Source organism: Salinicola sp. LHM, from assembly GCF_034479735.1.
Classification (GTDB): Bacteria; Pseudomonadota; Gammaproteobacteria; order Pseudomonadales; family Halomonadaceae; genus Salinicola; species Salinicola salarius.
The window spans coordinates 115,344-171,915 of record NZ_CP140261.1 but is presented as its reverse complement, the minus strand read 5'-3'; the positions used below and the strand labels follow the sequence as shown (position 1 = coordinate 171,915).

Here is a 56,572-nt window from a genome sequence, read left to right as displayed (position 1 = left end):
CCAACGATCGGGTCAGCGATGCTCAGCGCCGACTCGCCACCGAACTGCTGGAATCGGTAGGCCTGGTCGAATGGGTCGAGCAGGAAGCTCAGATCGAAGCCGTCACCGCCATTTCCGGCAGCGGCCCGGCCTACTTCTTCCTGTTCATGGAATCGCTGGAAGCAGCCGGCGTCGAACTGGGCCTGTCCGCCGAGAGCGCTCGCCGGCTGGCGTTGCAGACCGCCTTCGGCGCCGCCAAGATGGCGCGGGAGAGCGAATTCGATCCCGCCGAACTGCGCCGACGCGTCACATCCCCCAACGGCACCACCGAGCGTGCGATCCAGGCATTCGAGGAAGCGGGCCTGGCGGATATCGTGGGTCGCGCCACTCGAGCCTGCGCCGAACGCGCCCGCGAGCTGTCGCGTGAGCTGGCGGACAAGTAACTAGGAGAAAGTCATGGGCAGTAACCTCGGAAGCGCCGGCCTGATGCTGGTCAACACGCTGGTCAACATCTATCTGTTTGTGCTGATGCTGCGCTTTTTGCTGCAATTTTCGCAGGCGGACTACTACAACCCCATGAGCCAGGGGATCGTCAAGGCAACGCAGCCGGTCGTCGCGCCGGTCCAGAGGATTCTGCGTCCCGTCGGCCGTATCGATATCGCCACGCTGTTCGTCGGTTTTCTGCTCAAGGTCATCGTGATCATCGCCGTCTTCCAGATCGCCGGCTTCGGCATGCCCCCGCTTCAGGGCCTGCTGCTGGCGGGGATCGCCGGCGTGCTCAACGCGATTCTCAAGATCTACTTCTTCGCGCTGATCATCATGATCATCCTGAGCTGGGTGGCACCGCGCGCCAACCATCCGGGCGCGCTGCTGGTCATGCAGATCGTCGAGCCGATCATGGCGCCGGTGCGCCGCGTGATTCCGCCGCTGGGCATGATCGACCTGTCGCCGATCGTGGTGTTCATCGCCATCAATCTGCTCGACAGCGTCGTCGTAGGCTCGCTGGCGCGCGCTGCCGGCCTGCCGGGCGCCCTGGTCGGCTTCTAGCGCTCGCCCGCCGTTACCGCCGTCAGCGATACACTCGGCAATGATCCGGCCAGATACGTCCGGGTCATTGCCGGATCGCAGCTGGCGGCGTGCGGACGCACCGATAGCTATCGATCGTGAGTCCTGATCGTGAGTCCTGGTTGAACCTGGAGACTATTCCGTTTCATGTCCGCTTCCTTCCCCGCCGACTCCGTCGGTCTGGTCACACCGCAGATCGCGACGTTCGAGTCGCCGCTGGCCCTGGCCTGCGGCAAGACGCTCGAACGCTTCGAGCTGGTCTACGAGACCTACGGCACACTCAATGCCGACCGCAGCAATGCGGTTCTGATCTGTCATGCGCTCTCCGGCCACCATCATGCGGCGGGGTACCACACCGTCGACGAGCGCAAACCCGGCTGGTGGGACGCCTATATCGGCCCCGGCAAGGTGATCGACACCGATCGCTTCTTCGTCGTCTCGCTCAACAACCTGGGCGGCTGCCACGGCAGCACCGGCCCCGCCAGCATCAACCCGCAGACCGGCCATCAGTGGGGGCCCACGTTTCCGGTCATGACAGTGGCAGACTGGGTCCACAGCCAGGCGCGCCTGGCCGACCAGCTCGGCATCGAGCGCTTCGCTGCGGTCGTCGGCGGCAGTCTGGGCGGCATGCAGGCGCTGCAATGGACGATCGCGTACCCGGAGCGCGTCGCCAACGCCGCGGTCATCGCGGCCACGCCAAGGCTGTCGGCGCAGAACATCGCCTTCAACGAAGTGGCGCGACAGGCGATCCGTTCGGACCCGGATTTCCATGACGGCTGGTATGCGGACCACGATGCGATTCCCAAGCTCGGCCTGAAACTGGCCAGGATGATCGGCCATATCACCTATCTGTCGGAGCATTCGATGGGGTCGCGGTTCGGCCGCGACCTGCGCAGCGATCAACTGAATTTCGGCTACGACGTGGAGTTCCAGGTGGAGTCCTACCTGCGTCATCAGGGCGATACCTTTTCGACCCGCTTCGATGCCAACACGTATCTGCTGATGACCAAGGCGCTGGATTACTTCGACCCTGCCGGGCAGCACGATGGCGACCTGGCGGCAGCGCTGGCGCCGGCGACGTGCCCGTTCCTGGTCGTCAGCTTCACCACCGACTGGCGCTTCGCGCCGGCGCGCTCGCGGGAACTGGTCAACGCCCTGCTGCGAGCGGGCAAGGCGGTCAGCTACGTCAATGTGGACTCGCCCCACGGCCATGATGCGTTCCTGCTACCCAACGACCAGTACGAAGCGGTTTTCGGCAGCTACATGCGGCGTGTCCACGCCGACATCACCGGGGAGACAGCCTGATGCGTGCGGATCTTCAACTGATCTACGACTGGGTTCCCAGCAACGCTCACGTTCTCGATCTGGGGTGCGGTGACGGCACGCTGCTGGCGGCGCTGGCTCGCCACAAGAACGTTACCGGCTATGGGCTGGAGATCGACCCCGACGGCATCGCCGCCTGCCTGGGCAAGGGCGTCAGCGTGCTCGAACAGAACCTCGATGACGGCCTGGGCAACTTCGTCGACGATGCCTGCGATCTGGTGATCATGACCCAGGCGCTACAGGTACTGCGTCGACCGGACACCATGCTCGACCAGATGCTGCGGGTCGCCCCGGAGTGCATCATCGCCTTCCCCAACTTCGCCTACTGGAAGCATCGTTTGCACCTGACCTTCCGCGGTCGCATGCCGGTTTCGCGCTCCTTGCCGCACGCCTGGTACGACACGCCCAACATCCACCTGTCGACGTTTCAGGACTTCGCCAGTCTGTGCCGCGACAAGGGCGTCACCATCGTCGACGAAGCGGTCGGCAGCGCCGACCACGAGGGCCACTGGACATCGCGGCTCTGGCCCAATCTGTTCGGCGAAACGGCGATCTTCCGTGTCCGCCGCGGACGTTAGCGCGATTCGACCTCGCTCCCGGGCCAGCATCGCTCCAGGTCCACGTTCAACCGGCGGTCCAGCGTCATCGCGCCGGGTCGCCCTTCGGCCCATGTCACCCGGCAGCCATAAGCCAGCACCTCCACCCCGCGGGCGGCCACCGCTCGCAGCGCTTGCGCATAGGCCGGATCGAGATGCGCCGCCGGTGCCACATCGTCGATGCCCGTGTGTGCCGCGCAGAACAGCAGGACGCCACGGTGCCCCTGGTCGACCAGTTCGGCGAGCACCTCGAGATGACGCCGGCCCCGCTCGCTGATCGAGTCGGGGAAATAGCCATGGCCGTCGTTCTCCTTGAGCGTGACCTGCTTGACCTCGACGAAAGTGTCGCGCGCATTCGCATCCCGCAACCGGAAATCGAGCCTGGCACCCTCGACGCCGACCTCCCGCTTGAGCTCGTCAAAGCCCGCCAGCTCCGGAATGATCTCGTCGTGCAGCGCTTCTTCCACTAGCGCATTGGTCCGCCCCGTATGTACCGACGCCCACTCGACGCCGCCCTTGCCATCGGGCAGCTCGATCAATTCCCAGGTCCAGCCCAGCTTGCGGGCAGGATTGGTGCTCTCGGAAAGCCATACGCGACAGCCCGGCACGTTGACGGCTCGCATGGAGCCCGTATTGGGGCAGTGCGCCACGACCTCCTCGCGCCCCTCCTCGAGTTCGATATCGGCCAGGAATCGCTTGTAGCGTCGCAACAGGACGCCAGGGACGAGAGCGGGATAGCGCATACGGTGTCGATCCAGAAAGCATGAGGCTCGGAAGAGCCGGTTCATCAAAGGGGCGGGGCGCTGCCGGCGCATACCGGAGAGCACGGCTCGACTCCCGAATTTCCGGCCGGGGATGAGAAAAATAAAGCGTCCATTTGGTTGCAAATTGGCCGCTTTTTCGCTAAATAAGCATGGCTTCGGGCAGTGGCAGACGCTGCCCCGGCCGATTCTCGGCCAGATCAAACGCGTCACGACACTTGCGTAACGAGGCAGCCCCCATGCCAGTAGCGGAAAAGAAAACGGAAGCGCCTAGCCAATTCACCCCGTACCAGCCGGCGCCGGGTGAAGAGTATATGAATGAAAAGCAACTTGCGCATTTCCGTGAGATCCTCCTGGGCTGGAAACAGGATCTGATGGAAGAAGTCGACCGTACGGTTCGCCACTTGCAGGAAGAGGCCAACAACTTCGCCGACCCTGCCGATCGCGCCACGCAGGAAGAGGGTTTCAGCCTGGAACTGCGTACCCGTGATCGCGAACGCAAGCTGCTCAAGAAGATCAACGAAACGATCGAGAAGATCGACGAAGACGATTACGGTTTCTGCGAAGCCTGTGGCGTCGAGATCGGCATCCGCCGTCTCGAAGCGCGCCCCACCGCCACCCTGTGCGTCGACTGCAAGACTCTGGCCGAGCTCAAGGAGAAGCAGCTCGGCGGCTGAGCAGCCGTTCCGGACGCAGTCCCATACGACGGGCACCCTCATCGGTGCCCGTTTTGTTTTTCCCCTCTGGATATCGATTGTCGCTGACATCCATGATCTCCCCCCAACGCTACATCGGACGCTTCGCTCCCACGCCCTCGGGGCCACTGCACCTGGGTTCGCTGGTCGCCGCCCTGGGTAGCTGGCTCGACGCCCGGGCTGTCGGCGGCCGCTGGCTGCTGCGAATCGAGGACATCGATCCGCCACGCTGCCCGCCCGGCACCGACGACATCATTCGCCGCCAACTGGAAGCATTCGGCCTGACGTGGGACGGCGAAGTCCGCTACCAGAGCGATCGTGGCGAGGCGTACCAGGCGGCGCTGGATCGGCTGGTCGCCGACGGCATGGCGTATCCGTGTGGCTGTTCGCGCCGGGAGTGGCAGGATTACGGCCACTATCCGGGCTGGTGTCGCCAGGGTCCACGGCATCCCGAACGCCCGCAGGCCTGGCGACTGCGCACCGACAAGGGCATTCAACCGGTGATCTGGCAGGACCGGCTGTTCGGCTACCAGTGCCACGACCCGACGCTTCAGGGCGACGTGGTCATCAAGCGCAAGGATGGCCTCTGGGCCTATCAGCTCGCCGTGGTGGTCGATGATGCGGATCAGGGCATTACCGATATCGTTCGCGGCTACGATCTGCTCGACAATACTCCCTGGCAGCGTCAGCTTCAGACGGCACTGGCGTATCCGGAACCACGGTATTTGCACCTGCCGCTGATTCTGGGAGAGGACGGCCAGAAACTCTCCAAGCAGAATCTTGCGACCGCCATCCCCCATCAGCCCGAGCTGGCCCCTCCGCTGCTTCACCGGGCGCTACAGCTGCTGGACCAGCAGCCGCCATCCGAGCTGCGCGAGGCGCCGGTTTCCCAGCAACTGGCACATGCCTGCCAACACTGGGCGCCCGAGAGGCTGTCAGCAAGGCCGACCCGCGACTATCGCTGATCCAGGCGGCTTTTCATGTCTCCATCGCAACCGACGTCCTCGCTCCAGACCGCTGAAAGCCACTTCACCCTTCGATTGAAGACTATTGTCTAAGCGAAAATCGCGCCGTTTTGCGCCACCCTGTCGCCATTGCGCCGTGGGGGGATGCACCACAAATAGGCATGATCGGTCTCGGATGCCCTTTCATGAATCATCGGACCCGTCATGACCCGGCTCACCCCATGGCATTGGCACAACCGGATGAATTCAAGTTATTGATATCAATAAGAAAAATACGGAGTGGCACGGCAAGTGCAGTAACTAAGACAAGAAAAACAACAGCGGATGACGATCGGCCCCAACAACGACAACCGTCGATCGAGATTCCCGAAGTGCCCATAACAACGACAATATGGCACTCGAACTAGGAAGGCAGATCGCCACTGGCTCAACAACAACAAGATCAGCCAAGTGCGAACGAGAACACGAACAATAACAATCGTTCTCGAGCCGACGCAAAATCAGGACGCGACGCTCTTCATCGACGGGGCAACAACAACAAGCCTCCCCGTGATCCGAAGACTTCTCGGAACAACAACAAGAACCGAGAAAGGGCATTGCCTGTCGTGGTTGGATTATTGTTTTGAATACGAGGTGGTCGCTACACAGCAAGGCTGACAACGACAAGCCAGTGACTGCACTATCGTTCAGCGACTGTGGTGCGTATTCAAGGCGATGCGCCATCACGAACAAGAAGAAGCGGCATGGACGTTGCGAAGTATCTTAAGGGGAGGCCCATCGGGCCTCCCCTTTTACTATCTACTATCGTCCGTTCCGTGGCGACCTACTGTCGCCTGCTCCATGACCACCTTGGCGACGTAAAGCCGGCAGCCTGGGCAAAGACGCGGACCTCGCTGCCTTTGCAAGCCTTCCGGGCTCCGCTACACTGGAGTTTTGCTACCTTGCGAGTCGATTTCGCCGCATGTTCAAAGGATTTTCCCGTTTTCTCCAGCGTCCCGGTGAACGTTTGAAGACGCTCTTCGGCCCGGAATCCGCGTCAGCGACCGAAGACACTACGCCCACCCGACAAGTCCTGCCTCGCGACGAACACAATGTCTCGCGCCAGAACCTCAGCGAGAGCGCGCTCAAGGTGCTTTACCGGCTCAACGGCGCCGGTTACGACGCCTACCTGGTCGGCGGCTGCATTCGCGACTCGCTGCTCGGCAACCGCCCCAAGGATTTCGACGTCGCCACCAATGCCACGCCGGACGAAGTGCGCCAGCTGTTTCGCAACTCGCGCATCATCGGCCGGCGGTTTCGTATCGTTCATGTGCGTTTCGGCCGCGAAGTCATCGAAGTCACCACCTTCCGCGGCCGCCACGGCGAAGAGCATACCGGCAACCTTAGCCAGCAGTCGGATGAAGGTCTGCTGCTACGCGACAACGTCTGGGGTAGCGTCGAAGAGGACGCGATTCGTCGCGACTTCACCGTCAATGCGCTCTATTACAGCGTCACCGACTTTGCCATTCACGACTGGACCGGCGGCCTTCAGGATCTGGAAGACCGCGTACTCCGGCTGATCGGTGACCCGGAGACGCGCTATCGTGAAGATCCGGTACGCATGCTGCGAGCCGCGCGCTTTGCCGCCAAGCTCGATTTCCGCATTGCCGAAGAGACCGAAGCGCCGATTCGCGAGCTGGCGCCGCTGCTTTTGCAGATCCCCCCGGCAAGATTGTTCGAGGAAGTGCTCAAGCTGTTCCTCTCCGGCCATGCGGTGCAGAGTTTCCGGGTGCTGCGCGAACACGGCCTGTTCGCCATGCTGTTCCCGGAAAGCGACGAGGTTCTCGAGGAGCATCCCTGGGCGGTCAAGCTCATCGAGCAGGCGCTGGCCAATACCGATGCCCGTATCGCTCAGGAGCGCCCGGTAACACCCGCCTTCCTGTTCGGCGCCCTGCTGTGGCCCTGCGTACAGCAACGCACCCTGCGTGTCGCCCACGAGCAGGACCTGCCGGCAGTCCCGGCCCAGCAGGCCGCCGCGCAACAGGTCATCAGCCGCCAGTTGCAGCACACCTCCATCCCCAAGCGCTTCAGCATGCCGATGCGCGATATCTGGGATCTCCAACAACAGTTGCCCCGCCGCCGGGGCCGTCGAGTCTTCCAGACGCTGGAGCATCCCCGCTTCCGCGCCGCTTACGACTTCCTCCTGCTGCGAGAGGAAGCCGGCGAACTGGCGCCGGGGCTCGGTGAATGGTGGACCGAATTCCAGCAGGCCGACGAAGAGGGTCAGCGCCAGCTGCTGGCGAATACCGATGGCGGCAATCCGGCCGGACCGACCCCCAAGCCACGCCGACGCCGTCCGCGCAAACGCCGGCGCCCGACCAACAAGCCGACACCACCGACGCTGGATGATTGAGCGCGAGCATCATGCCCTGGCCTACATCGGCCTGGGCAGCAACCTCGAAGCGCCACGGGATCAGCTCGAGCGAGCGCTCTCGGCCTTGGCGTCGCTGCCCTTGAGCGAATGCGTCGCGCACTCCTCCCTTTACGCCAGCGCCCCCATCGGTCCTCAGGATCAGCCGGACTTCATCAACGCCGTTGCCGCCATCCGTACCCGGCTTTCACCGCTGGCGCTGCTCGATCAGCTCCAGGCGCTCGAACAGCGTCATCGACGGATACGCGAGCGCCATTGGGGGCCGCGTACGCTGGACCTGGATCTCCTCTGGTACGCGGGCTTACAGCGAAACACGCCACGCCTGACGCTTCCTCACCCCGAAATGTCGCGTCGCCGGTTCGTGCTCGAGCCTCTCGCCGAAATCGCCCCGACGCTATCTCTCGATGGCGAAACGCCGCTGGCGCTTGCCGCACGCCTCACGGACCAGACGCTGCATCGGTTGAACGACTGAATCCAACGTCATGGGCCTCACCTGCCGCCAACGTCGTGTTGCGTCTTGTCGACAACCCATTACACTCTGCTCCGCATTGCCATTGCGGGGGCGCCATGTCGCCGCCCATCCCTACCACTGCGACATGGACGCTCTGTCAGCGAGCGGGACTAGTCGTTCTTGGGAGTAGAGAGCATGAAGCGCGTTACCCTCGATACGCTGCGCGACTGCAAGGCTCGTGGTGAAGCCTTCAGTTGCCTGACCGCCTACGACGCCACCCTGGCACACTGTGCCGATACCGCCGGGATCGATGTACTGCTGGTCGGCGATTCGCTGGGCATGGTGCTACAAGGCCATGCCAGTACCCTGCCGGTGACGCTCGAGGACATTCGTTATCACACGGCGTGTGTGGCGCGGGGCAAGCAGCGAAGCCTTTTGATGGTCGACCTGCCGTTCATGAGCAACGCCAATATCGGCCAGTTGCTGCGTGATGCCGGCGAACTGATGCGCGCCGGCGCCGAGTTGATCAAGATCGAGGGCGAGGCGTGGATGGCCGAAGGCATTCGCGAACTCTCCCGTCGCGGCGTGCCGGTCTGCGCCCATCTCGGCCTGACGCCGCAGAGCGTTCATCAGCTCGGCGGCTTCAAGGTGCAAGGCAAGGCAGCCGACGATGCCGAACGTATCGTCGCGGACGCGCGCCAGCTGGTGGAAGCCGGCGCCGCCGTCATCCTGCTCGAATGCGTGCCCCGGGCCGTGGGGCGTGCAGTGCGCGAGGCCGTCGGCGTGCCCGTCATCGGCATCGGTGCCGGGCCGGACGTCGATGGCCAGATTCTGGTCATGCACGACACCCTGGGGCTCAACAGCGGCTACGTGCCTCGCTTCGTCAAGAACTTCCTGGCGGGCCAGGAGAGCATCGAAGCCGCGTTCCGCGCTTATGACGAAGCAGTCAAGTCCCGCCGTTTCCCGGCCGAGGAGCACTGTTTCTGATGCAGACGCTGCACGATATTGCGCCGCTGCGCGAGCAGCTGCAGGAGCACCGCATGGCGGGGCGATCCGTCGCGCTGGTACCGACCATGGGCAATCTGCACGAAGGCCATCTGACGCTGGTGGACCGGGCACGATCGCTGGCCGATGTCGTGGTCGCCACGCTGTTCGTCAATCCGCTACAGTTCGGAGCCGGCGAGGATTTCGGCCAGTACCCGCGCACGCTCGACCGTGACCGCGAGCTGCTGACGGCGCGCGGCTGCGACCTGCTGTTCGCCCCCGCCGTCGAGACGCTCTACCCCAACGGGCTGGAAACGCAGACCCAGGTTCACGTGCCCGATGTCTCCGAGGGGCTTTGCGGCGGCACCCGTATCGGTCACTTCGATGGCGTCGCCACGGTGGTTTCCCTGCTGTTTCATCTCGTCCAGCCCGATATCGCCTGTTTCGGCGAGAAGGACTTCCAGCAGTTAGCGGTGATCCGCAAGCTGGTCGCCGATCTGCACTTCCCGATCGAGATCGTCGGCGTCCCCACCGTTCGTGCCGAAGATGGCCTCGCGCTCTCCTCCCGCAACGGCTATCTCTCCTCTAGCGACCGGGCATTGGCACCCACCTTCTACCGAACGCTGTCACGCTGTGGCGACGCGCTGGCCCGGGGCCAGTCGCCCGCTGCCGCCCTGGCGGAAGCCGGGCAAGCGCTGCAGGAGGCCGGCTTTCGGCTCGACTACCTGGAGCTCAGGGGGCCATCGCTGGCGCCGTTCGACGCTGCCAGGCATGACGAAGGCCGGCTGCTGGGCGCGGTCCATCTCGGCTCGACACGCCTGATCGACAACCTCGCCGTCACGCTTCCCTCCCCTGAAGCCGGCGCGCGCCATGGCTGATATGCACTGGCGGCCGGCCTTGCCGACGGACCTGACGCCCATCGCCGAATGGGTCGAGTCATCGAAGGCTCTCGAACGCTGGGCCGGACCCGGCCTGTCGTGGCCGACGGACGGCCCCACGCTGTGGCGGGAAATCGATGGCGGCGGCCTGCCTTCGTTCTGCCTCGTCGCGGAACGCGAGCCGGTCGCCTTCGGCCAGCTCGTCATCAAGGGCGAGCGCCGCTACCATCTGGCCCGCATCATCGTCTCGCCAGCCCATCGGCGCCGCGGGCTGGGCGAATCACTCTGTCGCCGGCTGCTGGCGGAAGCACGGCAGCGTCGCGCCGAGCACGTCACGCTCAATGTCTTCACCGACAACCAGCCCGCGATCGATCTCTATCATCGCCTGGGCTTCGTCGAACAGGGCGCGGTCGATACGCGTGGCATTCAGCCCATGCAGCTGAGACAATTTGTCACGGATGTCGACAATACCGATCTTTAAGGTCTGTTGACGTTTCATGCACGGCCGCGCCGGAGCCAGTTTTTGTGCGGGGCAAGACATGAGGAGAGTAGTTTGGCCATTTCAAATGAACGACGAATAACGCAGCACCGTGCAAAAACTGGCCCGGCCCTTCGGGTTGCGCGGCAAATGGCGTCATGCGGCGTTACGGGATTGGAAAAGGGAACCACCCTTCTCTGCATCCCGTATCTGGCCTGGCGCCATTTGGCGCAGCAACGCGGTTCGCGCTGAAACGTCAACAGACCCTAGCCCCTGCAGCGTTCAGGTGACGCCGCCGGCACGACAGTGAAAGAGACCCGATGAACCAATTGAGACCGGACCCCTTCTCTCCGTATCAGTTCTACACGGCCGAGCAGTGGGCCGAATTTCGCGCCGACACGCCACAGACGCTTTCCGCCGAGGAACTGCAGCGGCTGCGTTCGCTCAACGATCCGATCGATCTGGGCGAAGTCCGGCGGATCTACCTGTCGCTGTCGCGCCTGCTCTCTTCCTACGTCGAAGCCAGCCAGCGACTCTACGCCCAGCGCAAGCGCTTTCTGGACATCGACGACACTCAGAAGACGCCGTTCATCATCGGCATCGCCGGTTCCGTCGCCGTGGGCAAGTCCACCACGTCGCGCATTCTCAAGGAGCTGCTGGCGCGCTGGCCTTCCAGCCCCAAGGTCGACCTGGTCACGACCGACGGCTTTCTCTACCCCAACGCCGTACTGCGCGACAAGGAACTGATGGCGCGCAAGGGCTTTCCCGAGAGTTACGATATCGGCGCCCTGCTGCGCTTTCTCTCCTGGATCAAGGCGGGAGCCCGCAACGTCCAGGCGCCGCTCTATTCGCACCTGACCTATGACGTGCGCGAGCACGAATACCAGACGGTCGACCGCCCCGACATCCTGATCGTCGAGGGGATCAATGTGCTGCAGGTTCGCGATCTCCCGGAAGACGGCAAGATGGTGCCGTTCGTGTCGGACTTCTTCGATTTCTCGATCTATATCGATGCCGAGGAGAACCATATTCACGCCTGGTACCTGGAACGCTTCAAGCTGCTGCGACAGACCGCCTTCCAGAACACCGACTCGTTCTTTCACCGCTATGCCCAGATCGAGGAAGCGGAAGCGCTCGAGATCGCCGAAGGGCTATGGCGGGACATCAACCGTCGCAACCTGCGCGAGAACGTTCTCCCCACGCGCCCCCGCGCCGATCTGATCCTGCGCAAGGGTCACGATCATCTGGTGGAACAGGTCGCGTTGCGCAAGCTGTAAACGCTTCGATCGAGGGCCGGCTGGCTGCCGCCTCATGGCCGGCCCTATCGAATCGAAACACCGTTTTGTTATTTTGTGTAAATTCAGCGAACTTTTTTCCTCCTTATCCTTCCCATAGTGCGTCTTGGGAGTTCATGGCAAGGATGAGTAGGGATGCTGATTTCGGTACAGGCGCTACGAGCTCTGGCGGCGTGGATCGTCGTGTTTCACCACTTCATGCAGGTGTTTTTCGGCTTCGAGGCCGACAACTGGGTCGAGTACCTGTTCTCCACCCGCGGTCAGGTGGGTGTGGATATCTTCTTCGTCATCAGCGGTTTCGTCATCTACGTCTCGAGTCGCGGCAAACGGCTGACGATGCCGCAGTTTCTGCTGCATCGCGTCGTCCGCATCGTTCCCGCCTACTGGCTCTATACTGCCATTACCGCGCTGGTCATCTACTTCGCCAGCGACGTCATGCCCGAGTATGGCCTGGGCCTGAAGCAGTTGCTGCTGTCGCTGTTCTTCATCCCGACGGAAAACCCCGCCGGCTACGGCTACTACCCCATTCTGCCGGTGGGCTGGACGCTCAATTTCGAGATGCTGTTCTATGTCGTCTTCGCCGCCTCGCTGGTACTCAAGCGCCAATGGCGGCTGTGGGCCGTGGTGCTGGCCATCGTGGTCATCAACACGCTATTCGCGCATCAACCGTTCATCAGCAACTTCTATACCGATCCGATCATCTTCCAGTTCCTGCTCGGGCTGGGGATCGGCGCCGTCTACTCGCGCTACGGCATTCCCGGCGGGCGCTGGTGGCCGATCGCGCTGGCGCTCGCCAGCACCGCGACGATTCTCTGCTACAACGATCCTGCCGGGGCTACGCGGTTCTTCGCCTGGGGCCTGCCGAGCGCACTGCTGGTGATCGCCTTCATCGGGCTGGAATCCCGCATCGGTGACAACCGCATCTTCAAGGTGATGGGAGACTGGTCCTACTCGACGTACCTGCTGCACGTGATCGTGCTGTGGTCGGGCAACTATGTGCTGACCGAACAGTTCGGGCTCAGCCCCTATCTGGCGCTGGCAATCTGTCTGCCCGTCATCGCGATCTGTTCCTGGCTGAGCTACGAGTTCGTGGAGAAGGCATTCTCGCGACAGCTCAAGCGTCATCTGCCCACGTTACGTCCTCGAACCGTTACGGCATGAGCGCAGCATAAAAAAACGCCCGGCCTGCGTGATGCAGGCCGGGCGTTTCGGTTAGCGCCGAAGAATTACTCTTCGATCGCGAGCGACGCTTCGAAGGCAGCCTTCTCTTCCGGCGTGATCTCCTTGATCGACAGCTTCACGCGATTGCGGTTGTCGATATCGAGCACCTTGACGGTCACTTCCTGGCCTTCGCTCAGATACTCCTTCACGTCATTGACGCGCTCCGGCACGATCTGGGAGATGTGCACCAGACCGTCGGTACCCGGCATGAAGTTGACGAAGGCACCGAAGTCGGCCAGACGCACCACCTTGCCGCGGTAGAGCTTGCCGATTTCGGCTTCGGCGGTGATCCCGAGCACAGTGTCGATGGCGCGCTTGGCCGCGGCACGGTCTTCGGCGTAGATGCGCACGGTGCCGTCGTCGTCGATATCGATCGAGGCGCCGGTCTCTTCGCAGATACCACGAATCGTTGCACCGCCCTTGCCGATGACGTCGCGAATCTTGTCCGGCGAGATCTTGATCGTCTGCATCGCCGGCGCGTGGTCGGAAACCTCGCTACGGCTCTGTGCGATCACGGCATTCATCTTGTCGAGGATCCCGATACGAGCCTGGTGCGCCTGCTGCAGCGCCGTCTCCATGATCTCTTCGTTGATGCCTTCGATCTTGATGTCCATCTGCAGCGCGGTCACGCCGTTGGCGGAACCGGCCACCTTGAAGTCCATGTCGCCGAGGTGATCTTCGTCGCCCAGGATATCGGTCAGCACGGCGAAGCCATCGTCGTCCTTGACCAGGCCCATGGCGATACCGGCCACCGGCGCCTTGATCGGCACACCGGCATCCATCAGCGCCAGCGAGGAACCGCACACGGAAGCCATCGAGCTGGAACCGTTGGACTCGGTGATCTCGGAGACGACACGAATGGTGTAGGGGAAGTCCGCTTCGCTCGGCAGCATCGCCTGGATACCGCGTCGGGCCAGACGGCCATGACCGATCTCGCGACGCTTGGGACCGCCCATGAAGCCGGCTTCGCCCACGCTGTACGGCGGGAAGTTGTAGTGCAGCAGGAAGCGATCCTTGCGCTCGCCTTCCAGCGACTCGATCAACTGGGCATCGCGCAGCGTACCCAGCGTGGCAACGACGATGGCCTGGGTTTCGCCGCGGGTGAACAGCGCCGAACCGTGGGTGCGCGGCAGCACGCCGACGTTGATGTCCAGCGGGCGCACGGTCTTGTGATCGCGACCGTCGATACGCGGCTCGCCGGCAATGACGCGACGACGCACGGTGTGCTTCTCGAGGCTGGCCAGCGCACCGCTGACTTCATCGGCGCTGAACTGCGGCGCGTCGCCACTGGCCAGCTGCTCGATCGCCTTGGCGCGAATCTCGGCCAGCGCATCCTGGCGCGCCATCTTGTCGGTGATGCGATAGGCCTCGCCCACGGCGGACTCGAAGCTGCCGGCGACGGCTTCCTTGAGCGCCACGTTGGCGGCGGCCGGCTGCCAGTCCCACTTCGGCTTGCCGGCTTCACTGACCAGAGACTTGATCGCGTCGATCGCGACCTGCATTTCCTGATGCGCGTAGAGCACCGCGCCCAGCATCTCGTCTTCGGTCAACTCCTGGGCTTCGGACTCGACCATCAGCACGGCCTTGTCGGTACCCGCCACGACCATGTTGAGTTCGGAAGTGTCCAGTTCCTCGACCGTGGGGTTGAGGAAATAGCCACGTGATTCCGTGAAGCCGACACGCGCCGCACCGATGGGACCGCTGAACGGCAGGCCGGAGATCGCCAGCGCCGCGGAGGTGCCGATCATCGCGGCGATGTCGGGGTCCTGGTTACGATCGGCGGAGAGCACGGTGCAGATGACCTGCACTTCGTTCATGAAACCTTTCGGAAACAGCGGGCGGATCGGCCGGTCGATCAGACGCGAGGTCAGCGTCTCTTTCTCGGTCGGACGCCCTTCGCGCTTGAAGAAGCCACCCGGGATCTTGCCCACGGAGTAGGTCTTCTCCTGGTAGTGCACGGAGAGCGGGAAAAAATCCTGGCCGGGCTTGAGATCCTTGCGGCCGACCACGGTACACAACACCACAGTGTCGTCCATGGTGACCAGCACAGCGCCGGTGGCTTGGCGCGCAACGCGCCCGGTTTCTAGGGTGACGGTACTCGAACCGTACTGGAACGTGGTCTGAACCGGATTCACGGGCTTTCCTTGACTTGTCGAATTCATTGGGGTCGTTTGACTCGGCGCTCATTCTAGGCGTTCGTGAAGGATAGAGCTACCAGTGGCCAATCTTGGTCTCCTGTCGGCCGGTGCCGGAAAGCGCCGTCTTACAAACGCAAGAACCCCTGCCCTGAGGGCAGAGGTTCTTGTTCTGGGCGACCGGGCCATCGACGACGGCCCGGCCTTGCCGGCGACGACTTACGCTTCGCGCTTGCCGTCGACCAGGCGCCGCAGTTTCAGCGGGTTGTCATGCTTGATCGCTTCCGGCAGCAGCGCGTCCGGCAGATCCTGATAGCAGACCGGGCGCAGGAAGCGGAAGATCGCCGCGGTGCCCACGGATGTCGTGCGAGAATCGGAAGTCGCCGGGAACGGCCCGCCGTGAACCATGGCATCGCACACTTCCACCCCGGTCGGCCAGCCGTTGACCATGATACGGCCCGCCTTGCGCTCGAGGATCGGCAGCAGTGCCCTGGCGGCATCCAGATCGGCATCGTCCATCTGCAGCGTGGCGGTCAACTGGCCTTCCAGATGCTCGGCCACCTGCTTGAGTTCGGCCGCGTCGGCGCATTCCACGACCAGCGACGTCGAACCGAAGACTTCTTCCTGCAGCGCATCGCTGCTCAGGAAGTCCTGGGCTGAAGCCAGGAACAGGCCGGTCTGGCACTGGTTGGGGCCTTCGCCCTTCTGGCCGCGCGCCACTTCCTTCGCCTTGCCACTGCCTGCCAGGGTACTGACGCCATTTTCGTAGGCATCGAAGATACCCGGCGTGAGCATGGTCTGCGCAGCGCTGCCCTTGACCGCCTCGCTGGCAGCGTTGACGAAGGCATCAAGCTCCGGGCCCTTGATCGCGATCACCAGCCCGGGATTGGTGCAGAACTGGCCGGCGCCCATGTTGAGCGAAGCGACGAACGCCTTGCCCATCTCCTCGCCCCGCGCCTTCAGCGCTGCCGGCAGCGGGAAGACCGGATTGATGGAGCTCATTTCGGCGTAGAACGGAATCGGCTCGGGACGCGACTGCGCCGCCTTCCACAGCGCCAGGCCGCCACTGCGCGAACCGGTGAAGCCGGCCGCCTTGATACGCGGATCGGTGACCAGCGCGGTGCCGACTTCGCGACCGGAGCCGTACATCAGCGAGAACACGCCTTCCGGCAGGCCGCACTTCTTGACCGCCGCCTGAATGGCGCGACCCACCAGCTCGCTAGTGCCCGGATGCGCGCCGTGCGCCTTGACGATCACCGGGCAGCCGGCGGCCAGCGCCGATGCGGTATCGCCACCGGCGACGGAGAACGCCAGCGGGAAGTTGCTGGCACCGAACACCACGACCGGGCCCAGCGCGATGTGGCGCTGACGCAGGTCGACCCGCGGCATCGGCTGGCGGTCCGGCAGCGCCGGGTCGATACGGACATCGAGCCACTCGCCGGCGCGCACGGTCTTGGCGAACAGGCGCAACTGGCCGCAGGTACGGCCCCGCTCGCCCTGGATACGACCCTGCGGCAGGCCGGACTCGGCCACGGCACGCTCGATCAGGTCATCACCGATCGCTTCGATCTCGTCGGCAACGGTTTCCAGAAACGTGGCGCGCTCCTCCAGCGAGGTTTCGCGATAGCTGTCGAAGGCGCTCCACGCCAGTTCGCAGGCGCGATCGACTTCGGTCTGAGTGCCACCGGGATAGCTCGGATCCAAGCGCTCGTTGGTCGCCGGATTGATCGCCTGGATCGGATCGCGACTACCCTTGACGGCCTGCTGACCGATCAGCATTTCACCTGTCAGATTCATGTTGCCTCCTGCAGTGATGGTGGATACTCATTCATCTTCCGGCATTAGGCCGGATGCAACTTGTCTTTCACCCGCTTTGGCATCGTGTCTCGACATCGTGACCGAGCGGGATCGTTCCCGCCGAGCAATCCTGACTACATGCGTCCACCGCACGGCCATTTCAACGTACCAGCGCCGGACGCTTGGGATCGAACTGCCAGCCATCGATCAGATACTGCATTGCCATCGCATCGTTGCGACCACCGGCCGGCAGGCTGCGATAGAGTGCGTTGGCCTGCTCGATCTGTTCCATGTCGACCTCGATACCCAGCCCGGGAGCGTCGGTCACCGCGACCTTGCCATCGACGATCTGCGGCGACTCGCGCGTCAGGCGGGCATCGCCCTCCTGCCAGATCCAGTGGGTATCCAGTGCGGTGGTGCGGCCGACGGCCGCCGCCCCGACCTGGGCGAACATCGCCAGCGAGATATCGAAGTGATTGTTGGAGTGCGAGCCCCAGGTCATGCCATGGTCCTGGCACAGCTGGGAGACACGCACCGCGCCGGAAAGCGTCCAGAAGTGCGGATCGGCCAGCGGAATGTCGACCGAACGCAGCATCAGTGCATGAGCCATCTCGCGCCAGTTGGTGGCCACCATGTTGGTGGCGACCGGCAATCCGGTGGCATGGCGGAACTCGGCCAGGATCTCGCGACCGGAGAAGCCCTGCTCCGCCCCGCAAGGATCCTCGGCATAGGCGATGACGCCGTGCAGGTTCTTGCAAAGGCGGATCGCCTCCTTCAACGACCACGCGCCGTTGGGATCGATCGTCACTCGCGCCTCGGGAAACGCATTGTGCAACGCCGTGACCGCTTCGATTTCCTGCTCGCCCGGCAGCGCGCCGCCCTTGAGCTTGAAATCCCTGAAACCGTAGCGATCGTGGGCCGCCTCGGCCAGCTCGACGATACGCTGCGGCGTCATTGCCGCTTCGTCGCGCAGGCGGTACCAGTCGTGGCTGGCGTCCTCGGTTCCGCGACGCTCAGTACCACGACGATAGCCCAGCGGGGTGGCGTGACCATCGCCGATGAAGAACAGATAGCCCAGCACCTCGACGCTATCGCGCTGCTTGCCGTCGCCCAGCAACTCGGCCACCGGCACGTCGAGGAACTTGCCAAACAGATCGAGCAGAGCGGCTTCGAGCGCCGCCACCGCATTGACACGCAGCTCGAAGGTCCAGGAACCCTTGCCGAAATCCTCGAAATCGGCGCCACGACCGGCGGAGTGCAGCGATGCCACCATCGAGCGCAGCTTGCCGATGGGCTGGCCGATCACCAGTGGGCGCGCCTGCTCCAGAGAGCGCTGGATCGTCTCGCCACCCGGCGCTTCGCCCACGCCGACATTACCGGCACTGTCTTCGAGGAGGATCAGGTTGCGGGTGAAGTAAGGCGAATGTGCACCACCGATATTGAGCAACATGCTGTCGCGACCGGCGACCGGAATGACCTGCATATCGGTGATGGTAGGCGTGCCATGACTCGGCATTGAAATCCTCCGTCGGCAATACGGGCGCGCGCTGCACAGTCGAGGCCCAGCGCCCAGAGATAACCAGGGCGGTCTCGAGACCGCCCCGTCTTGTCAATCAGCGCATCAATCGGCTCAGAGCGCGTTGGCTTTTTCGATCAACTGCTTGAGCGTGGCCCGCTCTTTCTCGTTGGGCATGGTCAGCGGCGCACGCACGTCGCCACCCGGATAACCGACCAGGTCGGCACCGGCCTTGATCAGACTGACGGCATAGCCTTTCTGGGTATCGCGCATAGTGACGAACGGAATGAAGAACTCGCGAGTCGCCTGACGCACGAACTCGCTGTTGCCCTTGCGCAGCTCCTTGTAGAACTTCACGGCCATGTCCGGCACGAAGTTGAACACCGCGGAAGAATAGGTGCTGACGCCAATGGCCAGATAGGCTTCGGCAATGATCTCGGCCGTCGGCACGCCACCAACGTAGGCGAGGCGATCGCCCAGCGTCTTGATGATGATGTTGAGCGCCTGCATGTCGCCCTTGCCGTCTTTCAGGCCGACCAAGTTCGGGCAGCGATCGGCCAATGCCTGAACGGCATTGACGGTGAGATAGCCGTTGGCACGGTTGTAGTAGATCACGTTGAGGTCGGTGGAATCGCAGACGCTGGCGGCGTACTCGACGATGCCGGATTCCGGGCACTCGGTCAGGTACGGCGGCATCAGCAGAATGCCATCGGCGCCCGCTTCTTGGGCGGCCTTGGCGTGCGCCTTGGCGAGTTCGGCACTCTGGCCGGCGCTGGCGATGACCGGCACATGCCCACCGATGGTTTCCACGGCGACTTTGACGATTTCGCGGTATTCATCGATGGTGATGTTGAAGAATTCGCCAGTGCCGCCAGCCACGAAAAGGGCGGAAACTTCATACTCCTTCAGCCACAGCAGGCGGCGACGGTAGCTTTCGACATCGAACTTGCCGTTGGCATCGAAATCAGTCACCGGAAACGACAGCAAACCGTCAGTGATAGAGGCAACGACCGCTTGTTTGGAAAAATTCACCTAGCTTCCCCTCATCGTGGATTAACGTCAATCTGCCATGCAATCGTTCGACCGCTTGATCTAACCGGGCAAACAGAAAGAGGACAATATTCTAATTGCAATGTTGTCATACATCATACTGGTAGCGCCGTTAGACCTTAGCAGCATTCGTGTGGCAACCGCCCTACAGCCACGAGCCTCTAGATGACGCCCGTCTGCTGGGTGAGTTTCCGGCAGCTTCCAGGGGCCGAGCCTGAATGCAGACGAGCCCGAAAAGCCGCAGTGGCGTGCCAGCCACGCCACTGCGGTATGCTGATCGACACCCTCTTTTGCCGGGATCTTTGCCGATGTCTAACGCTTCCGACCGCACGCCTGTCCGACCGCCGCTGAACGAGATCGTCACCTGGGACGCGACCAGGCTATCGCGGCACATCCATGATCGATCGGTCTCCTGTCGCGAGGTCATGACCGCCTACCTCGATCATATCGACGCCGTGAACCCTATCGTCAACGCCATCATCTCCCGCCGCGAGCGCGCCCCGTTGCTCGCCGAGGCCGAGCTCGCCGATCGCGAACTCGCTGCGGGGCAGTCGTGCGGCTGGATGCATGGCTTCCCGCAGGCGATCAAGGATCTCTCCGACGCCCAAGGCTTCCCGACGACCCAGGGTTCGCCACTGTTCTCCGGCCAGATCGCCCAGCAGGACAGCCTGATGAGCGAGCGCATGCGTGCAGCCGGCGCGATCTTCATCGGCAAGACCAATACGCCGGAATTCGGCCTGGGCTCGCAATCCTACAACCCGGTATTCGGCGCCACTCGCAACGCCTTCGATCCTTCGCGCACCGCCGGCGGCTCCAGCGGTGGCGCGGCGGCAGCGCTCGCCATGCGGATGCTGCCGGTCGCCGACGGCAGCGACATGATGGGCTCGTTGCGAAACCCCGCCGCCTTCAATCACGTGATCGGCTTTCGCCCTTCGTTCGGCCGCGTGCCCGGTCTCGTCGCCGACCCGTTCGGTCAACAGCTCGCCACCAACGGCCCGATGGGGCGAACCGTCGAAGACGTGGCCCGCCTGCTCGACACGCAGTCCGGCTTCGATCCACGCGTCCCGCTCTCGCTGGGGGAGCCGCTGATTCCCGACGGCAGCAGCGTCTCCGGCGCTCTCGACCGCGACGTTCACGGGTTGCGGATCGGCTGGCTCGGCGACTGGCGGGGGCATCTGGCGATGGAAGCGGGCGTGCTCTCGCAATGCAGAGCGGCGCTGGACCGCTTCGCCCCGCTGGGCTGCGAGGTGGAAGCGATCGATCTGCCCTTCGACGCCGAGATGCTGTGGGAGAGCTGGACGACGCTGCGCCACTGGGCCGTCGCCGGCAACCTGGGGGCGCTCTACGTCGCCCCCGCCACCCGAGAGCACTTGAAGCCGGAAGCGCAGTGGGAGGTCGAACGCGGTCTGGCGCTCTCGGCGCAGGATATCCACGTGGCCAACGTCCAGCGTGGCGATGCCTACCGAGCCTGGAGCGCGCTGTTCGAGCGCTTCGACTACCTGGCCATGCCCAGCGCCCAGGTCTTTCCGTTCGATGTGGAGACGCACTGGCCGCGCGAGATCGCCGGGCGCACGATGGATACCTATCACCGCTGGATGGAAGTCGTGATTCCCGCCTCGATGCTCGGCGCTCCGACGATCAGCCTGCCGGCCGGACTCAACGACGCCGGCCTGCCGATGGGCTTTCAACTGATCGGCCGGCCCCGGGACGACTGGGGCGTGCTACAACTGGCGCGCGCCTTCGAGGCGGCCAGTGGCGATCTGGCGAGATTGCCGCCGACGCTGGGCGAATAGCCGGTCACGGGCAAAAAAAGAGGCGACGGGATTCCGTCGCCTCTATCCTTTCATTCGAACGTCTTCTTTTCTTTCATTCGGACGTCTTCGACTCATTCCAACATCTTCGATCCCACTGCTTCGATGCATCCAAACGGCGTCGATACCCGGGCGGCCCGCCGAGCCAACGCCGGTTTGCTAGAACACGAACGCCAACAGCAGGTTGAATACCAGCGCGGCGATGAAGCCGAGCGGTGCGGCACGGAACAGCAGCTTGGGCAGCAGGCCCGAGCGCGCTTCGTCCGTCGGGCAGGAGCCGAGGATCAGGCTGCCCCCGGAAGAGAACGGCGAGATCGAGGTGGCCTGCGCGCCGACGACGATAGCGATGAAGATGATCATCGGATCGATCGAGAGCGTACCGGCCAGCGACGGCACCAGCGGGAACAGTGCCGGCGTGACCACCCCCAGCGTGCTCGCGAACAGCGACATGAATGCGGCAGCGATGCCGAACGCCACGGGGATCAGGACTGGCGGAATGTTGGTGCCGATCCAGGAGCCGAGCAGATCGATGGTGCCGGCCTCGATCGCCACCGAGATCAGCATGCCGACACCGCAGATCATGATGATCGTGCTCCACGGCAGCGAAGCGATCGCCTTGCGCTCGTCGCCCAGCTTCATCAGCAGCGCGATGACCGAGAACACGCTGGCGATCAGGCCGATATCCACCTTGGAATCGATGAGTGCGACGACGCCATTGTCGGGCAGCATCAGGCTGGCGATCGGCGGCAACAGCACGGTAGCCATCATCAGCAGGGTCAGGATCAGGGTGGCGCGCTGGTCGCGATCGAGCGGGCCGGGGCGCTCGATGTGCGCCAGCGATACCATCGCCGCGCCCCGCTTGCGGCTGAACAGGATCAGGCCAGCGAGAACGACGATCGGCACGATCATGGTGCTGGCAAAGATGCCGAAGCTGTTGATGAACGCCTGGTCGTCGGAAATGCCGGAATTGGTCATCAGCGTGCGGAAGATGATGCCGCTCTGGCTGGAGACGAAGTTGGCACCCGCCAATGCGCCGTAGTTGACCGCCATGGCGCCGACGATCAGGTTGAGCCGGGTGCGCTCACACAGCAGCAGCGTGATCGGCGCCATGAACGCCAGCACGGTGTAATAGCCGGCCCCCAGTGCGGAGATCACCACCGCCGCCAGGAAGATGGCAAAGGGCAGCAGGTGCGGAAAGTGCCGACAGCGATACATCAGATGCTCGGCCAGCTTCTCCAGCGTGCCGTTGACGATCGCGAAGCTGTAGAACAGGCACACCGAAAAAATGATGAAGAAGATCTTCAGCGGCCACATGACGACCACTTCCTTGGGGCTCAAGCCCAACCCGAAGCAGCCGATCAGATAGGCGAAGGCAATCGCGAACAGACCGATATTGATCCTGGTGCGATATCCCAGAACGATGGAAACGACGATCGCTCCCACCACCAGAAGACTCATCATGACGTTGTTCCCCGTAGCGCTTGTCTTTATGGGTTTTCAATCGATCCCTTTCGAGGATCCCTTACTCGACGAAACCTGGCCGACTGACCTTCAGACAGCCCGGTCGATCCCGAACAGCCTGGCCGGGTTATCGATCAGCACCTTCCGGCGTTCGGCGGCGTCCGGCAGCAGCGTTTCCATCAGCGAAAACTGGGCGTCGTAGTCGGTCTGGGCTTCGAACCGCGTGTGCGGCCAGTCGCTTCCCCACACCAGCCGATCGTCATGGCCATAGGCATCGAGCAGACGATCGATCGAGCGCCGAGCCTGAGCCAGCGTCGAGCGGCTGCGATAGGTCGCCGACAACTTGACCCAGACCGCCTCGCTCGGCAGCAGCGACAGCAGCGCCCGGTGATCCGAATCGGTCGGATCGATCTCGCCGTCGGGCAAGCCGAAATGGTCGATCACCACCGCCACGCCGGATTGCAGAATCTGCGGCAGGATCTCGCCCAGATCTTCCATGCCCCGCTGGATCTCCACCGACCAGCCGCGCCGTGCCACCTTGGCGAACAACGTCCACCAGGACGCGCTACGATAGTCTTCCAGCGGCTGCCCGATCAGGTTGAGCCGAATGCCGACCACACCCGCCTCGGCCAGTTCGTCCAGCGTCTCCTCGGTCACGTCACGCGCCACCACTGCCGTGCCACGCAGACGCTGCGGAAAACGACGCAGGGCATCGACCAGATGTTGATTGTCGGTACCCAGAAAGCTCGGCTGCACCAGCACGCCATGAGAAAGGCCGCAATGATCGAGATGCGCCAGATACTGCTCGACGGTCGCGTCATAATCCGGGCTGTAGCGGCGATTGCCGGCCAGCGCCAGCCCCTGGTGAAAGATATGCGCATGCGTATCGACGCCGGTCAGCGCGACGGAAGCGAGTTGCGTCATGAGTGGCCCTTGGTGAATGACATGAACACGTGACGGCGAACGTAACGTTCGACCCCAACGAAAGATCTATTCATATAGTTGAATAGCGACGAGCGCAAGCATACACCGCATCGGACGCATTCTTCCGGGTTACGACTAAAGATGAAAACAAAGGTGATACATTTGTCTGGAACATCGTGGAGGGAACATTCATGAAGGGAACAGGCTCCATGACCGACGAACGCCTGCCGCTCTACCAGCGCCTGCGCGACGACATGCTGGCCAAGATCGCCGCTGGCGAATGGGCACCGGGCGGCGCGATTCCGACCGAAGCCGAGCTGACCAGGCACTACGGTGTCGCCGTCGGCACGCTGAGAAAGGCCGTGGACACACTGGTCCAGGATGGGCTGATGAAGCGCAGCCAGGGGCGCGGTACCTTTGTCCTGCGCCCCAACTTCGAGAGTTCGCTGTTCCGTTTCTTCCGCCAGGTGGATGCCAGGGGCGAGCGCCGAATTCCCAATGGCCGAATCCTGGCCCGGGAACTCACATCACCGCCGTCCTACGTGGCGGATGCGCTGGCACTGGCTTCGTCGGAGAACGTGATTCGACTGGAGAGAGTGCGTGAACTCGACGGGACGACGGTCTATCACGAAGAAATCTGGCTGCCGGCCAGCCGATTCGAAGCCCTGATGCAGATCGATCCCGACGATTTCGGTAATCTGCTCTATCCGTTCTACGAGACCCAGTGCGGGCAACTGATCGGTTCGGCACGAGAAACCCTGACCGTCGAGACGGCCGACGCGACCCTCGCCGGGGTTCTCGGTATCGGCACCGGCCAGCCGGTCGTCATGATCGAACGACTGGCGTTCGGCTACGACCGCACGCCGCTGGAATATCGGCGTTCACGCGGCGCCGCGAACACCTTCCGTTATCAGGTCGACATCTCCTGACCGATGGCCTCGCGGAAAACCGCCCATTCGGCATCTAGCCGGGTACGTGCAGCGTCAGCACCGCACAAGGAGCAAGATGCGCTACCTTGTGCGACACGCTGCCGACAGCCAGGCTTTTCAGATTGCTCAGGCCGCGGCTGCCCATGATGATCATGTCGACCCCGAGTTCGGTCGCCTGCCGCACGATGGTCTCGACCGGCCGCCCTTCCACGATGTGATAGGTCACCTCGTACGAACCGCCGGCTATCGCCTGCCAGGCTTCCTCGAGCAGCCGCTCCCCCGCCAGCCGCCCCTTCTCCGGCGTGTAGTCGGCTGGCGCGGCTCCCACCTTGGCGCCGAGCGCATCCTTGGCAACCGGTACCTCAGGCACGTGCAACAGGTGGATTCTGGCCTGGGTCGCACGCTGGACGAGACACGCATGCGCCAGCGCCTGACGCGCGCTGACCGAACCATCGATGGGTACCAGTATCTGCTGAGTCATGATCGCCACCTCCTGGTGTGACTGACTTGGCGTGATGACTGCCTGGGTAGGTAATCGACGCGATTCGACTACCCGGCGCGTTGCGATACCGGGTAGCGAACCTGACTACAGCGTAGACAATGCACGCCAGGAGGCGACATCGAGAGTGGCAGGATGAGGGCCGAGCGCCGACTGTCTTGCAGCAATCGGCGCTCGCATTGGGCGGGAGGCTTTCGGTTCAACCCGCCCGGGCGTACTTGGCGACCGCCTGGTCGACATGGATGCAGGCGACCTTGACCCGGTCGTTGACGCTATCCAGCGGCGGATCGGCCTGGGTGCAGGCTTCGGTCGCCAGATGGCAGCGCGGGGCGAACGGGCAGCCCGGCGGCGGCGCCAGCGGCGACGGCGGCTCGCCCTTGAGGTGGACGCGCTCGCGTCGGCGGTTGGGATCCGCCACCGGTGTGGCCGAAAACAGCGCCTGGGTGTAGGGGTGGCGCGGCGTGGTGAAGACCTCCTCCGCCGGCCCGGTTTCCACCGGCTGGCCGAAGTACATCACGATCACGTCGTCGGCGATGCGGCGCACCACCGACAGATCGTGCGAGATGAACACGTAGGCCAGCCCGAACTCGTCCTGCAGATCCGCCAGCAGGTTGAGCACCTGCGCCTGGATCGACAGATCCAGCGCCGAGACCGGCTCGTCCAGCACCAGAATCTTCGGGTTGAGCATCAGGGCGCGCGCAATGGCGATGCGCTGACGCTGCCCGCCGGAGAACATGTGCGGATAGCGATCGGCGTGTTCCGGGCGCAGCCCGACCTTGGCGATCATGTCCAGCGCCGCCTGGCGTCGCTCGGCGGCGCTCATCTCCTTACGGTTGAGCTTGAGCGGCTCCTCCAGCATGGTCGCCACGGTCTTGCGCGGGTTGAGCGAGCCATACGGGTTCTGGAAGATGATCTGCACCTCGCGGCGCAGCGCGGCCGGCGGGCGCTGCCCCTCCTTCAACGATACCTCGTGCCCGCTGATCGTCAGCTTGCCGCTGGTGGGCGGCTCGATCATCGTCAGCACCCGGGCCAGGGTCGACTTGCCGCAGCCGGACTCGCCGACCACGGCCAGCGTCTGGCCGGGATAGAGTTCGAAAGTGGCTTCGTTGAGCGCTTTCACCGTCGCCGGCTTGGAGAACGGCCCACCCTTGATCTGATAGTGACGGGTCAGATTGACGGCGCTCAATACGGCATCGCGGCTCATGGGCGCACCTCTCTATGCGGGCTGGATTGCGGGTTGTCTCGCGCCACGCCCGCCGCAGCCGGCGACGGCGAGATCCCATCTTCCAGGGGATAGTGACACAACGTACGGGCCGGATCGTCCGGCGCCGCCACCGGCTCGACCTCGCGGCAGTGCTCGGTGGCATAGCGGCAGCGCGGGTTGAACAGGCAACCCGTCGGGCGATCATGCTGACCGGGCACGACGCCGGGAATGGTCGGCAGGCGATCCTGATCGCCGGCGCGCTCCGGCAGCGCCGACAGCAGCGCCTCGGTGTAGGGATGACGCGGATTGGCGAACAGCGACTTCACGTCCTGCTTCTCGACCTGGCGGCCGGCGTACTGCACCACCACATGCTTGGCCGTCTCCGCGACCACGCCCATGTCATGGGTGATCAGGATCAGCGCCATGCCGGTGTCTTCCTGCAACCGCAGCAGCAGCTCGAGAATCTGAGCCTGGATGGTGACGTCGAGCGCCGTGGTCGGCTCGTCGGCGATCAGCAGGCGCGGGTTGCAGGAGATCGCCATGGCGATCATCACCCGCTGGCTCATGCCGCCGGAGAGCTGATGCGGATACGCCTTGATCCGACGCGCCGGGTCGGGAATCCCCACCTGCGCCAGCAGATCCAGCGCCCGCTCGTGGCGCTCCTTGCGCGATCCGCCCAGGTGCTGCTTGATCATCTCGTCGATCTGGGTGCCGACGGTGAAGCAGGGATTGAGGCTGCTCATCGGCTCCTGAAAGATCATCGACATCTCGCCGCCGACGATGCGCCGGCGCTGGCGCGAGCTCAACTGCTGCAGATCCTGGCCGTCGAAGGCCATCTTGTCGGCGGTGACCTGTGCCGTCCACGGCAGCAGGCCCATGGTGGCGAGCATCGACACGGACTTGCCCGAACCGGACTCGCCCACGATCGACCACACCTCGCCGCGGTCGACGTTGATATTGACGCCCTCCACGGCCGCGAACAGGCCACTGCTCGTCTGGAAGCGAACGCTGAGCCCTTCGATATCTAGTAATGCCATGAAAGAGCCTCCTGCGTCATGAACGCTTCATTTTGGGATCGAGCGCATCGCGCAAGCCGTCACCCATCAGATTGATCATCAATACCGTGAGCAGAATGATCAGCCCCGGGAACGTGACCGCCCAGTAGGCGCTGCCCATGAACTCGCGCGCATTGGCCAGCATCGCGCCCCACTCCGGCGTCGGCGGCTGGACGCCCATGCCGAGAAAACCCAGCGCGGCGATATCGAGAATCGCGGTGGAGAAAGAGAGCGTCGCCTGCACGATCAGCGGCGCCATGCAGTTGGGCAGCAGCGTGTTGAACATCAGCCGCAGGTGCCCGGCGCCGGAAAGCCGGCTGGCGATGACGTACTCGCGATTCTTCTCGCCGATCACCGCGGCCCGCGTCAGGCGCACGAAATAGGGCAGCTGCACCATGGCGATGGCGATCATGGCACTGGTCAGGCCGGGACTGAGAATGGCGACCAGGCCCAGCGCCAGCAGCAGGCTGGGGAATGCCAGCACCACGTCCATCACGCGGGTGATCACGGTCTCGATCCAGCCGCGGAAGTACCCGGCCAGCAGGCCGAGGAAGATCCCGGCGCCCATCGAGATGATGACCACCATGGCGCTGATCGAGAGCGAATAGCGCGCCCCGTAGATCAGACGGGAAAGAATGTCGCGACCCACGGCATCCGTACCGAGGAGATAGTCCCAGCTTCCTTCGGCATGCCAGACCGGCGGCACTAGCAGCGCCGAACGGTCCTGCATCGCCGGGTCGTGCGGGGCGACCCAGGGCGCGAACAGCGCGACCAGCAGAATGAGAACGATGAAGATCAGGCCGACCAGCGCACCGCGACTGGCGCTGAAATCGCTCCAGAAGGAGGCCAGCTGGTAGCGGAACGTCCCGGGTGCGGCGGGGGTGGAAATTGCAGCCATTGTCATGCCCCCTTAATGGCGAATGCGTGGATTGATGACGCCATAGGCGATATCAACCAGCAGATTGACGATCATCACGATGAACGCGATCAGCACCAGACCACCCTGCACCGAAGGATAGTCGCGCCGCGAGATCGCATCGATCATCCACTTGCCGATGCCCGGCCAGGAGAAGATCGTCTCGGTCAGAATCGCCCCCGCCAGCAGCAGGCCGACCTGAAGGCCGATCACCGTCACCACCGAGATCAGCGCGTTGCGCAGCGTATGCACCATGATCACGCGGAAGTTCGACAGCCCCTTGGCGCGCGCGGTGCGAACGTAGTCCTCGCCCAGCACTTCGAGCATCGAGGAGCGCGTCTGACGGGCGATGACCGCCAGCGGGATCGTGCCCAGCACGATCGCAGGCAGGACCAGGTGATGCAGCGCGGAGAGAAACGCGCCCCAGTCGCCGGCGATCAGGCTATCGATGGTCATGAAGCCGGTGACGGAGTCGATGAAATACAGAAACGAGATGCGTCCGGAAACCGGCGTCCAGCCCAGGGTGCTCGAGAACAGCATGATCAGCAGCAGGCCCCACCAGAAGATCGGCATCGAGTAGCCCGTCAGACTGACACCCATGACGGTATGGTCGAGCGTCTTGCCACGCTTGACCGCCGCCAGCACGCCGGCCGGCAAGCCAATGATGACAGCGAACGCCAAGGCGAACAGCGAGAGTTCCAGCGTGGCCGGAAAGCGGCTCATGAACTCATCCATCACCGGCGAGTGGGTCACCAGGGAATTACCGAGATCGCCGTGCAGCAACCCCTTCAGGAAATCGAAATATTGGGCCACCAAGGAGCGGTCGAAGCCCATTTGCGCCTTGAGCTCGGCATAGCGCTCGGCAGAAATGCCGCGCTCGCCCGCCATCAGCAGAATCGGGTCGCCCGGCAACAGGCGAATGAAAGCGAACGCAACGATGGTGACGCCAATGAACGTCGGGACCAGCTGCGCCAGCTTGACCAGAAAGAATTTGAACATTTTGGAGTACTAGCTAGTCGCGCGATAAGAGACGGGGCGGCTTCAGAGCCGCCCCGTGTCCTCGCTAGGAGAGAATCACTTGATGTCGACGCCTTCGAAGCTGTGGCCGCCGAGCGGATCGATCTTGTAGCCGGTCACTTCCTTGCGGATCGGCATGAAGACCGTGGAGTGGGCCAGGGTGTCCCACGGTGCCTGCTCCTTGAAGATCTCCTGCGCCTGCTCGTAGAGCTTGGCGCGCTCGCCCTGATCGCTCAGCGTGCGCGCTTTCTGGATCAGCTCGTCGAACGGCTGGTGGCACCACTGCGAACGGTTGGCACCGCCGACACCATCACAGCCGAGCAGCACGCCCATGAAGTTGTCCGGATCGCCGTTGTCGCCGGTCCAGCCCAGAATGACCGCGCCCTCGCGCTTGGTATCCGAAGAACGCTTCAGATACTCGCCCCACTCGTAGGTGACGATCTCCGCATCGACACCGACCTTGGCCAGATCCGACTGCATCAGCTCGGCGGTACGCCGCGCATTCGGCATGTACGGACGCTGAACCGGCATCGCCCAGATGTTCATCTTCAGGTTCTCGACGCCCGCATCGGCCAGCATCTGCTTGGCTTTCTCGGGATCGTACTGATCATCCTGGATGTCGTCGTTGTAGCCCCACATGGTCGGCGGGATCGGGTTCTTGGCGACTTCGCCAGCGCCCTGGAACACCGCGTCGATGATCGCCTGCTTGTTGATCGCCATGTTGAGTGCCTTGCGCACTTCCGGCTTGTCGAATGGCGCCTGCTGGGTGTTGTAGGCCAAGTAGGCCACGTTCAGACCCGCTTCCTGGAGTACGTTGATGTCGTCGTTCTGCTTCATCTCTTCGACATCGGACGGATTCGGGAACGGCATCACATGACACTCGCCCGCCATCAGCTTCTGGTAGCGAACCTGGGCATCGGAAGTGATGGCGAAGACCAGGTTGTCGATCGGCTGCTTGCCGCGGAAGTAGTCCGGGTTCGCCTGATAGCGAATGGCCGCATCTTCACGGTAGTTGACGAACTGGAACGGACCGGTGCCGATCGGCTGCTGGTTGGCCAGCTCCGGCTTGCCCTCGTCGAGCAACTGCTGCTCGTACTCCTTGGAGTGGATCGAAGCGAAGTCCATTGCCAGATTGGCGACGAATGGCGCGTTGGGCTTGGTGAGCACGAACTTCACGGTATGATCGTCGACCTTCTCGATCGACTTGATCAACTCGCCCATCGACATCGAATTGAAGTACTCGAAGCTGCCGTTGGCGAGCTTGTAATACGGGTTGTTCTCGTCCATCTGACGCTCGAACGTCCAGATGACGTCGTCGGCGTTGAGTTTTCGACTCGGCGTGAAGAAGTCGGTGGTCTGGAACTTGACGTCATCGCGCAGATGGAAGGTCACTTCCAGGCCGTCGTCGGAGATTTCCCAGCTCTTGGCGATGGCCGGTTCGACTTCGGTGGTACCCGGCTTGAACTGGACCAGACGGTTGTAGACCGTCTTGCTCGACGCGTCGAAGGTGGTCCCCGCAGTGTAGAGCGAGGGATCGAAGCCTTCCGGAGAGCCTTCGGAGCAGTAGACCAGCGTCTTGGCCATGACCGGGGTCGCGCCCAGCATCATGGCGGCGATGCCAGCCGCAAGCAGCGTCTTCTTCATTGTCAATCTCCTGCACAGCGCACGCTGTTATTGTGATATCGGCTTGTGGCCGATTGTCATTGTGTTACCGGTCTGTCAGGTATCCGGTAATCGGCACAGACTAGAGCGTGAAGCAGCGTTTAATCAATTGTCCAATAGCGTGACCCGCAGTGGTTGCACTGACTGACCGTTCCGTTTAATAGAAGCGGCCAGCCACGCAGGACAAGACGCGATCGCCGCTATCGCTACGGTTGAATCTGCTCGCCGGCCGCCAGCCATTCGTCGACCTGATCGCGGTTTTCCTCGAGCCAGGTCCGTGCGCCCGCCACCGGATCGTCCTGAGACTCGATCTCCGACATCAGCTCGCCGAGACTTTCATCGCTCATGTGCCAGGCGTCGAGCACCGCCGTCAGCCACGGATCGTCTCCCGAAAAGCCCTCGCGGGAGAACCAGTAGATCGTGTCACCGTCGCCATAGACCTTCTCGGGATCCTCGAGATACTTCAGATCGTAGTCCGCGAAGGCCCAGTGCGGATTCCACAGCGTTACCACGATCGGCTCTTCACTCTTGTAGGCGCGGTCGAGCGCGGACATCATCGCCGGTTCGGAGCTGTTCACCTGGTTCAGTGGCAGATCGTAGGTTTCGATAGCGTCGTCGGTCATCCCGGCGATCGCCGAGCCCGGGTCGATCCCCAGAATCGTCGGGCTGCCCTGGTATTCGAACTCGTCGGCACGCTTCGCCAGTTCCGGAATGGAATCGATGTCGACATAGCTCGGCACCACCAGGCCCAGCCCGGTCCTGTCATACCAGGCGTCGTGTACCTCGAGCGTATCCTTGTACGGCTCGAGAAACGCCTTGTCGGTATAAGGCAGCCACAGCTCCAGCGATAGATCGAAATCACCATTCGCCAATCCCGCAAACAAGGCACTCTTGCCGACATCCGATAGCTCGACGTCATACCCCTGGTCATCCAGCACCAGCTTCCAGAGGTTGGCGACGGCAACGTTCTCGGCCCAGTTGTTGGTGCCGATGACCAGCGGCTTCTCCTGGGCAGGAGCCACAGCCGAGGCGGTCGAGCCGACGGCGAAAAGAGCGGCAGCGGCTGGAACCACAAAAGCCTTTTTCATAATTTTTTATCCCTGCTTGTTGTTAGAAACAAAAACACAGCGTTATAAGTATCCGGATATTGGCGAAGATTGCTACCGCCAATCCTCGGGGAGCATTCATGAAGATTCAGCTCAAACGGATTTACGACGCCGCCGCCCAGAACGACGGCTATCGAGTTCTGATCGATGGCATGTGGCCGCGTGGCATCGCCAAACGAGATGCCAGGATCGACGCGTGGTACAAGCCGCTCGCACCCAGCAAGGCACTACGCCAGTGGTTCGGCCATGACCGGGAACGCTGGCAAGCGTTTCGAAAGGCGTATCTCGCGGAACTCGCCGAGGCCGACACCACCGCTCTCGACGAGCTATGTGAGATCGCCCGCCAGCAGCAGCTGACGCTGCTGTTCGCTGCGAAAGACGTCGAATGCAATCATGCCGTGGTGCTCAGGGAGTACCTGCAAATGCGCGATGGACGATTGGAGAAGAAGCGATGAACGAGACGGAAGCGCTGCAGCTCGCCACGAAAGTCCAAAAAGCCTGCATCGAGGCCGCACTGTCTGGCTATGAAAGTGCCGCCCTGTCCGGCTTGTGCCAGGAAGGCGCCATCGAGGCCGCAATCAGCGCGATCCAGATGCTCGATCTGAACGCGCTGGCGGTGCCGGGATCGCATCAGGATCCGACCTAGCTCGACGTTCGACGACACCATTCGGGGCATCACGCTCGACGAACTATCACTTTCGTCTAACAGGCGCTGACGTTTCAGACGTTTATGCTGGCTTCCTGCTTGTATGACAAAGAGCCGACTCACTGTCTGGCGTCTTTGCATGCCAATGTCTGATGCACCCGCCGAAGAGCCCGATCATGGAACAAGACATTACCCTTTCGCTTCGAGACGCCGAAGCGCTGAGCCTGCGCATCCTCGGCAATGCCGGATTCAGCGATGCCCACGCCGGCGCAATCACGCGCAGTGTGATCGCGGCGCAACGTGACGAATGCCATTCCCACGGCCTTTATCGCCTCATCAGTTGCGTGGAAACCGCCAGAAAAGGCGGCGTCGATACCCAGGTCGAGCCGGAGATCATCGATCAGGCACCCAGCATCGTGAGGATCGATGCGCATCGGGGCAACTCGCTGCTCTCTTTCGAACGAGGCAAGTCGCACCTCAAGGAGAAGGCCGAACGTAACGGCATCGCCGCGCTCGCAATCAACAACTGCTTTCACTTCTCCGCGCTCTGGCCCGAGGTCGAAACACTCGCCGAGATGGGGCTGGTCGGCCTGGCGATGAACCCGACCCATGCCTTCGTCGCCCCCACGGGCGGCAATCGCCCGCTGCTGGGAACCAACCCCATCGCATTTTCCTGGCCGCGACCGGGCAAGCATCCTTATACCTTCGATTTTGCCACCAGCGTCGTCGCCCGTGGCGAGATCGAACTGCACAAACGCGCCGGCGACTCGATCCCCGAAGGCTGGGCACTGGACGACCAGGGCAACGCGGCCACCGATCCGGCAGCCGCGCTCGAAGGCGCCATGCTCCCCTTCGGCGGCCACAAGGGCTCCGCGCTCTCGACCATGATCGAACTGCTCGCCGGCCCCTTGATCGGTGACGTGCTCAGCCACGAGACCCAGCCCGCCAACGATCAAGGCACCGGCAAGCCCTACCACGGCGAGATCATCATCGCCCTCTCCCCCGCCACCTTCTTGGGCGAACGTGCCGACGCGCATCTCGCCCACGCGGAAGTGCTGTTCGAGCGCATCCTCGACCAGGGCGCCCGGCTGCCCTCGCAGCGTCGTTATGAAGCGCGGGAACGCAGCCGCGTCAATGGCGTGAAGATTCCCTTGGCGCTGTATGAAGAACTGCAGAAGCTGGCGTGAAATATGAGACAGCGACATGAGAGGGATTCAGCTGCAAGTTAGGCGGAGAGAAGCGGATACGGCGGTTCGTGCCGAGGGCGACATTGGCGCCGCCCTTCTGGTTACCTGGCTCGATCAAGCCACCCGAGGGCGAATCCCCTCGTAGTGACCGTGGCGTCTGGCCTCATCCAGATCATAGGAATTCTGTAGCCGCAGCCAATAGCCCGGGCTGGTACCGAAGTAGATCGACAGGCGCAAATCCGTGTCTGCCGTGATCGCCCGCGCCCCGCGCGTGATTTCGCCGATACGGGTCGCCGGCACACCAATGGCCAAGGCATTGTTGGTCAAACCCAACGGCTCGATGACATCCTCCAGCAGAATCTCGCCAGGATGGATATTGGGGGTCGCTCTTCGGTCATCGTTTACCTCCTGTACCTCCCTGAGTATTACGGTCTCGAACGCAGACCCAATGTTCGATTTCGAAAGCCCTCTCCTCTCCGCATCCGCGCTTCCACCCCGCCCCAGGCAGGCCTATCGCGAGTCGTCATGATGACGCCACCAGCCCCTCCCTCTGACACTTGTCTCTACACGATTCAAGCTCATGAAATTCGGATAAAAACTTCTGACCCAAGAAATTTTCATTGATGAAAATCTCGTAAACGAATGGATAAAGTCGCTCTAGACTATTGATTCATCAGGCAGTTACCGCTCTCGCAATCCACAACAGACATACGACTCGTCCAGCATCTAATACTTTTTGATTAATTAAAAATGTTCGATAGCGAGCCACAATGAGTCAATTCGAACATTAGCGAGCAGATCCGAACATGGCCAACGAAAGCTACGATCTGATTGTCATCGGCGGCGGTATCAACGGCGCGGGTATCGCGCGTGACGCCGCGGGTCGCGGCCTTTCGGTGCTGCTGGTCGAGGCGGATGATCTTGCCAGCCATACGTCTTCGGCTTCGACCAAGCTGATCCACGGAGGCCTGCGTTACCTGGAGCAGTACGAGTTCAAGCTCGTGGCCAAGGCACTTTCCGAGCGCGAGGTACTGCTCAAGGCTGCGCCGCACATCATCTGGCCGATGCGTTTCGTCCTGCCTCATCAGAAACATCTGCGGCCGGCCTGGATGATCCGAACCGGGCTTTTCCTGTACGACCATCTGGGTGGACGCCAGACGCTGGCGGGCTCGCAAGGGATCAAATTCGCCGATCACCCGGCCGGGACGCCACTGAAGCCCGAGTTCGCCAGGGGCTTCGCCTACTCGGATGCCTGGGTTCAGGATGCTCGGCTGGTGGTGCTCAACTGCATGGACGCGGCCGACCGTGGCGCCCGTATCATGACGCGTACCCGCGCGGAAACGGCAGTGCGCAACGCCGACGGTTGGCAAGTCACTCTAAAGACGATGGACGGCGAGACAATCGCGGTTCACTCGCGCGGGCTGGCCAATGCGGCCGGGCCCTGGGCCGTACGTTTCCTCGACGAGGTCGCTTCGCAGAAGCATCCGTATTCGCTGCGCCTGATCAAGGGCAGCCATATCGTGGTCAACCGGCTGTTCGACCACGACTACGCCTACATCTTCCAGCAGCCCGATGGCCGCATCGTGTTCGCCATCCCCTACGAGCGTGATTTCACGCTGATCGGAACGACCGACGTCGAGCATGAGGGCGCACCGGGCAGAGTGGCGATCGAGGAAGACGAGGTCCGCTATCTCTGCGAATCCGCCAATCGCTATTTCGAGCAGTCGATCGGTCCCGACGACGTCGTCTGGAGCTACTCCGGCGTGCGCCCCCTGCTCGACGATCGCGAGGACAACGCCAGTGAAATCACCCGCGATTACCGCATCCAGCTCGATACCTCCGGCGGCGCCGTCCTGCTCAACGTCTTCGGCGGCAAGCTGACCACCTATCGGCGGCTGGCCGAGGATGCCGTCGATCAACTGGCCCCCGAGCTCGGCAACCAGGGAAAAGCCTGGACCGGCAAGGGCCACCCGCTCCCCGGCGGAGAAGAAGCGAAACCCCAGCATCTGTTCGAGTCGCTACAGGCCAGTCACCCCTTCATTCCCCTGGGCATGGCCAACCGCCTGGTCTTCAACTACGGGACCCGCGTGCGCGACATCGTGGAGGGTGCAAAAAGCCTGGAAGATCTGGGCGAGCATTTTGGCGCCGACCTGTATGCCGCCGAAGTCGATTACCTGCGCGATCACGAGTGGGCACGAACTGCCGAAGATATCCTCTGGCGGCGATCCAAGCTCGGGTTACGGCTCGACGATGATCAATGCCAACGGCTTGCCGACTACCTCGCTCGCTCTTCCGACGGGCCCACCAAGGCCGAGCCGGAAATCTAGGTACGCTCCCGGACCCCATAAGCGAACGCCGCCGTCGCGAATGACGGCATCAATCCAACTGCCATCGATACGAGAGGCGCAACACGAAGGAGGAAAACATGGCACGCCAGCCCATCATTTTTATCGGCATTCACCTTGCTGGGCATGCAAGTCCGGCCTTACCCAGCCACGACACTCATGACATTAAGGAGTATTCATGGGAATTGTAGAAACGATACTGGTTCACGAGATCGCCGGAACGGCGTTCCTGACGCTACTGGGTTGCGGCGTCGTGGCCAACGTCCTGCTGAACAGGACGAACGGCAACGGCAGCGATGGCATCGTGATCTTCTTCGGCTGGGGGCTTGCCGTGTTCTGCGGGGTCTACGTTGCCTACGATACCGGTGCGCATCTCAACCCAGCGGTGACTCTCAGTTTACTTATCGGTCCGGCTCAGGAGTACGCCGATGGTATTCCGATCAATGTCGTCACGACTGTCACGTACTTTGTGGCTGAGTTCGTCGGCGGCTTTCTCGGGGCGGTCGTTTGCTACCTCGCCTATAAAAAACAGTACGATGACACCGAAGATAGCTCCATCAAACTGGCTACGTTTTCCACGGCACCGACCATCCGATCCTACGGCTGGAATCTGGTCAGCGAGATCGTCGGCACCTTTGTACTGACCTTCGTGATCATCATGTTCGGTAACACGCCATCCGGCCTCGGGCCATTGGCGGTCGCACTGCTGGTGGTCTCGATCGGGGCCTCGCTGGGTGGGCCGACAGGCTACGCCATCAACCCAGCGCGTGACCTCGGCCCCCGCATTGCCCATGCCGTACTGCCGATCAAGAACAAGGGCCCTAACGACTGGCGCTATGCCTGGGTTCCCGTGGTCGGCCCCGTCATCGGTAGCACGCTGGCTGCGCTTGTAGCCTACATCTATTAACCCGTCTGACTGATCGATTTCCGCAACGAATACGAGGAGCAACCGCCATGAGCGACGAAAAGAAATACGTACTCGCGATCGACCAGGGTACGACCAGTTCCCGCGCCATGCTGTTCGATCACAATGGGCAGATTGCAGGCGTTGCCCAGCGCGAGTTCGAACAGATCTTCCCGCGACCGGGCTGGGTGGAACACAACCCGCGCGACATCATGACCAGCGTGCTGACAACGCTGACCGAGGTGATCAACAACACCCAGGTCGACGTCTCGGAAATTGCCGGCATCGGCATTACCAATCAGCGTGAGACCACGGTGATCTGGGACAAGCACACCGGCCAGCCGGTCTACAACGCCATCGTCTGGCAATCGCGGCATTCGGCCGAGATCTGTGACCAGCTGCGCGAAGCGGGCCACGCCGACATGATCCGCGACAAGACCGGCCTGGTGATCGACGCCTATTTTTCAGGCACCAAGGTCAAGTGGATCTTCGACAACGTCGACGGCGTCAAGGAGAAGGCCGAAAAAGGCGACCTGCTGTTCGGCACCATGGATTCCTGGCTGATCTGGAACCTGACCGGCGGCGCCGAACACGTCACCGACGTGACCAACGCCTCGCGCACACTGATGTTCAACATCCGTGAACGCCGGTGGGATCCGGAGCTGCTCGAGCTGTTCGGCGTGCCGGAATCGATGCTGCCCGAGGTCAAATCCTCCAGCGAAGTCTATGGCAACGTGCTGCCGAAATACTTCTTCGGCAATGAGCTGCCGATCGCGGGTATTGCTGGCGACCAGCAAGCCGCCCTGTTCGGCCAGGCCTGCTTCAAGCCCGGCATGGCCAAGAACACCTATGGCACCGGCTGCTTCACGCTGATGAACACCGGCAGTGAGGCCACGAAATCGGAAAACGGACTGCTGACGACCATCGCATGGGAGATCGATGGCGAGGTCGAATACGCCCTGGAAGGGGCCATTTTCGTCGCCGGCTCGGTGGTGCAGTGGCTGCGCGACGGGCTGCGCATGCTGGGCAAGGCCTCGGACTCCGAAGCCTATGCCGAGCGCGCCGGCAGCAACGACGGCGTCTACCTGGTGCCGGCCTTCACCGGTCTCGGCGCGCCCTACTGGAATTCGAACGTGCGCGGCGCGATATTCGGCCTGTCGCGGGGTACCAGCAAGGAGCAGTTCATCCGCGCCGCCATCGAGTCCATGGCCTATCAGACGGCGGACGTCCTCAAGGCAATGCAGTCCGATTCGGGAATCGATCTGACCGAATTGCGCACCGACGGTGGCGCCATCGCCAACAACTTCCTGGCTCAGTTCCAGGCGGATATTCTCAACGTCGACGTGCTGCGTAGCGAAATCAACGAAACGACGGCGCTGGGCGCCGCCTACCTTGCCGGTCTCGCCCTCGGATTCTGGGAGTCGCGCGAGCAGATCGCCGAGCAATGGGCGATCGAACGCCGCTTCGAACCCCACATGAGCGACGACAGGCGCAATGAACTGTATGACGGCTGGAAGCGAGCCGTACAGGCCACCATGGCCTTTCAGGTCGCCTCGTAGCAACTGTCGCGCCCAGCGAGACCGCTTGGCGATGCTGTTCAACGCATCGTTAGCAAGAGAGCTGGCCCGATCCCCATTGGATGGGGGTCGGGCCTTTTGTCATCCGGTCGAAATGGTCATCCGGTCGAAACGGGACGCCTTCGAGCCGAAACGCCACTCCGACAAAACACCCCCAAGACGCAGCGCCCCCAAATCCGGATAATGGCCGCCATCCGCCCGGGTCCAGAATTCGAGGCGCAGCCACTTACCAACGCGGTCCTTCTCCATGGAAATCAAGGTCAACTATCTCGACAACCTGCGTCAGGAAGCGCTGTTCGATGACTTCACCGTCATCACCGACCAGCCGATCCGCTACAAGGGCGATGGCTCCGCACCGGGGCCGTTCGACTACTTCCTGGCGTCTTCGGCGCTGTGCGCAGCCTACTTCGTGCGGGTCTACTGCAACGCGCGGGACATTCCGACCGAGAACATCCGGCTTTCGCAGAACAACATCGTCGACCCGGAGAACCGCTACAACCAGATCTTCAAGATCCAGGTCGAGTTGCCGGACGATATCTCCGAGAAGGATCGCATCGGCATCCTGCGCTCCGTCGAGCGCTGCTCGGTCAAGCGGGTGATCCAGAACAACCCGGAATTCCAGATCGAGACGGTCAAGAGCATCGACGAAGACGCCCAGGCGCTGCTGATGGCGGGGACTCATGTCAAAGACGGCGAAGGCGAATCGACCTGGATCGAGGGCAAGGATCTGCCGCTGGAGCAGACCATCGCCAACATGACGAAGATCCTTGCGGACCTCGGCATGAAGATCGAGATCGCTTCGTGGCGCAATATCGTGCCGAACGTGTGGTCGCTGCACATTCGCGACGCCGCCTCGCCGATGTGTTTCACCAACGGCAAGGGCGCCACCAAGGAAGCCGCGCTCTGCTCCGCGCTGGGCGAGTTCATCGAGCGCCTCTCCTGCAACTTCTTCTACAACGATCAGTTCTTCGGCCCGGAGATCGCCGATAGCGATTTCGTCCATTATCCCGGTGAGAAGTGGTTCCAGCCGGGGCCGAATGACGAACTGCCGGTAGAAATTCTCGACGACCACTGCCGGGCGATCTTCGATCCGGAAGGCGAGCTGCGCGGCTCGCATCTGTTCGACACCAACTCCGGCCGGACGGATCGCGGCATCGTCTCGCTGCCCTTCGTGCGCCAGTCGGACGGCGAGACGGTCTGGTTCCCGTCGAACCTGATCGAGAACCTATATTTGAGCAATGGCATGAGCGCGGGCAACACCATCGCCGAAGCGCAGGTGCAGTGCCTTTCGGAGATCTTCGAGCGCGCGGTGAAACGACAGATCATCGAGCAGGAGATCGTGCTGCCGGACGTGCCCGAGGCCGTGCTGGCGAAATATCCCGGCATCGTTGAAGGCATCGAAGCGCTGGAAGCCCAGGGCTTCCCGGTGCTGGTGAAGGATGCCTCCCTCGGCGGTCGGTACCCGGTCGCGTGCGTCACGCTGATGAACCCGCGCACCGGCGGTGTCTTCGCCTCCTTTGGCGCGCACCCCAGCCTGCAGGTGGCGATCGAGCGCAGTCTCACCGAGCTGCTGCAGGGCCGAAGCTTCGAAGGCCTGAACGACCTGCCACCGCCCACCTTCAACTCCCAGGCTGTCTCCGAGCCCAACAACTTCGTCGAGCACTTCATCGACTCTTCCGGCGTCATCTCCTGGCGCTTCTTCAGCGCCCGGGCGGATGTCGAGTTCGTCGAGTGGGACTTCTCGGGCTCCAACGCGGAAGAGGCAGCCGCGCTGTTCGGCATTCTCGAAGCCGAAGGGCTGGAGGCCTACGTGGCGATCCATGAAGACCTGGGCGCGCCGGTCTGCCGCATCCTGGTGCCCGGCTACTCCGAGGTGTATCCGGTCGAGGATCTGGTCTGGGACAACACCAACATGGCGCTCGCCTTCCGCGAGGACATTCTCGACCTGCACGCGCTGGACGATGCACAGCTGGCCGACCTGCTCGAGCGTCTGGGGGAGAGCGAGCTCGACGACCAGATGAAGATCATCACCCTGATCGGCATCGAATTCGACGAGAACACCGTCTGGGGCCAGCTCACGATTCTCGAGCTGAAACTGCTGATCAACCTGGCGCTCGGCCAGCTCGAGGACGCGCTGGACAAGGTCGAGATGTTCCTGCAGTTCAACGACAACACCGTCGAACGCGGCTTGTTCTATCAGGCGCTGCTTGCCGTGCTGGAGATCACGCTGGATGACGAATTGGAGCTCGACGACTACCGCTACAACCTCAAGCGCATGTTCGGCGAGGACACGATGGCGGCTGTCGTCGGTTCCGTGGAAGGCTCGGTTCGTTTCGCCGGCTTGACGCCAACGAACGTGCAACTGGAAGGCCTGGATCGCCACCAGCGCCTGCTCGAAAGCTACCGAAAGCTGCATGCGGCGCGGGCGGCTCGGCAAGCCTGAACTCGCTCACGCAACCCGCATGGAGAGCCGCCCGCCGAGTGATCAAGCGGGCGGCTTTTCGTTTCGGCGTCAGCAATCGGAAAGATGGTTCACGCCGTCGGTGGCCGCAATCGACTCCAGGTCACAGGGATCGTCACCGCAGCATGTTGCGATCCGATCTCGGCCTATCGTGTCGCGCTATCCCCTTTCTCACGAGCTTCACATCCTCGTCATTCACGCCACCTAGCCTGTTGTCACTGGCACCACTGACCGCGAGCGGATGGAGACGGCACGATGACGATCGATCGAAAAGGCTTTTCCAGGCGTGACTTCCTGATCACCAGTGGCCATCTCGGCATCGGCCTCGGGTTGGCCGCCACCGGGCTGCTGGGGGCGCCGGCGATCATCATGGCGGAAGGTCGACGTCCGACGGTCGAAGGCGGCGTGATGAGCGGCGATGCGCTGACGGACCGCGCGATGCTGTGGGGGCGCGCCAGCATGCCATCGCGGATGCTGGTCGAGGTGGCCGACAACCCGGAGTTCCGCGGCGCCCGCCAGTTGCCTTGGGTCGACGTGCTGCCCAGCACCGACCTGATCGGCAAGATCGATGCGACCGGCCTTCAGGGAATGAATACCGTGCATTACCGGGTGCGTTTCGCCGCCCTGGGAGACGAACGCGCGGTGAGCGAGCCGATGGTCGGGCAACTGCGCTTGCCGCCATCCACCCCGCGCGACCTGCGTTTCGTGTGGTCGGGCGACGTCGTCGGCCAGGGCTGGGGGATCGACGAATCCCGTGGTGGCATGCGCACCTGGGAAGCGATGCGCCAGGTCCGGCCGGATTTCTTCATCCACTCCGGCGATACCGTCTATGCCGATGGCCCCCTGCAGGAGCGCGTCGCGCTGCCGGACGGCAGCGCCTGGCGCAATATCGTCACGCCGGCCAAGCAGAAGGTCGCCGAGACGCTAAACGAATATCGCGGCCAGCATGCCTACAACCATCTCGACGCCAACTTTCGCCGCTTCGCCGCCGAAGTGCCGATGCTGGCTCAGTGGGACGATCACGAGACGACCAACAACTGGTATCCGCAGGAGATTCTCGACAACGATCTCTATACGGAAAAGAACGTCGCGCTGCTCTCCGCCCGCGCCCGTCAGGCTTTTCTGGAATACATGCCGATTCGCCTGCCCGCTTCCGCCCCGCAACGGATCTACCGACGTTTCTCCTACGGGCCGGGGATGGAAGTGTTCATGCTGGACATGCGCAGCTATCGCGGCCCCAACAGCGCCAATCTGCAAGACGAGGAATCATCGACCACCGCGTTCCTGGGCGAAAACCAGTTCCGCTGGCTGCGCCAGGCGCTGAACGATTCCACCGCGACCTGGAAGATCATCGCCGCGGACATGCCCATCGGCATGGTGGTGCCGGATGGCGATCAGCTCGAAGCGATCGCCAACAATGATCCCGGCCAGCCGCTCGGGCGCGAAATGGAGCTCGCCCGGCTGTTGCAGGCCATTCGCGACGACGATATCCGTAACGTGGTCTGGTTCACCGCCGACGTGCACTACACCGCCGCACATCACTACGCGCCGGAGCGCGCCAGTTTCAAGGCGTTCAAGCCGTTCTGGGAGTTCGTCAGCGGGCCGATCCACGCCGGCACCTTCGGCCCCAGCGAGATGGACGCGACCTTCGGCCCCGAAGTGGTCTTCCAGAAGGCGCCACCGGAGGGCCAATCCAACCTGCCGCCCTCGGCGGGCTATCAGTTCTTCGGCCAGGCCGATCTGGACGCCGAGAGCGAAAGACTCACGGTCACGTTGAAGGATAGCGACGGAAACACGCTGTACACCCAGGTGCTCGAGCCGGAAGCCCGCTCCGCCAGCGCCTGAAGGGAGCGGACTGGAAACCGGAAACTTACACCAGCTTGCCCGGATTCATGATGCCGAGCGGATCGAGCGCGGCCTTGATCGCACGCATCACCGCCCAGCCTTCGCCATGTTCGGCCTCCATGTAGGCGCGCTTGCCGGTGCCGATGCCATGCTCGCCGGTGCAGGTGCCGCCGGCGGCCAGAGCGCGCTCGATCAGGCGCTGGTTGAATGCCGCCAGCGTCTCCAACTCTTGTTCACTATGACGATCCACGGCGACGACCAGATGGAAATTGCCGTCACCGACATGACCGAGCAGCGGCGCGACCAGGCCGCTTTCTGCGACATCGGCTTGCGTCGCTTCAATGCACTCGGCCAGCTTCGAGATCGGCACGCAGATATCGGTGGCTAGAAATTCCATTCCCGGACGCAGCGCCTTGGCGGCGTAGGCGGCATCGTGGCGCGCCTGCCATAGCGTCTGGCGCTCCTCTTCCTTCGTCGCCCAGGCGAAATCGCTGCCGCCGAACTCCTGGCACAGTTCCGCCATCGCTTCGGCCTGCTCCTTCACGCCGGCGTGGGTGCCGTGGAATTCCAGGAACAGGGTCGGCTTCTCGGCGTAATCGAGCTGGGAGAAGCGATTGACCGCCTGCATCGCGAGCGCGTCCATCAGCTCGATTCGCGCCATGGGTATGCCGTACTGGATCGAGGCGATGACGGTATCGATGGCGCCGGCGACGGTCTCGAACGCCACCGTCGCCGAGGAGATCGCCTCCGGCAGCCCGTGCAGCTTCACCGTCAGTTCGGTAATGATGCCGAGCGTGCCTTCGGCGCCGATCATCAGATGCGTCAGGTCGTAGCCGGCAGCGGACTTGCGCGCCCGCGTGCCGGTCTCGACGATGCGCCCGTCCGGCATCACCACCGTCATCGACAGCACGTTCTCGCGAATCGTGCCGTAGCGCACGGTATTGGTACCGCTGGCGCGGGTCGAGGCCATGCCGCCCATGCTGGCGTCCGCCCCCGGATCGACGGAGAAAAACAAACCGGTAGCGCGCAGATGGGTGTTGAGCTGGGTACGCGTCACCCCGGGCTGCACGGTGGCGTCCATGTCCTCCGAGCGAACGTCGAGAATCGCGTTCATGGCGGAAAGGTCGACGCACAGGCCGCCATGATCGGCGATCACCTGGCCTTCGATGGAAGTGCCGACACCGTAGGGAATCACCGGCACCCGGTGGGCCGCGCAGGCCCGCACGATCGCGGAGACTTCTTCGGTGGAGTGCGGAAAGCAGACGGCGTCCGGGGCGGCCGGATGGTGCCAGGACTCGTCATGCCCGTGCTGCTCGCGAATCCCCGCCACCGTGGTGATGCGATCGCCCAGCATTGGCTCGAGATCGGCGATCAGCGCCCAGAGCGTTTCCGCATCGGGGCGTGGGGGCAGTTTGGTCGCAGAGACAGTGGCATTCTCATTCCCGGCGGTCGATGGGGTTCTGGCGTTAAACGTGCTCATGGCAGTACTCTCAGCGTGGCGTGCGAGCTCACTTAGTAAGCGAGCTATCTTTCGCACCACAGCATACCGCAAGCCATCGCTACCGACTTCATGTCGAACGCGACAGATCAACGGATTCGCGCCGCTATCCGACAGATGAGCGACACGCATGACAGGACCGGATACCGTCCACGGCTGAGACAGCTGTGGAATACCCGTCAGCCCGGTCGACGATATTTTCTGACAGCGGTATCGCTTGACGGAGACGACTGCGCCACGTATACCAATTGATATGCCTTAAGGCTATCAAACGGAGTAATCGTCATGGACGTCCGCTTTACTCAATACCAGCCACCGAAAGCCTCGGCCTCCGGCTTCTGGCAACAGATCGGCCTACCGGCGCGAGGCCGCAAGTTGCACGAACTGCTGCATGAAGGCGTGGAGTACCGGGTCTATCCCAGGCTTGCCCAGGTGTCGGGGATCGAGCAGAAGGCACTGGCGCGCTATGTCGATATTCCTTCGGCCACGCTTAGCCGCCGTGCCAAGTCGGGCCGGTTCAAGTTGGCGGAAAGCGACCGACTGTATCGCTTTGCCGAGCTTTTCAAGGCGGCGCTGGATCTGTTCGAGGGCGATGCCGAAGGCGCTCGCGCATGGCTGCTCAAACCCAATATCGGCCTTGGTGGGCGCAAACCCATCGAGATGAGCGCGACGTCAGCCGAATATCAAACGGTACTGAACCTGATCGGGCGATTGGAGCACGGAGTCTCGGCGTGATGGAGGTGTACGCTTATCGGCTGGTCAAACGTAAATATCAGGACACCGCCTTCGATGGCGAAGGCGCACGGCTTTACGGGGGGCGCTGGAACAGCCCGGGCCGTGCCTGTGTCTATGTGGCAAGTTCCGAATCGCTGGCGCTGCTGGAAATCATGGTGCATCTGGAAAGCTATCGGTTGCTCGATGCCTATGCACTACTGCGCCTGACACTGCCCGCCGAGAGCATCTTGAGAGTTGGCGCAGAGGATTTACCGGACAACTGGCAGGAAGCGCCAGCGCCAGCAGAGACTGCCGATCTGGGCGATGGCTGGCTGACCTCTGGTCAAAGCCTGGCACTGGCGCTGCCCAGCGTGGTGGTGCCAAGAGAGTTCAACTACATGCTCAACCCCGGACATCCGCTGTTTGATCCGATTGTCGCAGCGGCCGAGCCCCTCCCCTTCAAGCCCGATCCGAGGTTGTAAACGGACGAAGGCAGCCAAGGCTGCCTTCGTGTCACGCGCTAGGTTCTCAGGGAACGCAATTCTCAGGCGGATACCGAATCTCGTGTCTCGGACACCGGTGCTTCGGCCCGGCCGATCACGCGTTCCAGATGCTCGCGGTATTCCGCCTGGTAGCGCTCGACTTCCGGTGCCTTGATCACATCGTTGGCGATGAAGCTCGGCAGCCCGGCCAGCCCGACGAATTCCTGCGACTTGTGGAAGGCGAAGTAGACGCCGTCGACACCGAGGCCTTCGAAGAAGTTGCCCGGCTCGTCGAACGCTTCGATCGGCGCGTTCCAGGTCAGCGACAGCATGTAGCGACGCCCCTGCAACAGCCCGCCGCTGCCGTACTGCTTGCTGGGATCGGTGCGCGTGCGCCCATCGCTGGCATAGAGAGAACCGTGGCCGGCGGTGAACACTTCGTCGATGTAGCGCTTGAGGGTCCAGGGCGCGCTCATCCACCAGCCCGGCATCTGATAGACGACGACATCCGCCCAGAGGTAATTCTGCACTTCGGCGTCGATATCGTAGCCCTGCTCGATCACCGTCTCGCGGAGTTCATGGCCCAGTTCGATCAGCGTGTGCCAGGCGATACCGTGCAGCGTATTGTTGAGTTCACCGCTGGAATGGGCAAACGGCTTGCCGCCATTGATCAATAGAATCTTCATCGTTCGAGCGTTCTCCATCGCGATCTTGAATGCCACGCCCCGGTGTTGCTCTGGCGCGGCGCAATGGCACCATTGTGGCGACAAACGGCAATGGATAAACCACGCTGGCGACAAGTCACTTTTGACTTAGAATCAACAAACGTTCGATTTTTTTGAGAACCGCCATGAAAAGCACGCTCGAGGAACAGCTGGCGTTCGTCGCCGTGGTCGACCGCGGTTCCATCACGGCCGCCGCCGAGGGGCTGGACATGACGGTCTCCGGCGTCAGCCGCGCGCTCAATCGTCTCGAGCGCAAACTGGGCACGACGCTGTTGCGACGGACGACGCGACGGCTGGAGTTGACCGAAGAAGGCGAGACGTTCCTCGGCCACGTGCGGTCGATTCTCGCCGCCGTTGACAGCGCCGAGGAAGCCATCGCCCACCATCAGGACCGGCCCCAGGGGCGGCTTCGCATCAACGCGGCGCCGAGCTTCATGCAGTTCGTGCTCGTGCCGGTGATCGGGGAATTCCGTCAGCGCTACCCCGGTATCGCGCTGGAGCTCGACACCCACGACCGCTTCGTCGATCTGCTCGAACAGCGCGTCGACCTCGCCATCCGTATCGGCGAGCTGGAAGACTCTTCGCTGCACGCGCGCCCGCTCGGCAACAGCCCGCTGCGACTGTTGGCGAGCCCCGAGTACCTGACTCGACGCGGCGTTCCCCGGAGCGTCGACGATCTCGCCCACCACAGCCTGCTCGGCTTCAGCCAGCTGGATCATCTCAATCGCTGGCCGCTGCTCGACGGGCGCGGCGAGCCGTTACATGTCAGGCCGACGCTTTCCGCTTCCAGCGGCACGACGCTGCTCGAACTCGTCATGGCGGGCGAGGGCATCGCCTGCCTGGCCGACTACGTGACGATCGCCCCGCGCCGGCAAGGCCTTCTCGTCGATATCCTGCCCGATCAGACGCAATTCCAGACCCAGCGCATCAATGTCGTCTACTACCGCCAGACCGCCCTCTCCCAGCGCGCCCGGCTGTTCATGGATTTCCTGGCCGAACGGCTGCCGGGACGGTATGTGAGCGCGTGACCGCGAACGACTTCACTGCCCGAAATCTCGCCTGCCCCTACTCCTCGCCACGTCGTTCACCCCCGTCAATCCAGCGCGCGGTTCTCGCTGGTATGCGGTCGGCCGCCGACTAAGCTCGATAAGTGACAAGCATGAACCTACAAGGAGTATCGATGATGACTCGAGGTCTCGGAGGCCGGTCTCCGGCCAATATCTCAAGCTATCTTGGCGGTATCGATTTTCCGGCAGGCAAGAACGATATCGTTGAGCACGCCAAGAAAAATGGTGCGGAATCCGACGTCATGAAAGTCGTCGAAGCCTTGCCCGAAGGCCAGTACGAAAACATGGCCGATGTCATGAAAGGCGTGGGGGAGGCCGAATAAGCCGGACGGCTTCGATTCAGGGATGCGTAACCCAACGATGGCCTTCGTTCGACTACGAGGCCGGTAGTTTTCAAGGAGATGAACGATGAGTAGCGATCCCATGCAACAGCTTCATTCATGGCTCAAGGACGCTCATGCCATGGAAGAGCAGGCCGAGCAGATGCTGACCGCCCAGGCCAAGCGTCTGGAGCATTATCCCAAACTGCAGGCGCGCATTACCCAGCATATCGATGAAACCAAGTCCCAGGCCGCTCGGCTCGAGGAGTGTCTGGAGTCGATGAATACCAGCACCTCGACGATGAAAGACCTGGGCGGGAAGTTCGCCGCGATGGGCCAGGCGATCGGCGGTTCCATGGCGCCCGACGAAGTGGTCAAGGGTAGCGTCGCCAGTTACGCCTTCGAGCACTTCGAGATCGCCAACTACCGTGCGTTGATCGCTGCCGCCGATCAGTTGGGTGAGATTCGTATCAAGGAAGTCTGCGAAAGCATCCTCCAGGAGGAGCTGGCCATGGCGAAGTGGCTGGAAGACAACCTCGACGACGTTACCCGTGCCTTCCTCGCCCGGTCGGAAAGTGACGAACTGAGCGGTAAACGGTAAACGGTAAACGGAAAAGACAGATATTGCTGGCTTGTCGAACCGAGGCTCAACATCATCGTTGAGCCTCTTTCGTTGGTGCCTTTCCCAGAGTTCCTGATTTGCCGGGCTTACTCTATGGCCTCTGACCTCGAGCTTTATGACCTCGAGCTTTATGACCTCGAGCTCTATGACCTCGAGGCTTGGCCTCAAGGCTCAAAGACGACACGCAGGCAGTCGTCGCTCTTGTGCTTGAACATGGCGTAGCCTTGGGGGCCCTCTTCCAGCGAAGCGGTATGGGTCATGAGGTAGGAAGGGTCGAGTTCGCCGGCCTGAATGTGTTCGAAGATCCGTTCGACATAGCGCTGCCCCGGCTGCTGGCCCGATTTCATCGTCAGCGCCTTGTTGACGACCGCGCCGATCGGGAACTTGTCCATGAAGCCCGCGTAGACGCCAAGCACGGACACGGTCCCTCCCTTGCGACAGGAGTGGATCGCCTGGCGCAGCGCCGCACCGCGTTCCGTCTGCAGCCGCATCATCTGCTTCGTACGGTCGTAGACATCTTCGAGCTTGTGTTCGGAATGCGCTTCCATGCCCACGCAGTCGATGCATCGGTCGGGGCCGCGCCCGCCGGTCAGGCTCAACAGCGCATCATGAATGTCATGCTGGGTGTAGTTCAGCCCGATCGCCCCGCCCTGCTTGCGAGCGAGGTGCAGCCGGTCCTCGAATCGGTCGATGGCGATGACCTGCTCGGCGCCCATCAGATAGGCGCTTCGAATGGCCATCTGCCCGACACCCCCGCAGCCCCAGACGGCGACCGTGTCGCCCGGCTCGATATCGGCGATATCGGCGCCGTAATAGCCCGTGGGAACGGCATCCGAGACGAACAGCGCCTTCTCGTCGCTGATGCCCTCCGGCACCTTGAACAGATTGACGTCGGCGAACGGCACCCTGACGTAGGTGGCATGGCTGCCGGCGTATCCGCCGAATGCATGGCTGTAGCCGAAGATGCCCGTACAGGCGTGTCCGTAGAGTTCCTGGGTGAACGTGGGATTGGGATTGGAGTTGTCGCAGCAGGAGAACTCCTGACGCTGGCACGGCTGACAGTCGCCACAGCCCAGGATCGAGATCGCGATGACCCGATCCCCACGGCTGAACTGGGTCACCCCGCTTCCTGCCTCGACCACTTCTCCCAGAAACTCGTGCCCGAGCACGTCGCCGGCGTGCATCGTGGGTACGTAACCATCCAGAAGATGCAGGTCGGAGCCGCAGACGGACGACAGCTTGACCCGAACGATGACGTCACGGGGGTTGATCAATTCCGGATCGGGCAACGTCTCGACGCTCAGCCGATTGGTGCCTTGCCATGTCAATGCTCGCATGAAGACTCTCCTTGTTCCTGTTCGGCCTATGTCACGTCCCGCGGAAACCCTTCATGATCGACAAGGCCAGCCGACGACGGGATTCGTCTGAAAGCGGGGCGTGTCTTGGCGATCGCTGATGATCGAATCCCCGGACAGGCCCGATTTTCCAGTTCCCATTCCCAAATCTCAGGTAAACGGTCGCGATGCCGTGATCTCGCCGGTTTCCATCTTCTGCTTGAAGCGCCGGAGGTTGCGGTGCAGCCAATGGGAAGTGCCGCCCGATCCCTTGTCGGCCAGATAGCCCAAGTGGCCTTTGGCGGGTTCGTAGGTCACGTAGCACTGGACTTCCGTCCCGCCTCTGCCTGGCGCGTCCTGAAAACGCACCCAGCCGGAAAACGGCGGCAGAGCTTCCGAGTCGGAGACCCACTCGAGGAACTCCCCCTCCCGATCGTCGACGAGACGCACAAGAAGCTGTTTCGCGGGGTCGCTATCCAGGATCCAGCGTGTCGTCCGATCGTCAACCTGCTCGATATGCATGGCGGGCGTCAGAACTTCGGCCAGCTTGTCGGGCGCGCGCCAGAAACGGTAGAGCTCATCGCGAGGCTTGTTGACGGTCACGCTGTGCGAGACCACCCTGGCCGCCTGCCAATGATGCGCTTCGGCCACGTGCTTCTCGTAAGGAGAGGCCGAGAGTGCGCCCTTGAGCCGACACTCTCCCTTTATGGCCCGATAGACCAGCATTCCTGACAGGATGGCCTGCCCCCAACCCATGAGGCCGCCTTTTCTCAAACCGCCTGCTATCCCCCACAAACCACCGCCCAGCGAAGCCCAGCGTTCCACGCCAGTGACCGGAGCCATATCCTGCTTGCGGGTATGCGAAAGCGTATGTCGCGCTTCGGAAGACATCGAATTTCTCCCTTTTCAGCCGGATCGCGGTAGGTCGCGGTCACGGTCGACGATAGTGCCTGTTGGCAATGTTTAACGTTAGCCGATCGCCAATCCCGCGAGCGCACCGATGCCCGGCGGCGTTAAAGCACATCAAATCCGATCGCAGAATTCCGATCGCGAGGCAACGTCAAGGCAGCGTCAACGCTTTGACAGGTATCGATTAGCGCAGATAAAAAACCGCGGTTCATCGTACCGAAGGAGTGCTTCTCGACACCCGAAAAAAGGGCTACGTTGAGAAAGCAGTTGTCTGAGGAGAACTCATCCACGAACGGATTCGGTATAGGTTACCAACATGGAAAATGAACGTAGCTATAGAGCGACAATTACTCTGGCCGGCCGACGACAACTACTGTGACCGGTTGCCCTAAGCTTGACCGCTTGTCCCGACCCACCAGGGAGCCGGTATGGCGGTCACCAGCCAACAGGTCACGCTCTATATGTCGCAACGTCAACAAGGCCAGACCCAGGAGGTCGCCGCCGCCAAGGCCGGCCTCTCCGTCAGAACCGCTCGCCGCCTCGAACGCCGGGCCGAGTCCTCCGAGCCGCCGGCATCACGGCACTGGCGAACCCGGCCCGACCCCTTCGCCGATGTGTGGGAGACCACGCTCGTCCCCCAGCTGGCCGCCGCCCCGGGCTTGCAGGCACTGACCCTGCTGGAGTGGTTGCAGGAGCAGCACCCCGGCCAGTACCCGGACAGCCTGCTGCGAACCCTGCAGCGCCGGGTCAAGGGCTGGCGAGCCGCGCACGGCCCGGAGAAAGAGGTAATGTTCCCGCAAACCCATGGCCCCGGGCTGCGCGGCCTCTCCGACTTCACCGAGCTCAAGGGGATTGTCATTACCGTGGCAGGGGAGCTGCTTGATCACCGGCTCTACCACTTCCGCCTGGCCTACAGCGGCTGGTGTTATGTCCGGGTGGTGCTCGGTGGCGAGAGCTACCCGGCGCTGGCTGAAGGCCTGACCCGTGCGCTGGAGCGGCTTGGCGGTGTCCCCGCGGAGCACCGCACCGACAGCTTGTCGGCGGCCTTCCGCAACCTCGGCCGGGAGGCGGAAGCCGACCTCACCGAGCGTTATGCTGCCCTGTGCGCTCACTACGGCATGACGGCCACCCGTAATAACCCAGGGCGCGGCCATGAAAACGCCAGCATCGAGTCGCCACATGGCCACTTCAAGCGGCGCCTGCAACAGCGCCTGACGCTGCGCGGCTCCCAGGACTTCGCTAGCCTCGATGACTACCAGGCCTTCCTCGATGAGGTGACCACCGCGATCAACCGCCGCAACGCGGCCCGGATCACCGTCGAGCGTGGCGCGCTGCAGCCACTGCCCAGCCGGCCCGGTACCGACTACAGCGAGGTGACGGTGCGCGTCACTACCTCCAGCACCATCCAGGTGCGCAAGGTGCTCTACTCGGTGCCGTCCCGGCTGATCGGCGAGAACCTGCGGGTGCACCTTTACGATGATCGCTTGGTGCTGCATCACGCACAGCAAGCATTGCTGACGCTGAGGCGGCTGCATGCCACGCCGGAAAGCGGCCGGTTGCGGGTCATCGATTACCGCCATGTGATCGGCTGGCTGGTCCGCAAGCCCCGGGCGCTGGCGGGGCTGACGTTCCGCGACGACCTGTTGCCGAGTGCGGAGTGGCGCGAGCTGTACGCCCGGCTGACCGCCGCCTTGCCGGTCGCCGAGGCCTGCAAGCGCATCGTTGGCGCTCTGGCGTTGGCCGCCGAGCAGGACCAGGCCGAGGCGATCGCCAGTTACTGGCTGGGCGCCCTGGCGCGCGGGAAGAGCCCGACGCTGGCCGAGCTCCAGGCCCGCTTCGCCGCCACGCCGAGCGCCACGCTGGTTTTCCCCCAGGTGACTCAGCATGACATCGCCAGCTACAACCATCTGGTGCCCAGCGTGCCGACCACAGAGGTGTGCTGCCATGCCTGATGCCCAGACGCTGCCGCTGCTACTGCGACAGCTCCGCCTGCCCACCATGGCCGCCTGCTGGCCCCAGCTGGAAACCCGCGCCCGAGCCGAAAACTGGAGCCTGCCACAAACACTGGCCGCCCTATGCGAGCACGAGCTGGCCGAGCGTGAGCGACGCCGGCTGGCCCGGCACCTCAAGGAGGCCCGGCTGCCGGTGGGCAAGACGCTGGAGTCCTTCGAGTTCGACGCCATCGCGGCCGAGCAGCGCCAGCAACTGAGCGCCTTGGCCGGCGACACGCAGTGGGTCGACCAGGCTCACAACCTGCTGCTGTTTGGGCCCTCCGGCGTCGGCAAGAGCCACGTGGCGGCCGGGCTCGGGCATACGCTGGTCGACCAGGGTTACCGGGTGCGCTACGCCACCGCCTCAAGCCTGGTCCAGGAGCTCCAGGCTGCCAAGCAGGCACTGCGCCTGAGCGACGCCCTGATCAAGCTCGACAAGTACGCCGTGCTGGTGATCGACGATATCGGCTACGTCCAACGCAGCGAGGCCGAGACGTCAGTGCTGTTCGAGCTGATCGCCCATCGCTACGAGTCGGCCAGCCTGATCATCACCGCCAACCAGCCGTTCAGCGCCTGGGACAGTATCTTCCCCGACAGCATGATGGCCGTGGCCGCCATCGACCGGTTGGTGCACCACGCCACGCTGATGGAGCTGAGCGGGGAGAGCTACCGTAAGCGTGCTTATCAACGACAATTACAAGGAGGAAAAGCTGGGTCGTCGGACTGACGACAACTACCCCACCCAACCGGCCATTTTAATTGTCGCCAAGCGGCCAAAGTAGTTGACGTCGCATACGTAGCGCTGTCTATGACGGCGAAAGTCGGTTGGTGGGTAATGTCATCAAGGAAAACGGTACGCAAAACGTATTGATGGAAACCGAGGAAGGCACCACTTACCGTATTCCGATGGAAAAGCTGACTCGCCATGACACGCACTGGGTCTTGAACGATCCGGTGGGTCACTTTCCTGCCGTTCCTTCCGAGCAGGAAATGCAGGCCCGTGTGGACGACATGAGCGCGGACAGTTTCCCGGCGAGCGATCCACCCAGCTTTACGCCCGGCAAGCCGGATATCGAAAGATGATTTCTTTCGGATGGAAACCGCTTACTGAAACCTCAAAAAAGGCCCTCGCCATGAGGGCCTAATCGATCCGGAACTCGAGACTTATCCCGCTTTCTGATTCACGTTCTGCTTGGCCAGCTTGGAGAGCTTGTCATCGGTGGCCTTCTCTTCCTTGAGCGTCTCGGCAAGGATATCTTTGGCTTCGGTATAACCGAGCTGCTCAGCCATTGCGCACAAGGTGCCATAGGCGGCAATTTCATAGTGCTCCACCTTTTGAGCCGCACCTATCAAGCCTGCGTCCAGAACGGGGCCTTTCTCCGCATTATCGATGAGTTCTTGAGACTCTTCGATCAGACTCTCCATGACATAGCACTTGGTGCGCTTGATTCGAATATCAGGAATCGTATCCGCCACTTTCTCGAGCCGTTCCACCTGCCCGCGGGTTTCTTCAAGGTGTTTTTTGAAGGCTTCCACCAGCTGATCGTTATCGGCGGCACGTGCCAGCTTGGGAAGTGCGCGAGTAATTTGCTTTTCTGCACTATTGACGTCAGAAAGCAAGTGAATAAAAAGATCGTTAGCGCTTTTAATGACCATATCGAAACTCCATTGGATTGACCAAACGGTTGCCATGACCGGTTTCACGAAGCGTTTGCGAAACTGACGACCAAAAGCTCACGCGTTCAGTTGATGCATTCCATGCTTTTCATTGTGCAATCGGCAATCGCCAAGCACGACCTAAAGTTAGCAGCCCCTGCCAGCCGGGAAATCCTCATATCATGTTTTTATGTAACCGATATGAGTCACTGGCAATGGATGCCACCGGCTAGCCGATGGATCAATGTATAGTCATAAAAGGGTAGAGTTTATCGACAAAAACTCCCATGGATTAATGTCGATAAACCCGGCTAACGAAAAGCAGTGTATACGCGGCCGGGTTGGTCAGGATTAACGATCATTATTGATCTCCATCAATCCTGCCCCCGCGTAGAAACAGACCGGACGCAACGCGAAGCGTCTTTTCATCGCTCAACGCGAAACGCCTCTTCCTCCATGAACAGCCGTTACGCTCTGCGATGAATCAAGCCGGGTCCAGCAGCGTAGTCAACGGTTTACCGTCCAGCGAATCGGTGGGCAGGCCGAGCAGCCTGGCGAAGGTCGCCCCGGCGCTGTCCATGCGCTGGATGCCGCGAGCCGTATCGAATGGCAACTCGACACCGCCACGAATCCCCAAGCCATGGAAAAACGCCACGCCGTGATTGGAAGCGAACGCGGTGCTGGCGGTAGGCACCTGCGGGCCGTGGTTGGCGCCGGGGGTAACGAGTTCGGCCACCGTATCGCCGCGTTCGTTGGTGCCCCAGACGAAACCGGGGGCGTAGGCGAACAGCACGTCACCCATCAGCTCGCCCCAGTAGCCCAGCGGGCTGGCATCCTGCTTCTTGAGTGCCAGCGCGACCACGTTGCGTTCGCCGCTTGTCGTCTCGACGTACCAGGTGGTCAGCGCCTTGAGGATGCGCGTCTGTACCCGCTCGATCTCGGCTGTCGGCACGAGATTGCGATTGACGAAGATCTCCAGTCCGCCACGCTCGTCCTTGAGAAACGCCTGGCTCGCGGCGACGTCGGGCTTGCCTTCGCCATCGATCGTGCACAGGTCGAATTCGGCCAACCGCCTGTGGATATCACAAAGGTGGCTATTGGGCACGTCGCCGTGATCGGAGGCGAGCACCACCACCGTGTCGTCGTCGCAACCGTCCAGCGCCCGGCCCACGGCGTCATCGAGAACCCGGTAGGAACGCCGGATCACCTCGAGATAGCGCGCGGCATCGTCGGCTGCGTAGAACTTCGATTCGGGATCGCATTGCGCCAGACAGGTGTGATGAGTCTCGTCGTTGAGCCGGAAGACCGTGGCAAAGAGCTGGAAGCCTTCTTCGTTGAGCAGCGTCAGGGCACTGTCGACCAGCCACTCGAGCTGATAGCGCCCTTCCTCGAAGCTGGTCTCGAAGTAGCGTGTATCCGGGTCGGCGGAGACCGCCCATTTGGAAATGAACGGGCCATGGCGCTCGATCAACCGCTGGGCCACCTCGGGTTGCCCGCTGGCGGGCGCGGGCGCGGTCACCTGGGATTGCAGCAGATCGATTCTGCCGCTGGCGGCGTCGAAGTCGAGCAGCTTGAAGCGTATCGCCGTGCGCTTACCTTCGAGTTCGAGCGGCAGCCATTCGCTCCACTCGCCGACGCTCAGGCTGGCCTCGCCGTCCGCCAGGGTGAGCTGTAGACGTTCGCCGTTCGGGCTCAGCGTTACCGGCACGGGCTCGCCACGATGCGCGGGAATCAGCGCGACGAAGCCGTCACCCGCACGCTCGATGGCAAAGCGATTGTGCTTCTGATGGTGCGCCAGCGTGCCGGTGGGCGGCCACCCCAGGGCTTCGGTCTGGGGTGTAGCCTCCCAGCGATCGAGCCGAGTGCTGTGCAGGCACGCCGGAGCGAGCTCCATCGGTGCCGGCCCGCTCCCGCTCCAGAACGGGGCGAAGCAGAGATCCTCAGGGCCGGTCGGCTTGAGACTCTCGGGAAAATGCACCAGCGCCGCTCGCTGCCCCGCGGCGCTCATCAGCTCCAGCAGGTGTTGCGTGCCACTGGGCGGCAGTCGCTGGCCGACCCAACTGGTGCCCGGCGCCTGACCGGTCAGAAACGTCACGAAGTTGGTGT

Annotated in this window: 53 protein-coding genes (2 of these 53 only partly in view); 31 read left to right on the top strand and 22 right to left on the bottom strand. The window is 62.5% G+C overall.

Annotated elements, in window-relative coordinates; genetic code table 11:
* The 4 genes from proC to metW form a co-directional block, all read left to right on the top strand.
* A protein-coding gene (proC, locus tag R5R73_RS00775; protein ID WP_322528495.1) for a pyrroline-5-carboxylate reductase crosses the window boundary here: on the top strand, positions 1–422 show its 3' portion. 418 nt of this gene lie to the left of the window's left edge; the window shows 422 of its 840 coding nt (coding positions 419–840); its start codon lies off the left edge, out of view; its stop codon occupies positions 420–422.
* A gap of 13 nt (positions 423–435) precedes the next feature.
* Complete coding sequence (locus R5R73_RS00770) at positions 436–1,026, top strand: YggT family protein (protein WP_071232319.1); 591 nt, start codon at positions 436–438, stop codon at positions 1,024–1,026.
* A gap of 165 nt (positions 1,027–1,191) precedes the next feature.
* Positions 1,192–2,349, top strand: coding sequence for a homoserine O-succinyltransferase MetX (metX, locus tag R5R73_RS00765; RefSeq protein WP_322528494.1), 1,158 nt, complete (start codon positions 1,192–1,194; stop codon positions 2,347–2,349).
* Positions 2,349–2,945 carry a methionine biosynthesis protein MetW gene (metW, locus tag R5R73_RS00760; protein ID WP_110636089.1) on the top strand — a complete coding sequence of 199 codons (597 nt, stop codon included), beginning with the start codon at positions 2,349–2,351 and terminating at the stop codon, positions 2,943–2,945. Before metX ends, metW begins: the two co-directional genes overlap by 1 nt.
* Here metW and sfsA read toward each other — a convergent pair.
* Positions 2,942–3,706, bottom strand: a complete 765-nt coding sequence (sfsA, locus tag R5R73_RS00755; protein ID WP_071232322.1) for a DNA/RNA nuclease SfsA — start codon at positions 3,704–3,706, stop codon at positions 2,942–2,944. The two genes, metW and sfsA, sit on opposite strands and share 4 nt — an antisense overlap.
* A 257-nt stretch (positions 3,707–3,963) precedes the next feature.
* Between sfsA and dksA the strand changes: the two genes are divergently transcribed.
* From dksA to R5R73_RS00710, 9 genes are all read left to right on the top strand, one after another.
* Positions 3,964–4,401 carry an RNA polymerase-binding protein DksA gene (dksA, locus tag R5R73_RS00750; RefSeq protein ID WP_071232323.1) on the top strand — a complete coding sequence of 146 codons (438 nt, stop codon included), beginning with the start codon at positions 3,964–3,966 and terminating at the stop codon, positions 4,399–4,401.
* Between the two features lie 92 nt (positions 4,402–4,493).
* Entirely contained in the window at positions 4,494–5,384 is an 891-nt protein-coding gene (gene gluQRS / locus R5R73_RS00745; RefSeq protein WP_110636105.1) for a tRNA glutamyl-Q(34) synthetase GluQRS, read from the top strand.
* A 961-nt stretch (positions 5,385–6,345) separates the two neighbouring features.
* Positions 6,346–7,776 carry a polynucleotide adenylyltransferase PcnB gene (gene pcnB, locus R5R73_RS00740; RefSeq protein ID WP_276233067.1) on the top strand — a complete coding sequence of 477 codons (1,431 nt, stop codon included), beginning with the start codon at positions 6,346–6,348 and terminating at the stop codon, positions 7,774–7,776.
* Positions 7,769–8,266 (top strand): 2-amino-4-hydroxy-6-hydroxymethyldihydropteridine diphosphokinase, encoded by a 498-nt coding sequence (gene folK / locus R5R73_RS00735; protein WP_110636083.1) that lies wholly within the window; start codon positions 7,769–7,771, stop codon positions 8,264–8,266. Before pcnB ends, folK begins: the two co-directional genes overlap by 8 nt.
* A 174-nt stretch (positions 8,267–8,440) precedes the next feature.
* Entirely contained in the window at positions 8,441–9,232 is a 792-nt protein-coding gene (gene panB, locus R5R73_RS00730) for a 3-methyl-2-oxobutanoate hydroxymethyltransferase (RefSeq protein ID WP_322528493.1), read from the top strand.
* Positions 9,232–10,107 carry a pantoate--beta-alanine ligase gene (panC, locus tag R5R73_RS00725; protein WP_322528492.1) on the top strand — a complete coding sequence of 292 codons (876 nt, stop codon included), beginning with the start codon at positions 9,232–9,234 and terminating at the stop codon, positions 10,105–10,107. The genes panB and panC overlap by 1 nt, the downstream gene beginning before the upstream one ends.
* Complete coding sequence (locus R5R73_RS00720) at positions 10,100–10,588, top strand: GNAT family N-acetyltransferase (RefSeq protein ID WP_322528491.1); 489 nt, start codon at positions 10,100–10,102, stop codon at positions 10,586–10,588. The genes panC and R5R73_RS00720 overlap by 8 nt, the downstream gene beginning before the upstream one ends.
* A 317-nt stretch (positions 10,589–10,905) precedes the next feature.
* Positions 10,906–11,862 (top strand): type I pantothenate kinase, encoded by a 957-nt coding sequence (gene coaA, locus R5R73_RS00715; RefSeq protein WP_322528490.1) that lies wholly within the window; start codon positions 10,906–10,908, stop codon positions 11,860–11,862.
* 153 nt (positions 11,863–12,015) lie between these two features.
* Positions 12,016–13,041 carry an acyltransferase family protein gene (locus R5R73_RS00710; RefSeq protein WP_071232330.1) on the top strand — a complete coding sequence of 342 codons (1,026 nt, stop codon included), beginning with the start codon at positions 12,016–12,018 and terminating at the stop codon, positions 13,039–13,041.
* Between the two features lie 65 nt (positions 13,042–13,106).
* Here R5R73_RS00710 and pnp read toward each other — a convergent pair whose 3' ends face one another.
* From pnp to kdgD, 4 genes are all read right to left on the bottom strand, one after another.
* Positions 13,107–15,236 (bottom strand): polyribonucleotide nucleotidyltransferase, encoded by a 2,130-nt coding sequence (gene pnp / locus R5R73_RS00705; protein WP_322528489.1) that lies wholly within the window; start codon positions 15,234–15,236, stop codon positions 13,107–13,109.
* 219 nt (positions 15,237–15,455) lie between these two features.
* On the bottom strand, positions 15,456–17,033 hold the full coding sequence (locus R5R73_RS00700) for an aldehyde dehydrogenase (NADP(+)) (protein ID WP_071232332.1): 1,578 nt from the start codon (positions 17,031–17,033) through the stop codon (positions 15,456–15,458).
* A 160-nt stretch (positions 17,034–17,193) separates the two neighbouring features.
* A complete protein-coding gene (locus tag R5R73_RS00695) occupies positions 17,194–18,549 on the bottom strand; it encodes an enolase C-terminal domain-like protein (RefSeq protein WP_322528488.1) in 1,356 nt (451 codons plus the stop codon).
* Between the two features lie 114 nt (positions 18,550–18,663).
* Positions 18,664–19,581 (bottom strand): 5-dehydro-4-deoxyglucarate dehydratase, encoded by a 918-nt coding sequence (gene kdgD, locus R5R73_RS00690; protein WP_322528487.1) that lies wholly within the window; start codon positions 19,579–19,581, stop codon positions 18,664–18,666.
* A gap of 326 nt (positions 19,582–19,907) precedes the next feature.
* Between kdgD and R5R73_RS00685 the strand changes: the two genes are divergently transcribed.
* Positions 19,908–21,392: an amidase gene (locus R5R73_RS00685; protein ID WP_322528486.1), complete on the top strand. Its 1,485-nt coding sequence runs from the start codon at positions 19,908–19,910 to the stop codon at positions 21,390–21,392.
* A 177-nt stretch (positions 21,393–21,569) separates the two neighbouring features.
* Here R5R73_RS00685 and R5R73_RS00680 read toward each other — a convergent pair whose 3' ends face one another.
* Together R5R73_RS00680 and R5R73_RS00675 are read right to left on the bottom strand one after the other, a co-directional pair.
* Entirely contained in the window at positions 21,570–22,871 is a 1,302-nt protein-coding gene (locus R5R73_RS00680; protein WP_322528485.1) for an SLC13 family permease, read from the bottom strand.
* Between the two features lie 90 nt (positions 22,872–22,961).
* Entirely contained in the window at positions 22,962–23,795 is an 834-nt protein-coding gene (locus R5R73_RS00675) for an amidohydrolase family protein (RefSeq protein WP_322528484.1), read from the bottom strand.
* Positions 23,796–24,004: 209 nt separating this feature from the next.
* Here R5R73_RS00675 and R5R73_RS00670 point away from each other — a divergent pair, with 209 nt between their 5' ends.
* Entirely contained in the window at positions 24,005–24,724 is a 720-nt protein-coding gene (locus R5R73_RS00670; protein ID WP_322528483.1) for a GntR family transcriptional regulator, read from the top strand.
* Between the two features lie 34 nt (positions 24,725–24,758).
* Here R5R73_RS00670 and R5R73_RS00665 read toward each other — a convergent pair whose 3' ends face one another.
* The 7 genes from R5R73_RS00665 to R5R73_RS00635 form a co-directional block, all read right to left on the bottom strand.
* Positions 24,759–25,205, bottom strand: coding sequence for a universal stress protein (locus R5R73_RS00665; RefSeq protein WP_322528482.1), 447 nt, complete (start codon positions 25,203–25,205; stop codon positions 24,759–24,761).
* A gap of 217 nt (positions 25,206–25,422) precedes the next feature.
* Entirely contained in the window at positions 25,423–26,427 is a 1,005-nt protein-coding gene (locus R5R73_RS00660; protein WP_071232340.1) for a dipeptide ABC transporter ATP-binding protein, read from the bottom strand.
* Positions 26,424–27,464 (bottom strand): ABC transporter ATP-binding protein, encoded by a 1,041-nt coding sequence (locus R5R73_RS00655; RefSeq protein ID WP_071232341.1) that lies wholly within the window; start codon positions 27,462–27,464, stop codon positions 26,424–26,426. The genes R5R73_RS00660 and R5R73_RS00655 overlap by 4 nt, the downstream gene beginning before the upstream one ends.
* 16 nt (positions 27,465–27,480) lie before the next feature.
* Positions 27,481–28,380 (bottom strand): ABC transporter permease subunit, encoded by a 900-nt coding sequence (locus R5R73_RS00650; RefSeq protein ID WP_110636022.1) that lies wholly within the window; start codon positions 28,378–28,380, stop codon positions 27,481–27,483.
* 12 nt (positions 28,381–28,392) lie between these two features.
* A complete protein-coding gene (locus R5R73_RS00645; protein WP_071232343.1) occupies positions 28,393–29,397 on the bottom strand; it encodes an ABC transporter permease subunit in 1,005 nt (334 codons plus the stop codon).
* Positions 29,398–29,472: 75 nt separating this feature from the next.
* Positions 29,473–31,059 carry an ABC transporter substrate-binding protein gene (locus R5R73_RS00640; RefSeq protein WP_083387401.1) on the bottom strand — a complete coding sequence of 529 codons (1,587 nt, stop codon included), beginning with the start codon at positions 31,057–31,059 and terminating at the stop codon, positions 29,473–29,475.
* Positions 31,060–31,283: 224 nt separating this feature from the next.
* The gene (locus tag R5R73_RS00635; protein ID WP_322528481.1) at positions 31,284–32,165 is read right to left on the bottom strand and encodes a glycine betaine ABC transporter substrate-binding protein; all 882 of its coding nucleotides are present in this window, start codon (positions 32,163–32,165) and stop codon (positions 31,284–31,286) included.
* Between the two features lie 98 nt (positions 32,166–32,263).
* On the opposite strand from R5R73_RS00635, the gene R5R73_RS00630 reads away from it, so the two are divergent.
* The 3 genes from R5R73_RS00630 to R5R73_RS00620 all read left to right on the top strand — a co-directional run bounded on the left by R5R73_RS00630 (position 32,264) and on the right by R5R73_RS00620 (position 34,016).
* Positions 32,264–32,638, top strand: a complete 375-nt coding sequence (locus R5R73_RS00630) for a DUF488 domain-containing protein (RefSeq protein ID WP_322528480.1) — start codon at positions 32,264–32,266, stop codon at positions 32,636–32,638.
* Positions 32,635–32,829 carry a hypothetical protein gene (locus tag R5R73_RS00625; RefSeq protein WP_322528479.1) on the top strand — a complete coding sequence of 65 codons (195 nt, stop codon included), beginning with the start codon at positions 32,635–32,637 and terminating at the stop codon, positions 32,827–32,829. Before R5R73_RS00630 ends, R5R73_RS00625 begins: the two co-directional genes overlap by 4 nt.
* Before the next feature lie 176 nt (positions 32,830–33,005).
* Positions 33,006–34,016 (top strand): Ldh family oxidoreductase, encoded by a 1,011-nt coding sequence (locus R5R73_RS00620; RefSeq protein ID WP_322528478.1) that lies wholly within the window; start codon positions 33,006–33,008, stop codon positions 34,014–34,016.
* Positions 34,017–34,130: 114 nt separating this feature from the next.
* On the opposite strand, the gene R5R73_RS00615 is transcribed toward R5R73_RS00620, so the two are convergent.
* On the bottom strand, positions 34,131–34,343 hold the full coding sequence (locus R5R73_RS00615; protein ID WP_416221206.1) for a HigA family addiction module antitoxin: 213 nt from the start codon (positions 34,341–34,343) through the stop codon (positions 34,131–34,133).
* Between the two features lie 479 nt (positions 34,344–34,822).
* Between R5R73_RS00615 and glpD the strand changes: the two genes are divergently transcribed.
* From glpD to glpK, 3 genes are all read left to right on the top strand, one after another.
* Positions 34,823–36,343, top strand: a complete 1,521-nt coding sequence (glpD, locus tag R5R73_RS00610; protein WP_322528477.1) for a glycerol-3-phosphate dehydrogenase — start codon at positions 34,823–34,825, stop codon at positions 36,341–36,343.
* 196 nt (positions 36,344–36,539) lie between these two features.
* Positions 36,540–37,268, top strand: a complete 729-nt coding sequence (locus R5R73_RS00605; RefSeq protein ID WP_110651273.1) for an MIP/aquaporin family protein — start codon at positions 36,540–36,542, stop codon at positions 37,266–37,268.
* A 47-nt stretch (positions 37,269–37,315) separates the two neighbouring features.
* Positions 37,316–38,824 carry a glycerol kinase GlpK gene (gene glpK / locus R5R73_RS00600; RefSeq protein ID WP_322528476.1) on the top strand — a complete coding sequence of 503 codons (1,509 nt, stop codon included), beginning with the start codon at positions 37,316–37,318 and terminating at the stop codon, positions 38,822–38,824.
* Between the two features lie 99 nt (positions 38,825–38,923).
* Here glpK and R5R73_RS00595 read toward each other — a convergent pair whose 3' ends face one another.
* Positions 38,924–39,106, bottom strand: a complete 183-nt coding sequence (locus tag R5R73_RS00595; protein WP_143543309.1) for a hypothetical protein — start codon at positions 39,104–39,106, stop codon at positions 38,924–38,926.
* On the opposite strand from R5R73_RS00595, the gene R5R73_RS00590 reads away from it, so the two are divergent.
* On the top strand, positions 39,090–41,285 hold the full coding sequence (locus tag R5R73_RS00590; RefSeq protein WP_322528475.1) for an OsmC domain/YcaO domain-containing protein: 2,196 nt from the start codon (positions 39,090–39,092) through the stop codon (positions 41,283–41,285). The genes R5R73_RS00595 and R5R73_RS00590 overlap by 17 nt on opposite strands.
* A gap of 273 nt (positions 41,286–41,558) precedes the next feature.
* Positions 41,559–43,148 carry an alkaline phosphatase D family protein gene (locus R5R73_RS00585; RefSeq protein ID WP_087720549.1) on the top strand — a complete coding sequence of 530 codons (1,590 nt, stop codon included), beginning with the start codon at positions 41,559–41,561 and terminating at the stop codon, positions 43,146–43,148.
* A 25-nt stretch (positions 43,149–43,173) separates the two neighbouring features.
* Here the strand turns inward: R5R73_RS00585 and R5R73_RS00580 are convergent, their stop codons facing one another.
* On the bottom strand, positions 43,174–44,628 hold the full coding sequence (locus R5R73_RS00580) for an FAD-binding oxidoreductase (RefSeq protein ID WP_322528474.1): 1,455 nt from the start codon (positions 44,626–44,628) through the stop codon (positions 43,174–43,176).
* A 303-nt stretch (positions 44,629–44,931) separates the two neighbouring features.
* On the opposite strand from R5R73_RS00580, the gene R5R73_RS00575 reads away from it, so the two are divergent.
* Entirely contained in the window at positions 44,932–45,381 is a 450-nt protein-coding gene (locus R5R73_RS00575) for an antitoxin Xre/MbcA/ParS toxin-binding domain-containing protein (protein WP_087720548.1), read from the top strand.
* Positions 45,381–45,842: an RES family NAD+ phosphorylase gene (locus R5R73_RS00570; RefSeq protein ID WP_322529545.1), complete on the top strand. Its 462-nt coding sequence runs from the start codon at positions 45,381–45,383 to the stop codon at positions 45,840–45,842. Before R5R73_RS00575 ends, R5R73_RS00570 begins: the two co-directional genes overlap by 1 nt.
* 62 nt (positions 45,843–45,904) lie before the next feature.
* Here R5R73_RS00570 and R5R73_RS00565 read toward each other — a convergent pair whose 3' ends face one another.
* The gene (locus R5R73_RS00565; RefSeq protein WP_322528473.1) at positions 45,905–46,528 is read right to left on the bottom strand and encodes an NAD(P)H-dependent oxidoreductase; all 624 of its coding nucleotides are present in this window, start codon (positions 46,526–46,528) and stop codon (positions 45,905–45,907) included.
* A 164-nt stretch (positions 46,529–46,692) separates the two neighbouring features.
* On the opposite strand from R5R73_RS00565, the gene R5R73_RS00560 reads away from it, so the two are divergent.
* From R5R73_RS00560 to R5R73_RS00550, 3 genes are all read left to right on the top strand, one after another.
* On the top strand, positions 46,693–47,595 hold the full coding sequence (locus R5R73_RS00560) for a LysR substrate-binding domain-containing protein (protein ID WP_071232358.1): 903 nt from the start codon (positions 46,693–46,695) through the stop codon (positions 47,593–47,595).
* A 152-nt stretch (positions 47,596–47,747) separates the two neighbouring features.
* Positions 47,748–47,957, top strand: a complete 210-nt coding sequence (locus R5R73_RS00555) for a DUF2795 domain-containing protein (RefSeq protein WP_244179947.1) — start codon at positions 47,748–47,750, stop codon at positions 47,955–47,957.
* Between the two features lie 85 nt (positions 47,958–48,042).
* On the top strand, positions 48,043–48,555 hold the full coding sequence (locus R5R73_RS00550) for a ferritin-like domain-containing protein (RefSeq protein WP_071232359.1): 513 nt from the start codon (positions 48,043–48,045) through the stop codon (positions 48,553–48,555).
* A 185-nt stretch (positions 48,556–48,740) separates the two neighbouring features.
* Here the strand turns inward: R5R73_RS00550 and R5R73_RS00545 are convergent, their stop codons facing one another.
* Both R5R73_RS00545 and R5R73_RS00540 read right to left on the bottom strand, forming a co-directional pair.
* The gene (locus tag R5R73_RS00545) at positions 48,741–49,913 is read right to left on the bottom strand and encodes a zinc-dependent alcohol dehydrogenase (protein ID WP_087720270.1); all 1,173 of its coding nucleotides are present in this window, start codon (positions 49,911–49,913) and stop codon (positions 48,741–48,743) included.
* 168 nt (positions 49,914–50,081) lie between these two features.
* Positions 50,082–50,801, bottom strand: a complete 720-nt coding sequence (locus R5R73_RS00540; protein ID WP_087720271.1) for a hypothetical protein — start codon at positions 50,799–50,801, stop codon at positions 50,082–50,084.
* A 446-nt stretch (positions 50,802–51,247) separates the two neighbouring features.
* On the opposite strand from R5R73_RS00540, the gene istA reads away from it, so the two are divergent.
* From istA to R5R73_RS00525, 3 genes are all read left to right on the top strand, one after another.
* Positions 51,248–52,771 carry an IS21 family transposase gene (istA, locus tag R5R73_RS00535; protein WP_416221188.1) on the top strand — a complete coding sequence of 508 codons (1,524 nt, stop codon included), beginning with the start codon at positions 51,248–51,250 and terminating at the stop codon, positions 52,769–52,771.
* A complete protein-coding gene (gene istB / locus R5R73_RS00530; RefSeq protein WP_322527534.1) occupies positions 52,764–53,537 on the top strand; it encodes an IS21-like element helper ATPase IstB in 774 nt (257 codons plus the stop codon). Before istA ends, istB begins: the two co-directional genes overlap by 8 nt.
* A gap of 101 nt (positions 53,538–53,638) precedes the next feature.
* A complete protein-coding gene (locus tag R5R73_RS00525) occupies positions 53,639–53,893 on the top strand; it encodes a hypothetical protein (protein WP_322528472.1) in 255 nt (84 codons plus the stop codon).
* Between the two features lie 81 nt (positions 53,894–53,974).
* Here the strand turns inward: R5R73_RS00525 and R5R73_RS00520 are convergent, their stop codons facing one another.
* Together R5R73_RS00520 and R5R73_RS00515 are read right to left on the bottom strand one after the other, a co-directional pair.
* A complete protein-coding gene (locus R5R73_RS00520; RefSeq protein WP_071232363.1) occupies positions 53,975–54,466 on the bottom strand; it encodes a ferritin-like domain-containing protein in 492 nt (163 codons plus the stop codon).
* Positions 54,467–54,950: 484 nt separating this feature from the next.
* A protein-coding gene (locus R5R73_RS00515) for an alkaline phosphatase family protein (RefSeq protein WP_322528471.1) crosses the window boundary here: on the bottom strand, positions 54,951–56,572 show its 3' portion. It continues 157 nt past the right edge of the window; 1,622 of the gene's 1,779 nt are visible here — the last part of the coding sequence; the start codon falls outside the window, past its right edge — the gene reads right to left on this strand; its stop codon occupies positions 54,951–54,953.

What these genes read in the sequence shown, in the direction of transcription:
- folK (WP_110636083.1), top strand. Translation starts at nt 7,769, where the DNA reads ATGATTGAGCGCGAGCATCATGCCCTGGCCTACATCGGCCTGGGCAGC.
- R5R73_RS00605 (WP_110651273.1), top strand. Translation starts at nt 36,540, where the DNA reads ATGGGAATTGTAGAAACGATACTGGTTCACGAGATCGCCGGAACGGCG.
- panC (WP_322528492.1), top strand. Translation starts at nt 9,232, where the DNA reads ATGCAGACGCTGCACGATATTGCGCCGCTGCGCGAGCAGCTGCAGGAG.
- R5R73_RS00675 (WP_322528484.1), bottom strand. Translation starts at nt 23,795, where the DNA reads ATGACGCAACTCGCTTCCGTCGCGCTGACCGGCGTCGATACGCATGCG.
- R5R73_RS00640 (WP_083387401.1), bottom strand. Translation starts at nt 31,059, where the DNA reads ATGAAGAAGACGCTGCTTGCGGCTGGCATCGCCGCCATGATGCTGGGC.
- R5R73_RS00585 (WP_087720549.1), top strand. Translation starts at nt 41,559, where the DNA reads ATGACGATCGATCGAAAAGGCTTTTCCAGGCGTGACTTCCTGATCACC.
- R5R73_RS00540 (WP_087720271.1), bottom strand. Translation starts at nt 50,801, where the DNA reads ATGTCTTCCGAAGCGCGACATACGCTTTCGCATACCCGCAAGCAGGAT.
- R5R73_RS00685 (WP_322528486.1), top strand. Translation starts at nt 19,908, where the DNA reads ATGTCTAACGCTTCCGACCGCACGCCTGTCCGACCGCCGCTGAACGAG.
- metW (WP_110636089.1), top strand. Translation starts at nt 2,349, where the DNA reads ATGCGTGCGGATCTTCAACTGATCTACGACTGGGTTCCCAGCAACGCT.
- R5R73_RS00555 (WP_244179947.1), top strand. Translation starts at nt 47,748, where the DNA reads ATGATGACTCGAGGTCTCGGAGGCCGGTCTCCGGCCAATATCTCAAGC.
- R5R73_RS00590 (WP_322528475.1), top strand. Translation starts at nt 39,090, where the DNA reads ATGGAAATCAAGGTCAACTATCTCGACAACCTGCGTCAGGAAGCGCTG.
- glpD (WP_322528477.1), top strand. Translation starts at nt 34,823, where the DNA reads ATGGCCAACGAAAGCTACGATCTGATTGTCATCGGCGGCGGTATCAAC.
- R5R73_RS00665 (WP_322528482.1), bottom strand. Translation starts at nt 25,205, where the DNA reads ATGACTCAGCAGATACTGGTACCCATCGATGGTTCGGTCAGCGCGCGT.
- R5R73_RS00770 (WP_071232319.1), top strand. Translation starts at nt 436, where the DNA reads ATGGGCAGTAACCTCGGAAGCGCCGGCCTGATGCTGGTCAACACGCTG.
- R5R73_RS00550 (WP_071232359.1), top strand. Translation starts at nt 48,043, where the DNA reads ATGAGTAGCGATCCCATGCAACAGCTTCATTCATGGCTCAAGGACGCT.
- R5R73_RS00710 (WP_071232330.1), top strand. Translation starts at nt 12,016, where the DNA reads ATGCTGATTTCGGTACAGGCGCTACGAGCTCTGGCGGCGTGGATCGTC.
- R5R73_RS00630 (WP_322528480.1), top strand. Translation starts at nt 32,264, where the DNA reads ATGAAGATTCAGCTCAAACGGATTTACGACGCCGCCGCCCAGAACGAC.
- R5R73_RS00720 (WP_322528491.1), top strand. Translation starts at nt 10,100, where the DNA reads ATGGCTGATATGCACTGGCGGCCGGCCTTGCCGACGGACCTGACGCCC.
- R5R73_RS00670 (WP_322528483.1), top strand. Translation starts at nt 24,005, where the DNA reads ATGACCGACGAACGCCTGCCGCTCTACCAGCGCCTGCGCGACGACATG.
- R5R73_RS00520 (WP_071232363.1), bottom strand. Translation starts at nt 54,466, where the DNA reads ATGGTCATTAAAAGCGCTAACGATCTTTTTATTCACTTGCTTTCTGAC.
- R5R73_RS00700 (WP_071232332.1), bottom strand. Translation starts at nt 17,033, where the DNA reads ATGAATCTGACAGGTGAAATGCTGATCGGTCAGCAGGCCGTCAAGGGT.
- R5R73_RS00545 (WP_087720270.1), bottom strand. Translation starts at nt 49,913, where the DNA reads ATGCGAGCATTGACATGGCAAGGCACCAATCGGCTGAGCGTCGAGACG.
- gluQRS (WP_110636105.1), top strand. Translation starts at nt 4,494, where the DNA reads ATGATCTCCCCCCAACGCTACATCGGACGCTTCGCTCCCACGCCCTCG.
- pcnB (WP_276233067.1), top strand. Translation starts at nt 6,346, where the DNA reads ATGTTCAAAGGATTTTCCCGTTTTCTCCAGCGTCCCGGTGAACGTTTG.
- R5R73_RS00650 (WP_110636022.1), bottom strand. Translation starts at nt 28,380, where the DNA reads ATGGCTGCAATTTCCACCCCCGCCGCACCCGGGACGTTCCGCTACCAG.
- dksA (WP_071232323.1), top strand. Translation starts at nt 3,964, where the DNA reads ATGCCAGTAGCGGAAAAGAAAACGGAAGCGCCTAGCCAATTCACCCCG.
- R5R73_RS00645 (WP_071232343.1), bottom strand. Translation starts at nt 29,397, where the DNA reads ATGTTCAAATTCTTTCTGGTCAAGCTGGCGCAGCTGGTCCCGACGTTC.
- R5R73_RS00570 (WP_322529545.1), top strand. Translation starts at nt 45,381, where the DNA reads ATGGAGGTGTACGCTTATCGGCTGGTCAAACGTAAATATCAGGACACC.
- R5R73_RS00620 (WP_322528478.1), top strand. Translation starts at nt 33,006, where the DNA reads ATGGAACAAGACATTACCCTTTCGCTTCGAGACGCCGAAGCGCTGAGC.
- R5R73_RS00660 (WP_071232340.1), bottom strand. Translation starts at nt 26,427, where the DNA reads ATGAGCCGCGATGCCGTATTGAGCGCCGTCAATCTGACCCGTCACTAT.
- R5R73_RS00695 (WP_322528488.1), bottom strand. Translation starts at nt 18,549, where the DNA reads ATGCCGAGTCATGGCACGCCTACCATCACCGATATGCAGGTCATTCCG.
- R5R73_RS00560 (WP_071232358.1), top strand. Translation starts at nt 46,693, where the DNA reads ATGAAAAGCACGCTCGAGGAACAGCTGGCGTTCGTCGCCGTGGTCGAC.
- sfsA (WP_071232322.1), bottom strand. Translation starts at nt 3,706, where the DNA reads ATGCGCTATCCCGCTCTCGTCCCTGGCGTCCTGTTGCGACGCTACAAG.
- R5R73_RS00565 (WP_322528473.1), bottom strand. Translation starts at nt 46,528, where the DNA reads ATGAAGATTCTATTGATCAATGGCGGCAAGCCGTTTGCCCATTCCAGC.
- R5R73_RS00580 (WP_322528474.1), bottom strand. Translation starts at nt 44,628, where the DNA reads ATGAGCACGTTTAACGCCAGAACCCCATCGACCGCCGGGAATGAGAAT.
- coaA (WP_322528490.1), top strand. Translation starts at nt 10,906, where the DNA reads ATGAACCAATTGAGACCGGACCCCTTCTCTCCGTATCAGTTCTACACG.
- istB (WP_322527534.1), top strand. Translation starts at nt 52,764, where the DNA reads ATGCCTGATGCCCAGACGCTGCCGCTGCTACTGCGACAGCTCCGCCTG.
- R5R73_RS00680 (WP_322528485.1), bottom strand. Translation starts at nt 22,871, where the DNA reads ATGATGAGTCTTCTGGTGGTGGGAGCGATCGTCGTTTCCATCGTTCTG.
- R5R73_RS00625 (WP_322528479.1), top strand. Translation starts at nt 32,635, where the DNA reads ATGAACGAGACGGAAGCGCTGCAGCTCGCCACGAAAGTCCAAAAAGCC.
- R5R73_RS00575 (WP_087720548.1), top strand. Translation starts at nt 44,932, where the DNA reads ATGGACGTCCGCTTTACTCAATACCAGCCACCGAAAGCCTCGGCCTCC.
- metX (WP_322528494.1), top strand. Translation starts at nt 1,192, where the DNA reads ATGTCCGCTTCCTTCCCCGCCGACTCCGTCGGTCTGGTCACACCGCAG.
- R5R73_RS00635 (WP_322528481.1), bottom strand. Translation starts at nt 32,165, where the DNA reads ATGAAAAAGGCTTTTGTGGTTCCAGCCGCTGCCGCTCTTTTCGCCGTC.
- panB (WP_322528493.1), top strand. Translation starts at nt 8,441, where the DNA reads ATGAAGCGCGTTACCCTCGATACGCTGCGCGACTGCAAGGCTCGTGGT.
- istA (WP_416221188.1), top strand. Translation starts at nt 51,248, where the DNA reads ATGGCGGTCACCAGCCAACAGGTCACGCTCTATATGTCGCAACGTCAA.
- glpK (WP_322528476.1), top strand. Translation starts at nt 37,316, where the DNA reads ATGAGCGACGAAAAGAAATACGTACTCGCGATCGACCAGGGTACGACC.
- R5R73_RS00655 (WP_071232341.1), bottom strand. Translation starts at nt 27,464, where the DNA reads ATGGCATTACTAGATATCGAAGGGCTCAGCGTTCGCTTCCAGACGAGC.